General features: G+C 61.0%; 38 protein-coding genes and 1 pseudogene (1 of these 39 only partly in view). 23 read left to right on the forward strand and 16 right to left on the reverse strand.

Translation table 11 applies throughout. The annotated features are described in order from the left end of the window. The 7 genes from IFT47_RS15600 to IFT47_RS15630 all read left to right on the forward strand — a co-directional run. A protein-coding gene (locus IFT47_RS15600; RefSeq protein ID WP_192171088.1) for a hypothetical protein crosses the window boundary here: on the forward strand, nt 1-35 show its 3' end. It extends 862 nt beyond the left edge of the window; only the last 35 of its 897 coding nucleotides appear in the window; its start codon lies beyond the left edge, outside the window; it ends in the stop codon at nt 33-35. Nucleotides 36-54: 19 nt separating this feature from the next. Next, nucleotides 55-501 carry a 50S ribosomal protein L9 gene (gene rplI, locus IFT47_RS15605; RefSeq protein WP_065987794.1) on the forward strand — a complete coding sequence of 149 codons (447 nt, stop codon included), beginning with the start codon at nt 55-57 and terminating at the stop codon, nt 499-501. A 149-nt stretch (nt 502-650) separates the two neighbouring features. Further along, nucleotides 651-2,048, forward strand: a complete 1,398-nt coding sequence (dnaB, locus tag IFT47_RS15610) for a replicative DNA helicase (RefSeq protein WP_065987793.1) — start codon at nt 651-653, stop codon at nt 2,046-2,048. A gap of 127 nt (nt 2,049-2,175) precedes the next feature. Then, nucleotides 2,176-4,476 carry a YgiQ family radical SAM protein gene (locus IFT47_RS15615; RefSeq protein WP_192171087.1) on the forward strand — a complete coding sequence of 767 codons (2,301 nt, stop codon included), beginning with the start codon at nt 2,176-2,178 and terminating at the stop codon, nt 4,474-4,476. Nucleotides 4,477-4,723: 247 nt separating this feature from the next. Continuing rightward, the gene (locus tag IFT47_RS15620) at nt 4,724-8,017 is read left to right on the forward strand and encodes a transglutaminase family protein (RefSeq protein ID WP_192171086.1); all 3,294 of its coding nucleotides are present in this window, start codon (nt 4,724-4,726) and stop codon (nt 8,015-8,017) included. Nucleotides 8,018-8,153: 136 nt separating this feature from the next. After that, on the forward strand, nt 8,154-10,655 hold the full coding sequence (locus IFT47_RS15625) for a circularly permuted type 2 ATP-grasp protein (protein WP_192171085.1): 2,502 nt from the start codon (nt 8,154-8,156) through the stop codon (nt 10,653-10,655). After that, the gene (locus IFT47_RS15630; protein ID WP_192171084.1) at nt 10,655-11,551 is read left to right on the forward strand and encodes a transglutaminase family protein; all 897 of its coding nucleotides are present in this window, start codon (nt 10,655-10,657) and stop codon (nt 11,549-11,551) included. The genes IFT47_RS15625 and IFT47_RS15630 overlap by 1 nt, the downstream gene beginning before the upstream one ends. Before the next feature lie 147 nt (nt 11,552-11,698). Here the strand turns inward: IFT47_RS15630 and IFT47_RS15635 are convergent, their stop codons facing one another. Further along, the gene (locus IFT47_RS15635; RefSeq protein WP_192171083.1) at nt 11,699-11,929 is read right to left on the reverse strand and encodes a hypothetical protein; all 231 of its coding nucleotides are present in this window, start codon (nt 11,927-11,929) and stop codon (nt 11,699-11,701) included. Between the two features lie 425 nt (nt 11,930-12,354). Here IFT47_RS15635 and azu point away from each other — a divergent pair, with 425 nt between their 5' ends. Then, nucleotides 12,355-12,801 carry an azurin gene (gene azu / locus IFT47_RS15640; RefSeq protein WP_192171082.1) on the forward strand — a complete coding sequence of 149 codons (447 nt, stop codon included), beginning with the start codon at nt 12,355-12,357 and terminating at the stop codon, nt 12,799-12,801. Here the strand turns inward: azu and IFT47_RS15645 are convergent, their stop codons facing one another. The 4 genes from IFT47_RS15645 to IFT47_RS15660 all read right to left on the reverse strand — a co-directional run bounded on the left by IFT47_RS15645 (nt 12,802) and on the right by IFT47_RS15660 (nt 17,278). After that, entirely contained in the window at nt 12,802-13,830 is a 1,029-nt protein-coding gene (locus IFT47_RS15645) for a DUF1338 domain-containing protein (protein WP_192171081.1), read from the reverse strand. Between the two features lie 151 nt (nt 13,831-13,981). After that, nucleotides 13,982-14,809 (reverse strand): ammonia-dependent NAD(+) synthetase, encoded by an 828-nt coding sequence (nadE, locus tag IFT47_RS15650; protein WP_192171080.1) that lies wholly within the window; start codon nt 14,807-14,809, stop codon nt 13,982-13,984. Nucleotides 14,810-14,869: 60 nt separating this feature from the next. Further along, entirely contained in the window at nt 14,870-16,069 is a 1,200-nt protein-coding gene (gene pncB, locus IFT47_RS15655) for a nicotinate phosphoribosyltransferase (RefSeq protein WP_192171079.1), read from the reverse strand. 303 nt (nt 16,070-16,372) lie between these two features. Next, a complete protein-coding gene (locus IFT47_RS15660; RefSeq protein ID WP_192171078.1) occupies nt 16,373-17,278 on the reverse strand; it encodes a LysR family transcriptional regulator in 906 nt (301 codons plus the stop codon). A gap of 156 nt (nt 17,279-17,434) precedes the next feature. Between IFT47_RS15660 and amaB the strand changes: the two genes are divergently transcribed. The 8 genes from amaB to IFT47_RS15700 all read left to right on the forward strand — a co-directional run bounded on the left by amaB (nt 17,435) and on the right by IFT47_RS15700 (nt 27,461). Continuing rightward, complete coding sequence (gene amaB, locus IFT47_RS15665) at nt 17,435-18,925, forward strand: L-piperidine-6-carboxylate dehydrogenase (RefSeq protein WP_192171077.1); 1,491 nt, start codon at nt 17,435-17,437, stop codon at nt 18,923-18,925. A 233-nt stretch (nt 18,926-19,158) separates the two neighbouring features. Further along, nucleotides 19,159-20,442 carry an L-pipecolate oxidase gene (gene amaA, locus IFT47_RS15670; protein ID WP_192171076.1) on the forward strand — a complete coding sequence of 428 codons (1,284 nt, stop codon included), beginning with the start codon at nt 19,159-19,161 and terminating at the stop codon, nt 20,440-20,442. Nucleotides 20,443-20,798: 356 nt separating this feature from the next. After that, nucleotides 20,799-21,935, forward strand: a complete 1,137-nt coding sequence (locus IFT47_RS15675; protein WP_192171075.1) for an ABC transporter substrate-binding protein — start codon at nt 20,799-20,801, stop codon at nt 21,933-21,935. 184 nt (nt 21,936-22,119) lie between these two features. Then, nucleotides 22,120-23,034 carry an ABC transporter permease subunit gene (locus tag IFT47_RS15680; RefSeq protein WP_037015668.1) on the forward strand — a complete coding sequence of 305 codons (915 nt, stop codon included), beginning with the start codon at nt 22,120-22,122 and terminating at the stop codon, nt 23,032-23,034. Between the two features lie 2 nt (nt 23,035-23,036). Continuing rightward, on the forward strand, nt 23,037-24,332 hold the full coding sequence (livM, locus tag IFT47_RS15685; protein ID WP_192171074.1) for a high-affinity branched-chain amino acid ABC transporter permease LivM: 1,296 nt from the start codon (nt 23,037-23,039) through the stop codon (nt 24,330-24,332). Continuing rightward, nucleotides 24,332-25,207, forward strand: coding sequence for an ABC transporter ATP-binding protein (locus IFT47_RS15690; RefSeq protein ID WP_192171073.1), 876 nt, complete (start codon nt 24,332-24,334; stop codon nt 25,205-25,207). The genes livM and IFT47_RS15690 overlap by 1 nt, the downstream gene beginning before the upstream one ends. After that, entirely contained in the window at nt 25,204-25,920 is a 717-nt protein-coding gene (locus IFT47_RS15695; RefSeq protein WP_065987777.1) for an ABC transporter ATP-binding protein, read from the forward strand. The genes IFT47_RS15690 and IFT47_RS15695 overlap by 4 nt, the downstream gene beginning before the upstream one ends. A 770-nt stretch (nt 25,921-26,690) precedes the next feature. Beyond that, entirely contained in the window at nt 26,691-27,461 is a 771-nt protein-coding gene (locus tag IFT47_RS15700; protein ID WP_192171072.1) for an SDR family oxidoreductase, read from the forward strand. 200 nt (nt 27,462-27,661) lie between these two features. Here the strand turns inward: IFT47_RS15700 and IFT47_RS15705 are convergent, their stop codons facing one another. From IFT47_RS15705 to IFT47_RS15735, 7 genes are all read right to left on the reverse strand, one after another. After that, nucleotides 27,662-28,798, reverse strand: coding sequence for an AGE family epimerase/isomerase (locus tag IFT47_RS15705; protein WP_192171071.1), 1,137 nt, complete (start codon nt 28,796-28,798; stop codon nt 27,662-27,664). Nucleotides 28,799-29,074: 276 nt separating this feature from the next. Continuing rightward, nucleotides 29,075-29,647, reverse strand: a complete 573-nt coding sequence (locus tag IFT47_RS15710) for a HupE/UreJ family protein (RefSeq protein ID WP_192171070.1) — start codon at nt 29,645-29,647, stop codon at nt 29,075-29,077. Nucleotides 29,648-29,680: 33 nt separating this feature from the next. Further along, nucleotides 29,681-30,295 (reverse strand): urease accessory protein UreG, encoded by a 615-nt coding sequence (gene ureG, locus IFT47_RS15715; RefSeq protein ID WP_037015648.1) that lies wholly within the window; start codon nt 30,293-30,295, stop codon nt 29,681-29,683. 58 nt (nt 30,296-30,353) lie between these two features. After that, nucleotides 30,354-31,028 carry an urease accessory protein UreF gene (locus IFT47_RS15720; protein ID WP_192171069.1) on the reverse strand — a complete coding sequence of 225 codons (675 nt, stop codon included), beginning with the start codon at nt 31,026-31,028 and terminating at the stop codon, nt 30,354-30,356. Then, nucleotides 31,025-31,525: an urease accessory protein UreE gene (gene ureE, locus IFT47_RS15725; protein ID WP_192171068.1), complete on the reverse strand. Its 501-nt coding sequence runs from the start codon at nt 31,523-31,525 to the stop codon at nt 31,025-31,027. Before ureE ends, IFT47_RS15720 begins: the two co-directional genes overlap by 4 nt. Nucleotides 31,526-31,732: 207 nt before the next feature. Beyond that, entirely contained in the window at nt 31,733-32,365 is a 633-nt protein-coding gene (locus tag IFT47_RS15730; RefSeq protein ID WP_192171470.1) for a TetR family transcriptional regulator, read from the reverse strand. Between the two features lie 250 nt (nt 32,366-32,615). Next, a complete protein-coding gene (locus IFT47_RS15735) occupies nt 32,616-32,837 on the reverse strand; it encodes a hypothetical protein (RefSeq protein WP_122533791.1) in 222 nt (73 codons plus the stop codon). Between the two features lie 315 nt (nt 32,838-33,152). On the opposite strand from IFT47_RS15735, the gene IFT47_RS15740 reads away from it, so the two are divergent. Beyond that, a complete protein-coding gene (locus IFT47_RS15740; RefSeq protein WP_192171067.1) occupies nt 33,153-35,222 on the forward strand; it encodes an AsmA family protein in 2,070 nt (689 codons plus the stop codon). A gap of 329 nt (nt 35,223-35,551) precedes the next feature. Here the strand turns inward: IFT47_RS15740 and IFT47_RS15745 are convergent, their stop codons facing one another. Both IFT47_RS15745 and osmE read right to left on the reverse strand, forming a co-directional pair. After that, the gene (locus tag IFT47_RS15745; protein WP_192171066.1) at nt 35,552-36,085 is read right to left on the reverse strand and encodes a ferritin-like domain-containing protein; all 534 of its coding nucleotides are present in this window, start codon (nt 36,083-36,085) and stop codon (nt 35,552-35,554) included. Nucleotides 36,086-36,374: 289 nt separating this feature from the next. Continuing rightward, nucleotides 36,375-36,713: an osmotically-inducible lipoprotein OsmE gene (gene osmE, locus IFT47_RS15750; protein WP_192171065.1), complete on the reverse strand. Its 339-nt coding sequence runs from the start codon at nt 36,711-36,713 to the stop codon at nt 36,375-36,377. A gap of 174 nt (nt 36,714-36,887) precedes the next feature. Here osmE and IFT47_RS27635 point away from each other — a divergent pair. Together IFT47_RS27635 and IFT47_RS15755 are read left to right on the forward strand one after the other, a co-directional pair. Beyond that, nucleotides 36,888-37,087: pseudogene (locus IFT47_RS27635) on the forward strand (triacylglycerol lipase); the annotation flags it as partial. Nucleotides 37,088-37,145: 58 nt separating this feature from the next. Beyond that, complete coding sequence (locus tag IFT47_RS15755; protein ID WP_037015625.1) at nt 37,146-37,382, forward strand: hypothetical protein; 237 nt, start codon at nt 37,146-37,148, stop codon at nt 37,380-37,382. A 26-nt stretch (nt 37,383-37,408) separates the two neighbouring features. Here the strand turns inward: IFT47_RS15755 and IFT47_RS15760 are convergent, their stop codons facing one another. Further along, nucleotides 37,409-38,293: a DMT family transporter gene (locus IFT47_RS15760; RefSeq protein WP_192171064.1), complete on the reverse strand. Its 885-nt coding sequence runs from the start codon at nt 38,291-38,293 to the stop codon at nt 37,409-37,411. A 151-nt stretch (nt 38,294-38,444) separates the two neighbouring features. Between IFT47_RS15760 and IFT47_RS15765 the strand changes: the two genes are divergently transcribed. Both IFT47_RS15765 and IFT47_RS15770 read left to right on the forward strand, forming a co-directional pair. Next, on the forward strand, nt 38,445-38,735 hold the full coding sequence (locus IFT47_RS15765) for a PsiF family protein (RefSeq protein ID WP_192171063.1): 291 nt from the start codon (nt 38,445-38,447) through the stop codon (nt 38,733-38,735). Nucleotides 38,736-38,923: 188 nt separating this feature from the next. After that, nucleotides 38,924-39,934: an AI-2E family transporter gene (locus tag IFT47_RS15770; RefSeq protein WP_133774480.1), complete on the forward strand. Its 1,011-nt coding sequence runs from the start codon at nt 38,924-38,926 to the stop codon at nt 39,932-39,934. 968 nt (nt 39,935-40,902) lie between these two features. On the opposite strand, the gene IFT47_RS15775 is transcribed toward IFT47_RS15770, so the two are convergent. Continuing rightward, nucleotides 40,903-42,168: an Hsp70 family protein gene (locus IFT47_RS15775; RefSeq protein WP_192171062.1), complete on the reverse strand. Its 1,266-nt coding sequence runs from the start codon at nt 42,166-42,168 to the stop codon at nt 40,903-40,905. A 294-nt stretch (nt 42,169-42,462) separates the two neighbouring features. Here IFT47_RS15775 and cbpA point away from each other — a divergent pair, with 294 nt between their 5' ends. Both cbpA and IFT47_RS15785 read left to right on the forward strand, forming a co-directional pair. Further along, the gene (gene cbpA, locus IFT47_RS15780; protein ID WP_192171061.1) at nt 42,463-43,422 is read left to right on the forward strand and encodes a curved DNA-binding protein; all 960 of its coding nucleotides are present in this window, start codon (nt 42,463-42,465) and stop codon (nt 43,420-43,422) included. A 2-nt stretch (nt 43,423-43,424) separates the two neighbouring features. Further along, nucleotides 43,425-43,721, forward strand: coding sequence for a chaperone modulator CbpM (locus tag IFT47_RS15785; RefSeq protein WP_192171060.1), 297 nt, complete (start codon nt 43,425-43,427; stop codon nt 43,719-43,721). Nucleotides 43,722-43,935: the final 214 nt, after the last annotated feature.

Here is a 43,935-nt window from a genome sequence, read left to right on the forward strand (position 1 = left end):
ATGCCGATAACGGTTCTGCGAACGGTGAAGGTTAAAGTTAAGAGGTTTTACCAAATGGAACTCATCCTGCTGGAAAAAGTCGCCAACCTGGGCAACCTGGGCGATAAAGTAAACGTTAAGGCTGGCTACGGTCGTAACTTCCTGCTGCCTTTCGGCAAAGCAACCGCTGCAACCGCTGCCAACGTGGCCGCGTTTGAAGAGCGTCGTGCAGAGCTGGAAAAAGCTGCCGCCGAGAAGAAAGCTTCTGCTGAAACTCGTGCTGCTCAACTGGCTGAGCTGGAAGTGACCATCACTGCCACCGCTGGTGACGAAGGCAAGCTGTTCGGTTCGATCGGTACTCACGACATCGCTGACGCACTGACCGCCTCTGGCGTTGAAGTGGCTAAAGCTGAAGTTCGTCTGCCGAACGGCACCATCCGTAACGTTGGCGAATACGACGTAGCCGTGCACCTGCACAGCGATGTTGAAGCTACCGTTCGCGTTGTTGTTGTAGCTGCTTAAGCAGTATGGTTTCTGCGCTTCGGTGCAGAAGTCTGACCGACTGACGACTCGCTCCTCGGTCGGTTAGCATTGGGCACGTTCCTGTTCGCAGGTCGTGCCCTTTGTCATTTCTGAGTATCCTGATTCAACCCCCTGATTTCCGTGTGGCCATGAACGACATCTCCGCTCCCGAGCAATATGATCTGCAAACCGCTGCCCTGAAGGTGCCGCCGCATTCCATCGAGGCCGAACAGGCCGTGCTCGGTGGTTTGATGCTGGACAACAACGCCTGGGAGCGCGTGCTTGATCAGGTGTCGGATGGCGATTTCTATCGTCATGACCACCGTCTGATATTCCGCGCCATCGCCAAGCTGGCGGATCAGAACCAACCGATCGACGTCGTCACCCTGGCCGAGCAGCTCGACAAGGAAGGCCAGACCTCCCAGGTCGGTGGCCTGGGTTACCTGTCGGAACTGGCGAAGAACATCCCGTCCGTCGCGAACATCAAGGCCTACGCCCAGATCGTTCGTCAGCGCGCGACGCTGCGCCAGTTGATCGGCATCAGCACCGAGATTGCCGACAGTGCGTTCAACCCGGAAGGGCGTACCGCTGAAGAGATTCTCGACGAGGCCGAACGCCAGATCTTTCAGATCGCCGAGGCGCGGCCCAAAACGGGCGGCCCGGTCAGCGTCAACGACCTGCTGACCCGTGCGATTGACCGCATCGATACGCTGTTCAATATCGGCGACGGCATCACTGGCCTTTCCACGGGCTACGCCGACCTGGATGAAAAGACCAGCGGTTTGCAGCAGTCTGACCTGATCATCGTTGCAGGCCGTCCGTCGATGGGTAAGACCACCTTCGCGATGAACCTTGTGGAAAACGCGGTGCTCCGCAGCGACAAGGTGGTTTTGGTCTACTCGCTGGAGATGCCAGGCGAATCGCTGATCATGCGTATGCTTTCGTCGCTCGGTCGTATCGATCAGACCAAGGTCCGTTCCGGTCAGCTCGATGACGATGACTGGCCGCGCCTGACATCGGCGGTCAACCTCCTCAACGATCGCAAGCTGTTCATCGATGACACGGCCGGCATCAGCCCCTCCGAGATGCGAGCGCGCACGCGGCGGCTGGTCCGCGAACATGGCGACATCGGCCTGATCATGATCGACTACCTGCAGCTGATGCAGATCCCTGGCTCGAGCGGGGATAACCGGACGAACGAGATTTCCGAGATCTCCCGTTCCCTCAAAGCGCTCGCCAAGGAATTCAATTGCCCGGTGGTCGCGCTGTCCCAGCTGAACCGCTCCCTCGAGCAACGTCCCAACAAGCGCCCGGTGAACTCCGACTTGCGGGAATCCGGAGCGATCGAGCAGGACGCCGACGTCATCATGTTCGTGTACCGGGATGAGGTGTATCACCCCGAGACCGAACACAAGGGCATCGCTGAAATCATCATCGGCAAGCAGCGGAACGGCCCGATCGGGTTCATTCGGCTTGCGTTCATCGGCAAGTACACCCGCTTCGAAAACCTCGCGCCGGGCAGTTACAACTTTGATGATGATGAGTAGGTAGCCGGTTCAGGGCTAACCACTAATCCGACCTGTGCCGTCGGATTTGATCAAAATTTGTGCTATTCTCCGCGCCCGCGAATTTCCAAGCGAAAATCGCCCCCAGACACGAACACTGGTCATCGATATGCAAGCAGCCAAGCCGTTATTTGACTATCCGAAGTACTGGGCCGAATGTTTCGGACCAGCGCCTTTCCTGCCCATGAGCCGGGAAGAAATGGATCAGCTTGGCTGGGATTCCTGCGACATCATCATTGTCACGGGTGATGCCTACGTCGATCACCCTTCGTTTGGCATGGCAATCATCGGCCGGCTGCTGGAGTCTCAGGGCTTCCGCGTCGGGATCATTGCGCAGCCTGACTGGAAGTCAAAAGACGACTTCATGAAGCTCGGCGAACCGAACCTGTTCTTCGGCGTCGCGGCCGGCAACATGGATTCGATGATCAACCGCTACACCGCCGACAAAAAGATTCGCTCCGACGATGCGTACACGCCGGGCGGTATGGCGGGCAAGCGTCCGGACCGTGCGAGTCTGGTCTACAGCCAGCGTTGCAAGGAAGCCTACAAGAACGTGCCGATCGTTCTGGGTGGCATCGAAGCATCGCTGCGCCGCATCGCTCACTACGACTACTGGCAGGACAAGGTTCGCAACTCGATCCTGATCGACGCCTGCGCCGATATCCTGCTGTACGGCAACGCCGAGCGTGCCATCGTTGAAGTGGCTACTCGCCTGTCCTATGGCGAGACGATCGAAAGCATCACTGACGTGCGCGGCACGGCATTCATTCGTCGTGATACGCCGGAAGGCTGGTACGAAGTCGACTCCACGCGTATCGACCGTCCAGGCAAGATCGACAAGATCATCAACCCGTACGTGAACACTCAAGACACCCAGGCCTGCGCCATCGAGCAGGAAAAGGGTGACGTCGAGGATCCTAATGAAGCGAAGGTCGTGCAGATTCTGGCGAGCCCGCGCATGACCCGCGACAAGACGGTCATCCGGCTGCCGTCGATGGAGAAGGTCCGTAACGACCCGGTTCTGTACGCTCACGCCAACCGCGTATTGCACCTGGAAACCAACCCGGGCAACGCCCGCGCGCTGGTCCAGAAGCACGGCGAAGTCGACGTCTGGTTCAATCCGCCGCCCATTCCGATGACCACCGAAGAAATGGACTACGTGTTCGGCATGCCTTATGCGCGCATCCCGCACCCGGTGTACGGCAAGGAGAAGATCCCGGCCTACGACATGATCCGTTTCTCGGTGAACATCATGCGCGGCTGCTTCGGCGGCTGTACGTTCTGCTCGATCACCGAACACGAAGGCCGGATCATCCAGAACCGTTCCCACGATTCGATCATTCGCGAAATCGAAGAGATCCGTGACAAGGTCCCCGGCTTCACCGGCGTGATTTCCGACCTCGGCGGGCCGACGGCGAACATGTATCGCATCGCTTGCAAGAGCCCGGAGATCGAGTCCGCGTGCCGCAAGCCGTCGTGCGTGTTCCCTGGCATCTGCCCGAACCTGAATACCGATCACTCGGCATTGATTCAGCTGTACCGCAGCGCCCGTGAACTGCCCGGCGTGAAGAAGATTCTGATCGCCTCCGGTCTGCGTTACGACCTGGCTGTCGAATCGCCCGAGTACGTCAAGGAGCTGGTCACCCACCACGTCGGCGGTTACCTGAAGATTGCGCCTGAGCACACCGAAGAAGGTCCGCTCAACCAGATGATGAAGCCGGGCATTGGCAGCTATGACAAGTTCAAGCGCATGTTCGAGAAGTACTCCAAGGAAGCGGGCAAAGAGCAGTACCTGATTCCTTACTTCATCGCGGCCCATCCGGGCACGACTGACGGAGACATGATGAACCTCGCGCTGTGGCTCAAGGGCAATGGTTTCCGTGCGGATCAGGTGCAGGCGTTCTATCCGTCGCCGATGGCCAGTGCGACGGCCATGTACCACTCCGGCAAGAACCCGCTGCGCAAGGTCACGTACAAGAGCGACTCGGTCACCATCGTCAAGAGCGAAGAGCAGCGCCGTCTGCACAAGGCGTTCCTGCGCTACCACGATCCGAAGGGCTGGCCGATGCTGCGTGAAGCGCTGGAGCGAATGGGCCGTGCCGATCTGATCGGGCCGGGCAAGCATCAGCTGATCCCGCTGCACCAGCCGGAAACCGACACCTATCAGAGCGCGCGCCGCAAGAACTCGACGCCGGCCGGTAGCCACAAGGTTGCCAGGACCACCAAGATCCTGACGCAGCACACCGGCTTGCCACAACGCGGCAGCGACGGCAGCAAACCTTGGGACAAGCGCGAAGAGGCCAAGGCCGCGGCGGCTGCTCGTAACAAGCAGGCAGCCAAGGATCGCTCGGATGCGGCCAAACCCGGCAAAGGCAAGAAGCCAACGCGTCAGCCGGTCTTTCCACGCTAACGCCCTCGCGCCAACGCTTCTTCGCTCCACCAAAACGCCAGCTTTCGAGCTGGCGTTTTGCATTCCGGTGCAAATAACCCCACCCGCCTCATTTCCGTGCGACCCTTGCACCATTCGTTGAAGCGGGCGCGATTTTGGTGCTGTGCTTGGCTGAACAAGCTACCTCCACGCCGGAGGCGCCTGATTTGCCGGGGTGGCATAAGTCTTGCGCAGCTCCGTTACCGTCCAGGCTCGCAGGAGGCACGCCGTGTCGATTCACATTGCCTTGCACCATGTCACGCATTACCGCTACGAACGCGCGGTTGAGCTGGGTCCGCAGATTGTCCGCTTGCGCCCGGCGGCCCACAGCCGCACGCGCGTGTTGTCGTATTCGCTGAAAGTCCTTCCTGAAAACCATTTCATCAACTGGCAGCAGGACCCGCAGGGTAATTACCTGGCGCGGTTGGTGTTCCCGGACAAGACTGATGAGTTGCGCATCGAGGTGGACTTGGTCGCCGAAATGGCGGTGTTCAACCCCTTCGATTTCTTCCTTGAGCCCTACGCCGAGAAGATCCCGTTCACTTACGCCCGCGAAGAGCATCATGAGCTGCAGCCCTATCTGGAAAAGCTGCCGCTGACCCCAAGATTCCAGGCGTATCTGGACAGCATCGACCGCACGCCGATTCCGGCGATCGACTTTCTGGTCGGCCTCAACCAGCGTCTGGCCAATGACATCGGTTACCTGATTCGTATGGAGCCGGGCATTCAGACGCCGGAATACACCCTGGAAAACGCTTCCGGTTCCTGCCGTGACTCCGCCTGGTTGCTGGTGCAGTTACTGCGACATCTGGGTTTGGCTGCGCGGTTTGTGTCCGGGTATTTGATTCAGCTTAAAGCCGATGTGAAGGCGTTGGATGGACCCTCCGGCACCGACGTTGATTTCACGGATCTGCACGCCTGGTGCGAGGTGTATCTGCCCGGCGCTGGCTGGGTGGGCCTTGACGCCACGTCCGGCCTGTTTGCCGGTGAGGGTCACATTCCGCTGGCGTGCAGCCCCGAGCCGTCTTCGGCGGCGCCAATCAGTGGCATGGTCGAGCCCTGCAACACCGAGTTCACCCACGAGATGTCGGTGCAGCGTATCTGGGAGGCGCCCCGCGTCACCAAGCCCTACACCGAAGAGCAGTGGCAGGACATTCAGGCGCTGGGCCGGCAGATTGATAACGACCTGATGGCACACGACGTGCGCCTGACCATGGGCGGCGAGCCGACCTTTGTGTCCATCGACGACCGTGACGGGGATGAATGGAACACCGCCGCACTGGGGCCGAAGAAGCGTCTGCTCTCGGCCGAGCTGTACCAGCGCATGCGAGATCATTACGCGCCCCAGGGCATCGTTCATTTTGGTCAGGGCAAGTGGTACCCCGGTGAGCAATTGCCGCGCTGGTCGCTGAACTGTTTCTGGCGCCGGGACGGGCAACCGGTGTGGCGCAACAACGCGCTGGTCGCTGACGAAACCCGTGACTATGGCGCCGACAGCGAGATGGCGGGCAGTTTCCTGCGTAGCGTGGCCGAGCGGCTGAAGCTGCCGGCGCGCTACGTTTTCCCGGCCTACGAAGACCGTTTCTATTACCTGTGGCGTGAGGGCGCGCTGCCCAAAAACGTCAGCGCCGAAGCGTCGCGTCTTGAGGACCCCCTTGAACGCGAGCGCCTGCGCAAAGTGTTTTCCCAAGGGCTGGACACCATCATCGGCCACGTGCTGCCGCTGGCGCGAACCGCCGCCGACGATCATTGGCAGAGCGGTCGCTGGTACCTGCGCGACGAGCATTGCCGTCTGGTGCCGGGGGACTCCGCGCTGGGCTATCGCCTGCCACTGGCTTCCCAGCCTTGGGTCAAGGCTGCCGAGTATCCCTACATCCACCCGACCGACCACAATCAGACATTTGCCGAGTTGCCCGACCGCGACGAAGTTCAGTCGCGACTGGATGGCCTGGCAGAGCAGGGCAACCCGGGCGTCGAGCGCGAACCCGAGATCGACGAGTCCGCCGATTGGCTGACCCGCACCGCCTTGAGTGCCGAGGCGCGGGGCGGGCGGTTGTATCTGTTCATGCCGCCGCTGCAATCCCTTGAGGCCTATCTGGAACTGGTCGCCGCCATCGAAGCGACGGCCGAGGACATGCGCTGCCCGGTGTTGCTGGAGGGGTATGAGCCTCCGAGCGATCCGCGTCTGGCGAACTTCCGCATCACCCCGGATCCGGGCGTGATCGAAGTGAACGTGCAGCCGTCGTCCACCTGGGATGAGCTGGTCGAACGCACCGAGTTTCTCTACGAACAGGCGCGCCTGACCCGGCTGACCACCGAGAAATTCATGATCGACGGGCGCCACACCGGCACCGGCGGCGGCAACCATTTTGTCCTCGGTGGCGCAACGCCGGGCGACTCGCCCTTCCTGCGCCGGCCGGATCTGCTGCGCAGCCTGTTGAGTTACTGGCATAACCACCCGTCGCTGTCCTACTTGTTCTCTGGATTGTTCATCGGCCCGACCTCCCAGGCACCGCGTGTCGACGAAGCACGCAACGACTCGTTATACGAGTTGGAAATCGCCTTCTCGCAAATGCCCGCGCCGGGCGAAGAATGCGCGCCGTGGCTGCTGGACCGGCTGCTGCGCAATCTGCTGATCGACGTGACCGGCAACACCCACCGCGCCGAATTCTGCATCGACAAGTTGTACTCGCCCGACGGTGCGACCGGCCGGTTAGGCTTGCTGGAACTGCGCGCCTTCGAGATGCCGCCCCACGCACGCATGAGTCTGGCGCAGCAGCTGTTGCTGCGGGCACTGGTCGCGCGTTTCTGGCGCGAACCCTATGCACCGGCGAAACTGGCGCGCTGGGGTACCGAGCTGCACGACCGCTTCATGCTGCCGCATTTCATTGAGCAGGATTTCGCCGACGTCATCGCCGAGCTCAACAGCGCCGGTTATCCCGTGCGCGCGGAGTGGTTCGCGGCGCATCTGGAGTTTCGCTTTCCGAAGGTCGGCGATTACACCGTCAGCGGTATCGAGCTGGAGCTGCGCCAGGCCCTGGAGCCTTGGCACGTGCTGGGCGAGGAGGGTGCAGCGGGTGGCGCGGTTCGTTATGTGGACTCATCCCTTGAGCGCTTGCAGCTGAAGGTCACCGGCCTGCCGCCGCAGCGTTACATGCTCACCTGCAACGGTGTGCCGGTGCCGCTGCGACCGACCGGGCGCGTAGGCGAGTTCGTCGCGGGGGTGCGTTATCGCGCCTGGCAGCCGACCAATGCCTTGCAGCCGACGATCCCGGTGCATGCGCCGCTGGTTTTCGACATTCTCGACACCTGGATGCAGCGTTCGCTGGGGGGCTGCGAGTATCATGTCGCTCACCCTGGGGGGCGCAATTACGAAACCCTGCCGGTGAATGCCAATGAGGCGGAAAGCCGACGTCTGGCGCGGTTCTTCCGGGTCGGACACAGTCCCGGCAAACTGGACGTCCCCACGCTAACCCTCAACGATGAACTGCCGATGACCCTGGATTTGCGCCTGCATCGGTAATCGCGCCGGCGGCCTGACGTGGGGTCAGGTCGCCGTGCCGCACGTCTAAACATGGAAAGCGCCCCTGCGTGTCATGTTGTCTGCGCTACTCTGAGCGCAGTTGATTCGAGTCCTTTTGTTGTCTGCCGAGCCTTCCATGCCAGACCTGCTTGACCACTATCCGCTCACCCCGGGTACCTACCACGAGATGCTGGATGCCAGCGGCGCCGTTCGGCCGCATTGGCAGCGGCTGTACGAGCATCTCCAGCGCAGCACACCTGCGCAGCTCATCCAGCGTCAGGCGCTGCTCGCCAGGCAGATTCAGGAAAACGGCGTCACCTATAACGTCTACGCCGACCCCAAGGGCGCCGATCGGCCCTGGGAACTGGACATGCTGCCCCACGTGATTCCACTGGAAGAGTGGCAGCCACTGGCGGCCGGCATCGCCCAGCGCGCGCGTTTGCTCAATGCCGTGCTGGCTGATCTCTACGGCCCGCAGGAACTGATCGCCGAAGGTCTGCTGCCGGCGGAGCTGGTGTTCGGCCACAACAACTTTCTCTGGCCATGCCAAGGCGTAAAGCCGCCTGAAGGCACTTTTCTTCATGTGTACGCGGTTGACCTGGCGCGCACGCCCGACGGTCGCTGGTGGGTCACCGCCGACCGGACTCAGGCGCCGTCGGGTGCCGGTTACGCGCTGGAAAACCGGCTGATCGTGTCGCGGGCGTTTCCCGAGTTGTACCGGGATCTGCAAGTCCAGCACCTCTCGAATTTCTTCCGGTCGCTGCAGGAAACCCTCGCGCGCCAGGCACCCACCAGCCACGAAGCCCCGCTGGTGGTACTGCTAACACCTGGGCGTTTCAACGAAAGCTATTTCGAGCATCTTTATCTGGCCGGTCAGTTGGGTTATCCACTGGTGGAAGGCAGCGACCTGACCGTGCGCGACGCGACGGTGTACCTGAAAACCCTGAGCGGCCTGCGTCGTGTTCACGCGATCATGCGCCGTCTGGACGACGATTTTTGCGATCCACTCGAACTGCGCACGGATTCCGCGCTGGGCGTGCCGGGCCTGCTTCAAGCGGTGCGACAGGGCCGCGTGCTGGTCGCCAATGCCTTGGGCAGCGGCGTGCTGGAATCGCCGGGGCTTTTGGGGTTTCTGCCAAAGATCAATGAACACTTATTTGGTGAAGAGCTGCTGCTGCCGTCGATCGCCACCTGGTGGTGCGGCGAGCCGCCGGTGCTGGCCCAGGCGCTGGAGAAGATGCCGGAGCTGCTTATCAAGCCTGCGTTCCCGTCCCAGAGTTTCGCCCCGGTCTTCGGCCGCGATCTCAGCGACGATGACCGCCAGGCCCTTGCCGCGCGTATGCAAGCCCGGCCTTATGCCTACGTCGCGCAGGAATTGGCGCAGTTGTCCCACGCGCCAGTCTGGCAGGGCGAGGACAGTCAGCTGCAGCCCCGCGCCATCGGCATGCGCGTGTACGCGGTGGCAACGGCCGATGGATATCGCGTCCTGCCGGGCGGCTTGACCCGTGTGGCGGCCGATGCCGACGCTGACGTGGTGTCGATGCAGCGCGGCGGCGCAAGCAAGGACACCTGGATTCTTGGCGAGCGACCCCTGGGTAGTGAACCGTGGAAAAACCGTCACTCGCTGGGCGTGCACGACTTGATCCGCCGCGACCCGTACCTACCGTCGCGTGTGGTGGAAAACCTGTTCTGGTTCGGTCGTTATTGCGAGCGCTGCGACAACAGCGCGCGCCTGCTGCGGATCATGCTGACGCGCTATGTCGACGGCGATGATCCAGTCGCTTTGCAAGCAGCGGTCGAGCTGGCCGAACGGTTGAATCTGCTTCCGCTCCAGGACGAAGATGAGCCGAGCGAGCTGCATGAGCGTTTGCTTGAAGCGCTGTTGGGTGACGACTGGCCGTTCAGCCTGCGTTCCAATTTGCAGCGCCTGCAGTGGGCGGCGTCACAGGTGCGCGGCAAGTTGTCCCGCGAGAACTGGCAGGCGCTGGTGGAATTGCAGCGTGAAGCCCTGAGCCTGGAGACCGAGAGCCCTGATTTCGGTGAGTTGCTGGATTTCCTCAACCGGCTGGTGATGTCGCTGGCGGCGCTGTCCGGTTTTGCCCTGGACGACATGACCCGCGACGAGGGCTGGCGCTTCCTGATGATAGGGCGGCGCATCGAGCGCTTGCAGTTTCTCTGTACGACGCTGGCGGCGTTCCTGCGCAGCGAGGCGGTGTTTCATCAGGACGCCCTGGACGGGCTGCTGGAGCTGGGCAACAGCGGGATCACCTACCGCTCGCGCTATCTGGCCCTGCCGCAGTTGATCCCGGTGCTCGACCTGCTGGTGCTGGACGATCAGAACCCCCACGCGGTGTTGTTTCAGCTCAAGCTGGTGGCGCGCTCGGTGAAGCGCATGAACGAGGATTTCGGTGTGCCTCAAGACAACAGCCTCGCGACACTGATTCAGCGGCTGGCGGTGTTCGATCTGGGTTGCCTGGAAGAAGGGTTGTTCGGTGAGAGCAGCATCAAGGCAGCACTGGATGGGCTGGCGGATCTGCTGCAAACCATCGGCGAGACCAGCGGCCACGTTTCGGACCGGCTCGCGCTGCGTCATTTCGCCCACGTCGATGATGTCAGCCAGCGCACGGTGTCGGTCTGATGAACAGCGCCCAATATCAAGTCCTCCACGACACCCACTACAAATACGACAGCCCGGTTTCCCTGGCCCAGCAGCTCGCCCATCTGTGGCCACGGCGCAGTCCCTGGCAGCGCTGCCTTGAGCAGCATTTGGTCATCAGCCCGACCCCGACCACCCGCCGTGATGAGCTGGACGTGTTCGGCAATCCGCTGACGCGCCTGGCGTTCGAACGTCCCCATGATGAGCTGCAGGTCAACGCGCGCCTGCGCATTGAAGTGCTGGAACGACCGCAGCTGGATTTCAATGGGTCCGCTCCATGGGACGAGGCGCAGCATCGACTGACCTACAGCGCCTCGAGGATGGCGCCGGATATCCTCGACGCCTGCCGCTATCGCTTCGAATCGCCCTACGTGCATCTGAAGCAGACCTTCGTTGAATTCTCCGCCAGCTGCTTTCCCGCCGGACGGCCGATGCTGCTGTGCGCGCAGGCGCTGATGGAGAAGATATTCGAAGAGTTCACGTTCGATGGCGAGGCGACTCAGGTGGCCACGCCGCTGGTGGAAGTGCTGGAAACCCGACGAGGTGTCTGTCAGGACTTCGCTCACTTGATGCTGGCGTGCGTGCGCTCGCGCGGGCTGGCGGCGCGGTATGTCAGCGGCTATCTGCTGACCCAGCCGCCGCCCGGCCAGCCACGGCTGATTGGCGCCGATGCGTCCCATGCGTGGGTGTCGGTATTCTGTCCGGTGTTGGGGTGGGTGGATTTCGATCCGACCAACAACGTTCAGCCTGCGCTTGAGCACATCAGTCTGGCGTGGGGGAGGGATTTTTCTGACGTGTCGCCATTGCGGGGGGTGATTCTGGGAGGCGGGAGCCACGATCCGGAAGTGCGGGTGACGGTGATGCCGATTACGGGTTAGGCGGGCGTTGGTATCGACGGGGCTGTGAGCGCGCTTGCGATATCGGGGTGTCAGCCAATGGATGGATCATGGCGAAAATCCCATCGTGAGCAAGCTCACTCCTACAGGTTTTCGCGTTCATCCATCCCATTGCGCTGAATCAGATGATCACTCAGCAGGCTTTTCTTCGGCGGAGCCTTTTACTTCGGTGGAGCCTTCAGCATCGGTAGAGTGCTCAGCTTCGGTGGCGCCTTCGGCGTTTTCGCCGTCTACGACTGCACCTTCTCCAGCCTCTGCTTCAGCCTTCTCGGCCTGCTTGCGCTGTGCTTTTTCCTCTTTCTTTTGCTCTTTTGCCAGATCACGTTGGCGTTTGGCGAAGGAATAGTTGGGTTTGGCCATGGGCAGTCCTCGAGGCAGACGATAAGTCAGCACATTCTGCCTGAGAATGGTGCAAAACCGGCGGGGTATTTTTCCTCACTCGATCATCAATCACGGTCAGTTGCCCGCCATTACAGGTCTCAGCCGTTGAAAACCGCGCGTTTATAGACGCCGTAATCCTGGCTGGCGCGGTCGTAATTGCCCGATGCGCCGCAGGCGTAAGCGGCGAGCAAGCTACGGAAAATGCTGGAAAGTTGCATGGGATCGTCCTGAAGATGGGTGACAGGGCGATCTTATGCAGCCATCGTAGCGCTGACTGTTTGATTGTCTCGATGGCTCCGATAGAGGCCGCCCAGAGGTTCTCATTAATAGCGGTTGATGCATTGTTCTAATTTAGGGCAGTCTTTGTATACAAAATAAAGGGCTGCCCCACCAGGAGACGCACCATGATTCGCAAGCTTGTCGCTGCATCCGTTCTGACTTTGGCCAGTGGGCACCTGCTGGCGGCCGAATGCTCGGTCGAAGTCGATTCCACCGACCAGATGACGTTCACCACCAAGGCCATTGAAATCGACAAGAGCTGCAAGCAGTTCACCGTCAACCTGAAACATACGGGCAGCCTGCCGAAGGCGGTCATGGGCCACAACCTGGTCATCAGCAAATTCGATGACATGTCGCACATCGCCACTGACGGCATGAGCGTCGGCATCGACAAGGATTATCTGAAGGACGGTGACGCGCGCGTTATTGCCCACACCAAAGTCATCGGCGGAGGCGAGTCGGATGCGGTCACGTTCGACGTATCCAAGCTGCATCCGGCCCAGGCATATGGCTTCTTCTGCTCGTTCCCGGGCCACATCGGCATGATGAAAGGCACTGTCACGCTGAAGTGATTATTGGGCCTGCTTCGAGTCGGTCATCTTGAAGATGCCCTGGGCGTTGCTGCTGTCGAAGTTGAGATCGATCTTGCCGTTGTCAGGGTCGATCTTGCGCTGAATGAACTCCACGAATGAGCCCGGCACCTTGTGCGTCACCACGACGCCCTCGGCGGTCAACAGCCCTCGGGCTACCGTGCACGCCTTGTACGCGGTCTGCATGACCCTTCCCGAACCTGACACCTCGATACTGTCCTTCATTGGCCGCTCGCGCCGATGCTGTTCGGCCACCGTCGCTTCCAGATCCACCACCCGATCGGTCAGGTGATTGAAGCTGTTGCCTTCGGTGGCGATCCACGCCATTTCCGCGCTCTCGCTGAGTAGCTTGCGATAGTCATCTTCCCGAACGACGCCATGCTGGCGGCCAAACGCGCGATACAGCGCCGGTAGCAGCTGAGTGGCTTCCATGAGGCTGCAATGCCGGGTCGTGCGCAGGCGACTCAGAACGCTCAAGTCTTCAGGGCTCAACGGGTCGCGGCTCGAACCGACGACACGGCTGACCGCCTCTTGAAACGGCTGACTGAGTCGGCCGGGGTGCAGTTCGGAGACGAAGAACTGCGCGATGTCTTCGGGCAGGTCCATCTGGCGATAGCCCCAGCCGGTCATGTTCAGTTTGGTCAGCGGATAGGTGCGCACATCGGTGAAACCCAGCGGCTCCAGCAGGCGCGAGAAGGCTTGACGACCGCGCGGCAATTCGCCGTTGTCCGCCCAGTCGACGGTGCGGATCGCGCCGTGGTCAAACACCACCTTGCGGCCGCCCTCGGATTGCTCGTCCACGTAGCGAAGTCCGTCAGGCACGGCCTCCACCAGCTTGTGGAACAGGCACAGGTTCAACGCTTCAGCGAGCCAGACCCGATGGACCGCCTCGTCAGACCATGAAAATCCGCTCAGCGCCTGAGGCACCTCGACGCGGTGTTCGAGCCATGCCGCAGCGGGCTGGCCGACGGTGGACGCAACGAGGGAGAAGAGGCCTTGGAAAGCAGTCATGGATAGCGGCTCTGGGCGGGGAAGTCAGAGCGCTATGTAAGCCGTGATGGCGAGCGCCATCAAGCGAAAAGAAATAACGGGTTCATTCCGTTTTTGAATGCTGCCCGATGGATTTTCATCCAAACCCATCGGGCATCTTCATTACCGAGCCTTATGGCGCGTACGGCAGATCCCGTTTGTGCTGGGTCTTGCGGTAGGTGCTGACAATGATCTCGGCGGTTTCCTGCTTCACCGGCTCACCGTGCAGGAAGGCGTCGATCTCTGCGTAACTGATGCCGTGGGCCGCTTCGTCCGGTTTGCCGGGGACCAGTTCTTCGAGGTCGGCGGTGGGGACTTTCTCGACCAGATTTTGCGGCGCGCCGAAGCTGCGGGCGATCGCGCGGACCTGATTCTTCACCAGACCGCTCAACGGCGCCAGGTCGCAGGCTCCGTCGCCGAACTTGGTGTAGAAGCCCATGACCGCTTCAGCGGCGTGGTCGGTGCCGATGACCAGACCGCCTTTCACGCCGGCAATGGCGTACTGCGCGACCATCCGCGTCCGGGCCTTGATGTTGCCTTTTACGAAATCCACGGCACTGGCGGCCTGGCCTTCGAAGGCTTTGATCTGATCAACCAGCGCTTTCACCGAGGGCGCGATGTCCACCGTGTGGCGCTCGTCCGGGTTGATGAAATCCACCGATGCCGTGGCTTCATGTTCGTCGTGCTGGATGTGGTACGGCAGGCGCACGGCGATGAAGGTGTAGGCATTGTCGCCGGTGCTCTCACGCAGCTCGCGGACGGCGCGTTGGGCCATCAGACCCGCTGTCAGCGAATCCACGCCGCCACTGATGCCGAGCACCAGCACTTTCAGGCGGGCGTTGTTCAGGCAGTCCTTGATGAATTGCACGCGGCGGCTGACTTCCGCCTGCAGCGCTTCGTCATTGGCGAAAGGCGGCTGGACGTTGAGCTGCCGGGCGATCTCGCGCTGTACGTCTTGCATGATTGACTCCTTGAGCAAAAAAGGAATGGCATGGAAAAGTGGCGGCGGTCGGTGCTCGACTCAGGCTGGCACCTTGAATACGTGGCGCAGATAGGACACGAACTCGGGGTCCTTGCACTGGGTTTTGCCGGGCTCGTCGGAAATCTTTGCCACGGGCTGGCCGGCGCAGGCGGTCATTTTCAGCACGATGCTCATCGGCTTGATGCCCGGAATGTCTGCCGTCAGGTTGGTGCCGATCCCGAAGCTGACGTTGATGCGACCCCGCAGCGCGCGGAATATTTCCAGCGCCTTGGGCAGATTCAAGCCGTCGGAGAACACCAGCGTCTTGCTCATCGGCTCGATGCCCAGCTTCTGGTAATGCCGGATGCATTTTTCGGCCCACTGCACAGGATCGCCCGAATCGTGGCGCAGGCCGTCGAAGAGCTTGGCAAAGAACAGGTCGAAATCACCGAGGAAGGCATCGGTGGTGATGCAGTCGGTCAGCGCAATACCCAGCAGACCTCGGTACTCACGCACCCAGCAGTCGAGCGCGGCGATCTGGCTGTCGATCAGCCGCGGGCCAAGTTGCTGATGGGCCATGATCCATTCGTGGGCCATGGTGCCGAGGGGTTTGAGGTCGAATTTGCGCGCCAGGTGCACGTTGCTGGTGCCGACGAACTGGCCGGGGAAATCCTTTTTCAGCACTGAAACCACGTCTTCCTGCACCGCGTAGGAGAAGCGCCGGCGCGTGCCGAAGTCGGCCACTTTCAATTCCGCCAGTTCATCGGCGGTGGCGGTGGCGGTCAGCCAGTCGAACTTGCGGTACAGCTGATCGCGGGCCTGGCTGAGCAAGGTTTCCGGGTTGCGGTGGCGGTTGCGGACCTCGCTGACGATGGCCAGAACGGGCACTTCGAAGAGGATCACGTGCAGCCATGGGCCAGACAGGCGGATGCACAGTTCGTCGTTTTCGATGGTGGTCTGGACGTAGCGCAGGTTGAAGCGGAACAGCCCGAGGAAACGCAGGAAGTCGGGCTTCATGAAGTTGATTCGTTCGAGGAAACCGGTTTCCTCGATGCTCAGCGACAGTTCGCAGAGCTGCTCGATCTGATGGCGGATCTCGGCCAGATACGGCCTGAGGTCTTCACCGTTGCGGCAGCGAAACTCCCACTCGACTTCGACGTTGGGGTAGTTGTGCAGCACGGCCTGCATCATGCTCAGCTTATAGAGGTCGGTATCGAGCAGGTTCTGCACGATGCGGTCCGCGAAAGCGCTCTCACTCATTGTGTCGCTCCAGCCAGCAGCGGGCCGCCAAGGTGCGGCCCGGGATTCAATTGGGTGTCGCATACAACCTTGCGGTAGCGCTGTGGCGGTACGTCCGGTTTGTTATTGACGATGGCCGACATAATGCCAGTCGTCGTGGAAGAGGGGCAGAAATGTTTCAGCGATTGTGGGACCGGCTTTAGCCGGGAAGGCGTCGGTGGTCACGCCGCAGATGTGATCGTATGCAAAAGGGCCTCTTCCCGGCTGAAGCCGGTCCTACGAACACCGCGTGTGTCCAGTGCGACAGGCGGGCCCCCCCTTAACTCACTGCGGCGTTGGCTCGTTGAGCTGTTCGAGCATCCATTCCACAAACACGCGGATCTTCGGCACTTCGGCCGCGTGTTCCGGGTAGGCGAGGTAATAGGCGTCCTGACTCGGCAGAGCATGGGGCCATGGGATGATCAGTTTGCCGTCAGCCAGTTCCTCTTCGACCAGAAACCGGGGCAGCAGCGCGACGCCGCATCCCACTTGCGCCGCGCGAATGCACATGTAGATCGTTTCGAAACGCGGGCCGTGGTAGCTGTGTTCCGTCTGGTAGCCCTGACTCTCGAACCAGTCATGCCAGGCCTGGGGGCGATGCGCGTTTTGCAGCAGGACCAGATCGGTCAACTGCGTAGGATCGGTGAAGGGCTCAATCGGTAAACTGCCGGGGGCGCAGACCGGGATCAGCTCTTCGCTGAACAGCCTCACGCTCTCGGCGCCGGGCCGGGCGCCACCACCGAAATAGAACGACAGGTCGCAGCGGCTCTGGGCGAGGTCATCGCTTTCCTGTTCGTTGACCAGATCCAGATGAATGTGCGGATGACGCATGCCCCAGCCCTTCAGTCGCGGCACCAGCCAGCGGGCACCGAAGGTCGAGGGTGTCGACACCCGCAGGACTTCTGTTTCGCCGCCGTAGGAGCGCAGGAAGTGCGTCGACATTTCCATCTGCGTGAGCACTTTGCGCACTTCGCCCAGGTACAGCGCACCGGCTGGCGTCAATTGCAGGCGCCGACGAACCCTTCGAAACAACAGGTGTTGCACCAATTCTTCCAACTGGGCGACCTGCTTGCTGACCGCGCTCTGGGTGAGGTTCAGCTCCTCGGCCGCGCGGGTAAAACTCAGGTGGCGGGTCACCGCTTCAAAACATTGCAGCGCGGTGACCGACGGGAGATGGCGTTTGCTCAGCATATTCGGCTCGTTAAGCATCAGCATGAAAAAACGGAATGATATCTCGCTTAATCGTCGTTTGTTGCAGTGCCGCCCGCCAGCTATTACTAGAGGCTGACGAAATAACCCATATTTGGCATTCCGCTTTCGCGCTTACGATCAGTTTCAGGAGAAACCATGCTCAACGACCTGCTTACCCGACTCGGTGTCGATGCCGCGCTTTATCAACAGGGCGACAAGCCTGTTCACACGCCGATCGATGGCAGTCAGGTGGCGTCGGTGAACTGGGAAAGCGCCGCCGAAGTCGAGCAGCGCATCACCCGCGCCGACCACGCCTTCGAAGCGTGGCGCAACGTGCCTGCGCCCCGGCGTGGCGAGCTGATCCGCCTGTTTGGCGAAGCGCTGCGCAAGCACAAGGCCGACCTGGGCGAGCTGGTGTCGTGGGAGGCCGGCAAGATCACTCAGGAAGGGCTGGGTGAAGTGCAGGAAATGATCGACATCTGCGACTTTGCCGTCGGCCTGTCGCGTCAGATGTACGGCCTGACCATCGCTTCCGAGCGCCCGGGCCACCACATGCGTGAAACCTGGCACCCGCTGGGCGTCGTCGGCGTCATCAGCGCGTTCAACTTCCCCGTTGCGGTCTGGTCGTGGAACACCGCACTGGCGCTGGTCTGCGGTAACTCGGTGATCTGGAAACCGTCGGAAAAGACCCCGCTGACAGCGCTGGCCTGCCAGGCACTGTTCGATAAAGTCGCCGCTGAGTTCTCGGACGCTCCGCAGTACCTCACCCAATGCATCGTCGGCGGCCGCGAAGCGGGTGAGGCGTTGGTGGATGACGTCCGCGTCGCGCTGATCAGCGCCACCGGCAGCACGCGCATGGGCCGCGAAGTGGCGCCGAAACTCGCCGCACGTTTCGCCCGCAGCATTCTGGAGCTGGGCGGCAACAACGCGATGATTCTGACCCCGAGTGCCGATCTGGACCTGGCCGTGCGTGCCGTGCTGTTCAGCGCTGTCGGCACGGCGGGTCAGCGTTGCACCACCCTGCGTCGTCTGATTGCGCACTCGTCGGTCAAGGCCGAGTTCGTCGAGCGCTTGAAAGCGGCGTACGCCAAAGTGCGTATCGGGCATCCGCTGGAAGGCAATCTGGTCGGTCCGCTGATCGACAAGCAAAGCTATGAAAACATGCAGGAGGCGCTGGAACAGGCCTTAAGCGAAGGCGGCAAGGTGTTTGGCGGCAAGCGCCAGTTGGAAGATAAATTTCCCAACGCTTACTACGTCTCGCCGGCCATCGTCGAAATGCCGGAGCAGAGCGATGTGGTGCGCAGCGAAACCTTCGCGCCGATTCTGTACGTCGTGGGCTACGAAGAATTCAGCGAGGCGGTGCGCCTGAACAACGACGTGCCCCAAGGTCTGTCGTCCTGCATCTTCACCACTGACGTGCGCGAGGCCGAGCAATTCATTTCGGCGCTGGGCAGCGATTGCGGCATTGCCAACGTCAACATTGGCCCGAGTGGTGCAGAGATTGGTGGCGCGTTTGGTGGCGAGAAAGAAACCGGCGGCGGTCGCGAGTCCGGCTCGGATTCGTGGAAGGGCTACATGCGTCGCCAGACCGCCACGGTGAACTACTCCCGCGAACTGCCGCTGGCGCAGGGGATTACGTTTGATTGATTAGCAGTGACGGAGTGTAGTCATCGCACCGCGTTGACTTCATTCGCGAGCAAGGTGGAGCGCCACCCCGGTCGCTCCCACAGATTTAGGTGATCGTACCCACGCGCTCTGCGTGGGCACGCCCTCGATAGGCGCTCTGCGCCTGCTTGTAGTGACGCGGAGCGTCATCGGCTGCATTACCACGCGGAGCGTGGGAACGATCAGGTCTGGCTGTCTCTTTCCGAGGGTTTGCGATGCCGTTACGCGAAGAGTGTCTGTGGGAAACGCTGACGCCGCAAAGGCCGGAAGCGCCCGCGTTGCGCGGGGAAGTGACTGTCGATGTGTGCGTCATCGGCGCAGGCATCACGGGTTTGTCGGCGGCCATTCATCTGCTTGAGCAGGGCAAGACCGTCGCGGTCGTCGAAGCCCATCGCACCGGGCAGGGCGGGTCCGGCCGGAACGTAGGACTGGTCAACGCCGGCCTGTGGATTCCGCCTGACGAGATTGAAGCCGGCTTCGGCGAGAAAGTCGGCAGCCAGCTCAACACCATGCTCGGCAATGCGCCGTCGCTGGTGTTCAGCCTGATCGAAAAGTACGGCATCGAGTGTCAGGCGACGCGCAAAGGCACGCTGCACATGGCCCACAACGCCAAGGGTGAGCTGGACCTGCGCAGCCGTGAGGAACAATGGAAACGTCGCGGCGCGCCTGTGGAATTGCTCACTGGCAAGGCTTGTCAGGAAGCTACCGGCACCACCGAGATCACCTCCGCCTTGCTCGATCACCGCGCCGGCACCATCAACCCGATGGCCTATACCAGCGGGCTGGCGGCGGCCGTCGCGCAATTGGGCGGTCAGCGTTTCGATCACTCGCCGGTCAAACGCCTTGAACGTCAGGGCTCGCGCTGGTGCGTGATCACCCAAAACGGCGCGGTGCTTGCCGAGCAAGTTGTTATCGCGTCCAACGCCTACACCGAGGGCGAGTGGACCGAGCTGCGACGCAACTTTTTCCCTGGCTATTACTATCAAGTGGCCTCGGCGCCACTGACCGAAGACGCTGCCCGGCAGATTTTGCCAGGCGGGCAGGGTTCCTGGGACACGCGGCAGGTGCTCAGCAGCATTCGTCGCGATGCGGATGGTCGGCTGTTGTTGGGCAGTCTGGGCAATGGCAATCAGAAGCCCGGCTGGTTTTTGAAGGCGTGGGCCGATCGCGTACAACAGCATTATTTCCCGTACCTCAAACCGGTGGAGTGGGAATCCACATGGACCGGCTGCATCGCGTTCACGCCCGATCACTTGCTGCGAATGTTCGAGCCTGCACCAGGACTGGTCGCTGTCACCGGTTACAACGGACGCGGCAACACCACAGGGACGGTGGTTGGCAAAGCCTTCGCCGATTATCTGTGCAGCGGCAACGCCAGTGTCTTACCCATCCCCTTTGCGCAGATGCAGCCGCTGGCGGCCGTTGGACTGCGCAGTTCTTTGTACGAGGCTGGCTTTTCGCTATACCATGCGGGCCAGTGCCTCAGAATCGTGATCTGAGAAGAATTTTCTCTTCAAAACAACGATTTCTCCTACATTCACTACCCTCAAATGGTGCGTCCCGTAGCGGATCCGCACCGACGGTGTGCAGTTCGGTGACGCAGGCTGTAACAACAGGGTTGTACAGGTGAAGGCGGCGCGGTTGCGCGCCTGCTTCCCTGCGGTTGCTCTTTTAAAGTCGCAAGGTTGCACCTTGCGCGGTTTAGACGGTTGCACGGCCCGTGAAAAAGGGCAGGAATCAGTCGGATAGCGACAAAACGACGAGTTTCTCAAGAATAAAAAACCGATGGCACGCCACTTGCTCGCAGCAGCTTCGTGGTCGCAGTGCTAATTAAAAAACCCAGGAGCACCAACTCATGTCGCAGACGTTCTACAGAAAAGGCTTTCTTGCACTCGCCGTGGCTACTGCCATGGGTGCGGCTTCATTTGCGCAGGCAGCCGACATCAAGATCGGCGTTGCTGGCCCGATGACTGGCGCCAATGCCTCGTTCGGCGAGCAATACATGAAGGGCGCTCAAGCAGCTGCCGATGCCATCAACGCTGCGGGCGGCGTCAACGGCGATAAAATCGTCCTGACCGCCTACGACGATGCGTGCGAACCGAAACAGGCCGTTGCCGTTGCCAACAAGGCGGCGTCTGACAAAGTTGCCGGCGTTGTCGGTCACTTCTGCTCCTCCTCGACCATTCCGGCGTCGGAAGTCTATGACGAAGCCGGCATCATCGCGATCACCCCAGGTTCCACCAACCCGACCGTGACCGAGCGCGGCCTGAGCGCCATGTTCCGTATGTGCGGCCGTGACGATCAGCAAGGCATCGTGGCCGGCGATTACATCGTCGACGTGCTCAAGGGCAAGAAAGTCGCCGTCATCAACGACAAGGACACCTACGGCAAAGGCCTGGCAGACGCCACCGCCAAGCAGCTGACCGCTCGCGGCGTGAAGCCTGTGCTGGAAGAAGGTCTGACCCGTGGCGAGAAAGACTTCAGCGCCCTGGTCACCAAGATCCGTTCCGTTGGCGCTGACGTGGTTTACTTCGGCGGCCTGCACCCGGAAGCCGGTCCACTGGTTCGCCAGCTGCGTGAACAAGGCCTGAAAGACGTGAAATTCATGTCTGACGACGGCGTCGTGACCGACGAACTGGTGACCACCGCTGGCGGCGCGCAATACGTCGATGGCGTGTACATGACCTTCGGCGCCGACCCGCGCATGCTGCCAGACAGCAAGGCTGTGGTTGAGCAGTTCCGCAAATCCGGCTACGAGCCAGAAGGCTACACCCTATACGCGTACGCTTCGGTTCAGGCCCTGGCCGCTGGCTTCAACGGCGCCAAGTCGAACAAAGGGGAAGACGCTGCCAAGTTCCTCAAGGCTCACCCGGTCAAAACCGTCATGGGCGAGAAAGCCTGGGACACCAAGGGCGACCTGAAAGTCTCTGACTACGTGGTTTACCAGTGGGACAAGGACGGCAAATACCACCAGCTCGAAAAGCAGAAGTGAGTTAAGCGCTTAGTCGGATCGGTTGTGTCCCGGGGGTGAGCCGGGAAACAGTCTGATCCGGTAATCGGCGCTGTCTGACGGCGGCGCCGGATTTCTTCTGTTGCCACTGTGTGCGCCGCTCTATTCCTCACGAGGGAATGGTCGCGCGCGCCAGGTCGGCCTTTCAAGTTCGTGAGCGTGCGTGATGGACGGTATTTTCCTGCAGCAAATGGTCAACGGCCTGACACTGGGCTCGGTCTATGGCCTGATCGCCATCGGTTACACGATGGTCTACGGCATCATCGGCATGATCAACTTCGCCCACGGCGACGTGTACATGATCTCCGCCTACCTCGCAGCCATCGGCCTTGCCGTGCTGTCTTTCTTCGGCGTTGAGTCATTCCCCTTTCTGATTCTTGGCACACTGATCTTCACCATCGTGGTCACCGGTGTGTACGGTTTCGTCATCGAGCGAGTGGCGTACAAACCGCTGCGTAACTCGACCCGTCTGGCGCCACTGATCAGCGCGATCGGTATCTCCCTGATTCTGCAGAACTACGCGCAGATCGCTCAGGGCCCACGCCAGCAAGGCGTTCCGACCCTGCTCGAAGGCGCCATGCGCTTCGATGTCGGCAGCGGTTTCGTACAGATCACCTACACCAAAATCTTCATCCTGATCGCTGCCTTCGTCGGCATGGGCGTACTGACCTACATCATCAAATACACCAAGCTGGGCCGGATGTGCCGCGCCACGCAACAGGATCGCAAGATGGCCTCGATTCTGGGCATCAACACCGACCGGGTGATTTCCTACGTCTTCGTCATTGGTGCGGCCATGGCGGCATTGGCTGGCGTGCTGATCACCATGAACTACGGCACCTTCGACTTCTTCGCCGGCTTCGTCATCGGCATCAAGGCGTTTACCGCAGCGGTACTCGGCGGCATTGGTTCGTTGCCGGGGGCCATGCTTGGCGGCCTGATCCTGGGGGTTGCCGAGTCGCAGTTCTCCGGGCTGATCAACTCCGACTACAAAGATGTGTTCAGTTTCGGCCTGCTGGTAGTGATTCTGATCTTCCGTCCCCAAGGCCTGCTGGGTCGGCCACTTGTGGCGAAGGTATAACCATGTCTGCACCTACTAAACCCATTGATATCAAACAAAGCCTGATCGACGCGGTGATCGCCGGGCTGCTGGCGCTGATCGTGTTCGGCCCGATCGTCGGCATCGTGCTGGACGGCTACGGCTTCAACCTGCAGCCGGGCCGCGTCGCCGTGCTCGTCGGCGTTGTCGTTGTCGGTCGTTTCTTCATGAGCCTGTTCCTGCAGACGCCGAAGGGCGTGGCCATCGCGCAGAGCTTCGAAAGCTCGGGCTCCGGCGTGCACGTGCTGCCGCCGGGTTACAAGACGCGCCTGCGTTTTATCATTCCGCTGATGATTCTCATCGCAGTGATCTTCCCGATCTTCGCTGACAAGTACGTGCTGACCGTGGTGATCCTCGGCCTGATCTACGTGCTGCTGGGCCTGGGCCTTAATATCGTGGTCGGCCTCGCCGGTTTGCTGGATCTGGGTTATGTGGCCTTCTATGCAATTGGCGCGTACGGCCTGGCGCTGGGTTATCAGTATCTGGGCCTGGGGTTCTGGTCGGCGCTGCCGCTGGCGGCGATTGCGGCGGCGCTTGCCGGTTGCATCCTCGGCTTTCCGGTGCTGCGCATGCACGGGGACTACCTGGCGATCGTGACCCTAGGCTTCGGCGAGATCATTCGTCTGGTGCTCAATAACTGGTTGTCGTTCACCGGCGGCCCGAACGGCGTGCCGGTGCCTTCGCCGACCTTCTTCGGCCTGGAATTCGGGCGTCGCGCCAAAGACGGCGGCATCCCGATCCACGAGTACTTCGGCTTCGAATACAACCCCGACCTGAAATTCATCTTCATCTACACCGTGCTGTTTCTGGTGGTGCTGGCGGTGCTGTACGTCAAACACCGCCTGACCCGCATGCCGGTAGGCCGCGCGTGGGAAGCGCTGCGTGAAGACGAGATCGCCTGCCGCTCCATGGGCCTGAATCACGTGCTGGTCAAGCTGTCGGCCTTCACCATCGGCGCGTCGACGGCGGGTCTGGCGGGGGTGTTCTTCGCCAGTTATCAAGGCTTCGTCAACCCGACCTCGTTCACCTTTTTCGAGTCGGCGCTGATCCTCGCTATTGTCGTGCTCGGCGGCATGGGCTCGACCGTCGGCGTGGTCATCGCGGCGTTCGTGCTGACCGTCGCACCGGAACTGCTGCGCAGCTTCGCGGAATACCGCGTCTTGTTGTTCGGCATCCTCATGGTGCTGATGATGATCTGGCGTCCCCGTGGCCTGATTCGCATCAGCCGTACCGGCGTGCAGCCACGCAAAGGCGTGCTGGCCAAAGTGGAGGGCGCGTGATGAGCGACGAAATCGTTCTGTCCGTCGAAAACCTGATGATGCACTTCGGCGGCATCAAGGCCCTCAGCGACGTCAGCCTGCAAGTGCGGCGCAACTCGATTTTCGCCCTGATCGGCCCGAACGGCGCCGGCAAGACCACGGTGTTCAACTGCCTGACCGGCTTTTACAAAGCCACCGGCGGGCGCATTGAGCTCAATGCGCGGGGCAAGAAAACCAACGTCATTCAGTTGCTCGGCGAGCAGTTTCGCGCCGCCGACTTCGCTTCGCCGAAGCGCTTCGGCAGCCGGCTGTACTACAAGATGTTCGGCGGCACACATTTGGTAAACCGTGCGGGGCTTGCGCGAACTTTCCAGAATATTCGCCTGTTCAAGGAAATGTCCGTCGTCGAGAACCTGCTGGTCGCACAGCACATGTGGGTCAATCGCAACATGCTTGCCGGCATTCTCAACACCAAGGCCTATCGCAAGGCCGAAGACGACGCCATGAACACCGCGTTCTACTGGCTCGAAGTGGTGGATCTGGTGGACTGCGCCAACCGTCTGGCTGGCGAGCTTTCCTACGGCCAGCAACGCCGTCTGGAGATCGCGCGGGCGATGTGCACGCGTCCGCAGGTCATCTGCCTGGACGAACCGGCAGCAGGCCTGAACCCTCAGGAAACCGAGGCGTTGAGCGGCATGATTCGCCACTTGCGCGACGATCACGACATGACCATCGTGCTGATCGAGCACGACATGGGCATGGTCATGGGGATTTCCGACGACATCGTCGTGCTCGACCACGGCAACGTGATCGCCAAGGGCAAACCGGAGCAGATCCGCAACGATCCGAAAGTGATCGCGGCGTATCTGGGCGCTGATGAAGAGGAGTTGGTATGAGTAAGCCGATCCTCGAACTGAAAGAGATCGACGTGTATTACGGGCCGATTCAGGCCCTGAAGAAAGTCTCGATGCACATTGATGAGGGCGAGACGGTCAGCCTGATCGGCTCCAACGGCGCGGGCAAATCCACGCTGCTGATGTCGATCTTCGGCCAGCCGCGCGCGGCCAGCGGCCAGATCATCTATCAGGGCACCGACATCACCCACAAGTCGTCCCACTACATCGCGTCCAACGGCATCGCGCAATCGCCGGAAGGCCGCCGCGTGTTCCCGGACATGTCGGTGGAAGAGAACCTGATGATGGGCACCATCCCCATCGGCGACAAACACGCCAGCGAAGACATGCAACGCATGTTCGAGATGTTCCCGCGGCTCAAGGAGCGTCGTAATCAGCGGGCGATGACCATGTCCGGCGGCGAGCAGCAAATGCTCGCCATCGCCCGCGCGCTGATGAGCCGTCCCAAGTTGCTGTTGCTGGACGAACCGAGCCTGGGTCTGGCGCCGATCATCGTTAAGCAGATTTTCGCGACGCTGCGTGAGCTGGCGCAGACTGGCATGACGATCTTCCTGGTCGAGCAGAACGCCAACCATGCGCTGAAGCTGTCGGACCGCGCTTACGTGATGGTTAACGGCGAGATCCGTCTGACCGGCACCGGTAAGGAATTGCTCACCAACGAGGAGGTCAGGAACGCCTATCTCGGCGGTCACTGATTCCTTATCCTGCTGTTAAAACAAGCCCCGGGTGGATAACTCCCGGGGCTTTTTTGTGGGGAAGTGGAATTGTGGAAAACAATTTTGGGCAGTTGCGAAAACGCGACATATAGCCGCTGCAAATCGCTGTTTTGTCACGCTTTTGACTTGTTCAGTTTTACTGTGGAGGTGACTGTGAATAAGTTGTCAGCAGCTGGCTGCAGGCCTTTGTTTACGTGGCTTGCAGCCTTCTGATCAGTTTTTGATCAGCCGTTTCGGCTGGTATTTTGCGGGGGTTTGTCAACGTTGTCCTGGCTGGTTTTTTATACAGTCTTTAGGCAGCGCCGCCCTGTGGATAAGTCTGTGCGCAACCGTTGGAAAGACCGCCGCAGATAGCGCAATCTCTGGCCTCGACGCGTCATTCCTGTCCGCGCACCCAAGTCCAGGGTGAATTGGACGGCAGATGGCCCATGGCCGGTCAAGTAAAAACATCGTTCGAGTTACCCACACTCCCCGTATGCCGGGACTTCCGGCGTTTCGAGTTGCCCCCAGAAAATGGTTGCCTGACTGTGGATAAGGTGGGCAAAAGTGTCTGCAGGCCAGATGACATAAGGCCTTGGAGCCATTGGTTGTTTTTTATACAGCAAAGCAGTTGTATGACGATGTTGCTGATGGTGCTTGATCCCGGCCTGTCTGCGCGGGCATTCTCCAGAACCTTCTTACACGCAACGCAGCTTGCGTGACATTCCCGCTTGGCTTGATAAGCCCGCATCTTTAGTCAGGAGAAAGAAATGACCTCTACCGTATTCATTACCGGGGCCACTTCCGGGTTCGGCGAAGCCTGCGCCCGTCGTTTTGCCGAGGCGGGCTGGTCACTGGTGCTGACCGGTCGCCGTGAAGACCGCTTGCAGGCGCTGAGCGCTGAATTGTCGAAACAGACCAAGGTGCACACGCTGACGCTGGACGTGCGCGATCGCGCAGGCGTGGAGCGCGCTGTGGAAAGCCTGCCGGCTGAATTCGCGAAGATTCGTGGCCTGATCAACAACGCTGGCCTGGCGCTGGGTATCGATCCCGCACCCAAGTGCGATCTGGATGACTGGGACACCATGATCGACACCAACGTCAAAGGGCTGGTTTACACGACGCGCACGCTGCTTTCACGCCTCATCGCTTACGGCCGCGGAGCCAGCATCGTCAATCTTGGTTCGGTGGCGGGGAATTATCCGTACCCGGGCGGTAACGTTTATGGCGGCACGAAAGCATTCGTCGGCCAGTTCTCGCTGAACTTGCGCAATGACCTGGTTGGCACCGGCGTACGCGTGACCAACCTTGAGCCGGGGCTGTGTGAGAGTGAGTTCTCGCTGGTGCGTTTCGGCGGCGATCAGGCCAAGTACGACGCCACCTATGCGGGTGCAGAGCCTATCCAGCCCCAAGACATCGCCGACACTATCTTCTGGATCATGAACACCCCGGCCCACGTCAACGTCAACAGCCTGGAGCTGATGCCTGTGAGCCAGACCTGGGCCGGGTTTGCGATTGATCGCAGTCGTGGGGAGAAGTAAGTAGGGTTTTAGCTGATTAGCGCCGCCCGGCAGGCGGCGCGCTTTAGAAAGCAGCGCCGTCCATGTGGGAGTGAGCTTGCTCACGAAGACGGCATTTCAATCGCTGAATCTTTAGCGGATGTACCTGCCCATTCGCGAGCAAGCTCGCTCCCACAGGGGGCGTCGCCAATCTCTGATGGGATGACCATCAGGGAGTCAGCTCAGCCGCTGAAATACTCGGCCAACCCGATGTAGCAGGTCGCCAGGTGATACGGCGTCGTCGACGGCATGTCGCTGCGGCTGATCTGCCCCTGGCTGTCTAGGCACTCGTTCCAGCCGGTGGGGTGCAGGAACTGCGCTTGCAGCGCGTTCAACTGACGCGCCAGCAGGTGCTCACTATCAGGCCGCAAGGTCAACGCGCGCAGGTATTCAGCCTGGGCCCAGATACGCTGCGTGCCGTCTTTCACGGAGCCGTCCACTTCCAGCATCGCCGCGACCGCGCCCGTCGTTTGATCGACGCCCTGTGCCTCGGCGTGGGCGAACGCGGTCTCCAGCGAGCGATACAGCGGCGTGCCCCGCAGCCGCGAGGAAGACGCCAGCAAGTAGAACCATTCGAACTGGTGACCCGGCTCGGACCAGTTATCCACAGCGTCCAGCGGTTTCTCCAGCATCACTCCGTGCTCGACATCGACAAAGCGTCGTTGCATGGCTTCCACCAGCCCATCCAGCGCCGCCCGCGTGTCAGCGTCATCGCGCACGGCCAGTGCGCCGAGAAAGGCTTCGGCCAGATGCATCAGCGGGTTCTGCAGCGGGCCGGCGTTCAGCGAAGACCAATCCTCGGCCAGCACGGACTCGTACAAACCGTCGCCATCGGCGAAGCGTTCGGCGACCACGTTCAGGGCGGCATTGAGCACCGACTCCACCAGCGGCTCACGGACCTTGCCCCAGTAATGGGCGCAGGCGAAGACGATGAAGGCGTGGGTATAGAGATCCTTGCGGCAATCCAGCGGCGCGCCCTGTGGATCAATGCTGTAGAACCAGCCGCCGTGCTCGGCATCGTGAAAATGCTGCTGCAACGAACGAAACAGCGCGGTTGCGCGGGTAGCGGCGTCGGGCACGTCGGGGTGATCGATCAGGCTTGAAAACAGGAACAGCTGACGCGCACAGGCCATGGCCCGGTAGCGCTGCGGCGGCAGAGGCCGATGCTGAGCGTCGACCGCCTCAAACGGCAGGGCCATCTCGGCATTCCACCCCGGGCCTTGCCACAACGGGACGACCACGCCCATAAAGTGCTGCTGCAGCTCAGTGAACAGGGCGGACAGTTCAGACTTGGCGGTGGGGAGGGAAGCGTCAGGCATTGGATGGCGTCACGGCAGTGGCAAATTGCGCGACATGGTAGCAGGAGGGGAGGCGAGCGGGGCAGCGGGGATCAATTGATCCCCGCCAAGCCGTATCGGAAATGCCTGCCGTTCAACGCAAAACGCGATCCCTGTAGGAGTGAGCCTGCTCGCGAAGACGGTATTTCAACCGCTGAAGATTGAGCGGATGTTCGGACCTCTTCGCGAGCAAGCTCGCTCCCACAATTGACCTGTCGGTAGACATATATCTGCGGTCTGGTTTTATCGCAGCGTCATTCAGCCCGCGAACAACCAGACGCCGGTCGCCGCCGACAAGGCGCCTGCGATCCGCACGACCGGGGCCGCCGCCGTTGGCAGGAAGCGCACCACGGCGTAACCCGCCGCGTGCAGCGCAGCGGTCGCGCCGACGAAACCGAGGGCGTAACCCCAAGGGCTCGACATCTCCGGCAGCTCCAGACCATGGGCCACGCCGTGGAACAGCGCAAACAGCGCCGTCGCCGCCACGGCCACGAACAGCGGCGGACGCACCGCCAGCGCCACCGCCAGGCCCAGAGCAAACACCGAGGCCGCAATACCGCTTTCCAGTGCAGGCAGCGCCAGCCCTTCAAACCCGAGCGAGCCGCCGAGCAGCATGGTGCCGACAAACGTGCACGGCAGCGCCCAGCGCGCGGCGCCTTTTTGCTGTGCAGCCCACAGCCCGACAGCAATCATCGCCAGCAGGTGATCGATGCCGCCCAATGGATGGCTGATGCCTGCCACAAGACCGCTTTCGTCATGGCCGGGGTGGGCGAAGGCCAGCGCCGGGACGAGGAGCAGCGCCAACGCGCCGAATACTTTTTTGCCGTTCATGGATGAATTCCTTGAGTCCTTAAGATGTACGAATCAGGCCGCAGTCAGCAGGCCCTGGCGCTCGATGAACGCGACGATCTGCTCCAGCCCGTGACCGGTTTTCTGGTTGCTGAACACGAACGGCTTGTCGCCGCGCATCTTCTTCGTGTCGCGGTCCATCATCTCCAGCGAGGCACCGACCAGTGGCGCGAGGTCGATCTTGTTGATCACCAGCAGATCGGATTTGCAGATGCCGGGGCCACCCTTGCGCGGCAGCTTGTCACCCGCCGACACGTCGATCACATAAATGGTGAGGTCCGACAGCTCCGGGCTGAACGTCGCGGACAGGTTGTCGCCACCGGATTCGACGATGATCAGGTCCAGACCCTCGAAGCGCCGATTGAGCTGGTCGACGGCTTCCAGATTGATCGACGCGTCTTCGCGGATCGCCGTGTGCGGGCAGCCGCCGGTTTCCACGCCGATGATGCGCTCAGGCGCGAGTGCTTCGTTGCGCACCAGAAAATCAGCGTCTTCACGGGTGTAGATGTCGTTGGTGACCACCGCCAGGTTGTAGCGATCTCGCAGGGCCAGGCACAGCGCGAGGGTCAGGGCAGTCTTGCCGGAACCGACCGGACCGCCGATGCCGACGCGCAAAGGTTGGCTGTTCATTCGTTCTCTCCGTTAAGCAGGTTGTGCGGTTCGAGGCGCTGCGCCGATGGCGGCCACCTCATGATCGGAACAGGCGGCTGTACTGCCGCTCATGGTTCATGCTCGCCAGCGCCAGACCAAATGGCGCGCTGCCGATGTGTTCAGGATTCAGCGCGGTCGCGTGTTGCTGGGCGTTCTGCAGCAGCGGCAGCAACTCGCTGGTCAGGCGTTGGGCGGCTTGCTGCCCCAGTGGCAAGGTTTTCATCAGCACCGCCAGCTGGTTTTCCAGCCAGCTCCAGAGCCAGGCGGCGAGCGCGTCCTGAGGACTGATCTTCCAGGCGCGCGCAGCCAGTGCCCAGCCCAGCGCCAGATGCGGCTCGCCCATGCGCTGCAGAAAATCCCGTGCGGGCTGATCCATTTCCGGCAGGCCGTTGAGCAATTGCTGCAGCGAGTAACCCATCTGCCGACTTTCCAGATGCAGCTCGCGGGTTTCGCGGCTGGCGCGGTGTCCTTCGCTCAATTGCAGCAACGTCGCCCAGTCGTCTTCGGCAGCCGCCGTGCAGTGCGCCAGTAAAAGCGGCGCTTCGAATCGCGCAAGGTTGAGCAGCAATTGGTCGCCAATCCAGCGGGCGGCGCTGGCCGAGTCGTGAACGGTGGATTGCTCGACCGCCATTTCCAGTCCCTGGGAATAGCTGTAACCGCCGATCGGCAGTTGCGGGCTCGCCAGACGCAGCAGCGCCCAGGCAGCGTTCACGTGCGCACGCCGAATTGATGAATGCGCGGTGCGTAATTGAAGTCTTCTTCACCGGCGCGGGAGTGGTGATGGCCGCCACCGTAGGCGCCGTGCTCGGGCTGGAAGGGCGCTTCGATGGATTCGGTGGTGGCGCCCAGTTGATCGAGCATGGCCTTGAGCACGTAGTCGTCGAGCAGACGCAGCCAGCCGTCTCCCACTTGCAGCGCCACATGGCGGTTGCCCAAGTGATACGCCGCGCGCGTTAGTTCGAACGCGTTGCTGCACGTCACGTGCATCAGCTGTTCAGGGCGCGCGCAGACGCGCACGATCCGGCCGTCTTCAGCCTTGAGGAAATCTCCGTCACGCAACGGCGGCTGACCCCGTTCAAGGAAAAGCCCGACGTCTTCACCTTCGGCACTGAAACAGCGCAGCCGGCTTTTGCTCCGGGCCTCGAAAATCAAATGCAGCTCTGCGGCCCATTCAGCCTGAGGTTCGGTTCTTTGATGAATGACGAGCATCAGAAAGCTTCCAGCAATGTGCGATGCAAGGGCTAGAGCAAGTGCCTTGCCAACAGGCGTGCAGCGCAGAAATTGCCTGAATACGGTGCAGCGATGAATGGGCAGAGCTATCGGATGCGCCTTATCGGTGCATCAGTCGCAGCAACGCACTTCGGTGGTGCGGGGTGAAGGGTTTGGGCGTAATGCAGAGCCGTGAAGCGTCGCGGGTCACTCGGTGCTGCCCAGTCCCTGCCAGCGCTTGGCGCCGATAAAGATGAAGCGCAGTTGCTGGGTGATTTTCGCGCGCGGGGTCAGGTGTGCGGCCAACGCCGGGGGCGGCGGGTCGATCAGCTCGGGGAGCATGGCGAACACGCTCTTGACCACAAGGTCGGCCATGACCGAGAGGTCGTCGGTGTTCAGGTGCTGGAATTTGGGCATCGACGCCAGGTCGGTCGCAAGGTCGGCGATGATGCCTTCGCGCAGTGCACCAAGCGCCTGACGCACTTTCAACGAGCCGCCGTATTGCTCGCGCGCCAGAAACAGAAACTGCGAGCGGTTGGCGGCCACGACATCCAGAAAGATGCGGATAGAGGCGTCGATGATGCCGCTGTCGATGTTGTGGTTGTGGCGCACGCGGCGGATGGTTTCACGGAAGGTCTGGCCGACTTCGCTGACCAGCGCCAGGCCCAGGTGGTCCATGTCATCGAAATGCCGGTAGAAACCGGTGGGCACGATGCCGGCGGTTTTCGCCACTTCGCGCAGGCTCAGGCTGCCAAAACCACGTCCGCTCTCCATCAGGCCCCGGGCTGCATCGAGCAGGGCATGGCGGGTCTGCTGTTTCTGTTCGGCGCGGGGCAGCATGGGGCGTGTATCTGATGAAGGCATGGGCCGCAACTCTAGCAAATGCGTTTGCGTGGCGTCGAACCCGGTTTCACGTCGGGCAATAAAAAGCCCGGCGATCAAGGCCGGGCGGTTCTCGCGCTTATGCTGGCGGATTGAGGGTGCTCAAACCGGCCTCTTCCCGGCTAAAGCCGGTCCCACTAATCCAGCGCCGCGTTGTTTCTGTAGGACCGGCTTTAGCGGGGAAGCTTTTCGATGCAACGGGTAAGAATCAGGAAACGCGCTGGTACTGCTGAATCAGGCGATCAGGGCCGTTGTCGGCAACGCGCTGGTATTGATTGATCAATCGATCCGGGCCGTCCTGCGCAACGGTCGGCAAACCGGAATGCTGCGTCGCCTTCGCTTCGCCAAGGATCGCTTGTTCGCTGGCAGGCATCGCAAACGCGCTCGAGGCAAGTAGGGAAAGGGTCAGGGCAATCAATTGGCGTTTCATGGAAGGATGCTCGGGTGTAAAGGGTTGTGTGAACGTGCTGGCGATTTTACCGCTGACCTGTGGATAAAGAAGTTCAGCGGGCTGATGGTGACCATCGACAGAAATGATGCGGCTGCGGACCCCTTGCCGGGCGGGCTTCTCAGCGCGTTTCGGATCAACAGTGGCGATCGTCTGGACGTACGGTATGGGCGGGGGGCGGAACTTTTCTGACCCTGAATACAGATTTCATCAAACCCACGCGGCTTTTCTCAGTCGAACCGTTACGACGTACGAGACGCGCCCTGGACGGCGCGTCGGTTTTGGGGAGATGACGCAATGACGCGAGGCCGTAAAATTTTCGCCTGGACAGCCGCAATCCTGCTGCTGTTGCTGGTGATTCTGATCATTGTGATCGCCACGTTCGACTGGAACCGGCTCAAGCCGACCATCAATGAAAAGGTGTCTGCAGAACTGCATCGCCCCTTCGCCATCAACGGCAATCTGGCCGTGAGCTGGCACCGTGAGCCCGACGAAGGCGGCTGGCGCGCCTGGGTGCCGTGGCCGCATATGTCGGCGGAAGACATCGCATTCGGCAACCCGGAATGGTCGAAGACGCCGCAGATGGTCACGCTCAAGCGCGTCGATCTGCGCTTGTCTCCCTTGCCGCTGCTGGCCCAGCGCGTGGTCATTCCACGTATCAACCTGACCGAGCCCAATGCGAAAATTGAGCGTCTGGCCGATGGCCGCGCCAACTGGGTGTTCGATCTGCCCAAGAGCGACCCGAACGCCAAACCCTCGAGCTGGGTGGTGGACATCGGCTCGATCGGCTTCGACAAAGGCTTCGTGAGCTACAACGACCAGAAGATCAACACGGCGGTCGACGTGGTCATCGACCCGCTGGGCAAGCCGATTCCCTACAGCGACATCGTCGGCAGCAGCGAGGCGAAGAAGGTCCAGGACAAGGGCGCTTCGGCTCAGGACTACGCTTTCGGCTTTAGCGCCAAAGGCCAGTACCACGGCCAGAAACTCAACGGCAGCGGCAAAGTGGGTGGGCTGTTGGCGCTGAAAGACGCCGCGCTGCCGTTCCCGGTACAGGCCGACGTCAGTGCGGGCGCCTTGCGTGTCGCCGTCGCGGGCACCGTGACCGATCCGCAGAACCTCGGTGAACTGGACCTGCGCCTGAAACTGTCCGGCGACAGCCTCAGCAACCTGTATCCGCTGACCGGCGTGACCCTGCCGGATTCCCCACCGTACGCCACCGATGGCCGCCTCGTCGCCAAACTGCATGACCCGGCCGGTGCGTCGTTTCAGTACAAGGGTTTCAACGGCAAGATCGGTGACAGCGATATCCACGGCGATCTCGGCTTCGTGGCGAGCGAACCGCGTCCCAAGCTGACCGGCGCGCTGGTGTCCAATCAGTTGCTGATGACTGACCTCAAGCCGCTGATCGGCGCCGATTCCAACGCCGAGCAGAAGACCCGCGGCGGCGAGAGCAAACAGCCGACAGGCAAAGTGCTGCCGGTCGAGGAGTTCAAGACCGACCGCTGGGCTGCCATGGACGCCGACGTTGAATTCACCGGCAAGCGCATCGTGCAGAGCGCCGACCTGCCGTTCACTGATCTCTACACCCATGTAGTGCTCAACGATGGCGTACTGAGCCTGCAGCCGCTGCGCTTCGGTGTCGCCGGCGGCAAGCTCGACGCCGATATCAAACTGAACGGCCATACCCAGCCGCTGGAAGGCCGCGCCAAGTTGTCGGCTCGCGGCTTCAAGCTCAAGCAGCTGTTCCCGACCTTCGAACCGATGAAAACCAGCTTTGGTGAGCTCAACGGTGATGCCGATCTCAGTGGCCGCGGCAACTCGGTCGCTGCCTTGCTGGGCACCTCCAACGGCGAGCTGAAAATGCTGGTGAACGACGGCGCTGTCAGCCGTGGCCTGATGGAGATTGCCGGGCTGAACGTGGGTAACTACGTGGTCGGCAAGCTGTTTGGCGACAAGGACGTGAAGATCAACTGCGCGGCCACTGATGTGGGCTTCAAGGACGGCCTGGCGAGCACCAAGGTGTTCGTGTTCGATACCGAGAACGCGATCATTTACGTCGACGGCACGGCGAACCTGAAGACCGAGCAACTGGACATGAAGATCACGCCTGAATCGAAAGGCTTCCGGGTCTTCTCCCTGCGTTCGCCGCTGTACGTGCGCGGGCCGTTCAGCAAGCCCAATGCGGGTGTGGAGTCGGGTCCGCTGTTGCTGCGTGGCGCGGGAATGGTGCTGCTGGGCGCGGCAGTGGGGCCGGCGGCGGGATTGCTGGCACTCGTAGCGCCGAGCAGCGGGGACGCGCCTAACCAGTGCACCGCGTTGCTGGAGCAGATGCGCTCGGGCAAGGCGCCGAAAACGGTGAAGTGAGTTCGGCACAGGATTCTGTGCCTTCTTCTCTTCCACAATATGCCCGGCTTCGGCGCGGGCTTGCGTTGTACCCGGTCCTGTCGGAGTGAGCTTGCTTGCGAAGGCGGCATCACGGCCGCCTGAAATGGGTCGGATGTGCGGGCCTCTTCGCGAGCAAGCTCGCTCCCACATAACCGGGTTCGGCGCCTGATTCAGCGTCTGGTTGATCTGGCCCTTGTGGGAGCGAGCTTGCTCGCGAATAGCTCGGTATACCCTAAACATCCCGCCTGAAAGTTATCCACAAAAAAGCCAGGGCATGTGCCCTGGCTTTTTGCATTGCGTGTTGCGTATCAGAGGCCGTCGAGCAGGTCGGCCATGTCGTCGGCGTGCTCCTCTTCCTGCGCCAGGATCTCTTCAAAGATGCGGCGGGTGGTTGGATCTTGGTCGCCGATGTACTGAATGATTTCGCGATAGCTGTCGATCGCGATGCGCTCGGCCACCAGGTCTTCAGTGATCATCTCTTTCAGCGTGTTGCCGGCCACATATTGCGCGTGGGAATTCTTGCTCAGCATGTCCGGATTGAATTCCGGCTCGCCGCCCAGCTGCACGATGCGCTCGGCCAGCTTGTCAGCGTGTTCGAGTTCTTGATTGGCATGTTCCAGAAACTCGTCAGCCGCGGCGTGAGACTTGATGCCCTTGGCCATGAAGTAGTGGCGTTTGTAACGCAGGGTGCAGACCAGTTCGGTGGCCAGCGACGAGTTCAGCAAACGCAGGACTTCATCACGATCACCGTTGTAGCCTTCAGTGACGGCGCCGTCTTCGACGTTTTTGCGCGCGCGCTCTCGCAGGGTGGCGACATCGGTCATTGGGTGCAGATTGATCATCAGATTTCTCCAGGGCTGTTCCGGTTTTTTTCCGTCGCGCTCTGTTGCGCCATGCCTGAAGCAGGCGCCCGGCAGGATCGGGGTCTTAAGGTGTGAGTGGTGGGCACTGGCAAAAGTTTGATTTTTGTTGAGGGACTTTTTGACGCGGGGGTTTTTCAGCGTGGGGCAAAGCGGGGCGAGCGTGCTTCAGGACGAATCCCCCGCGATCACGGTAGTGCCGGGCATCCTTGCGATGCACCGGCGTCAGTGACTACGAGCGGACTCATCCATTCAAACCAATCGCGTCAGATCACATGGCGCGTTCGTTGGCGTCACGCTGTTCGCACGTCATGAAGCCCTTGCTGTTGACGCGGCCATTGTTGTCGAAGGTGACGTAGTAAGCCTGCTGATGGCCTTCGCGATTCAGCACGTAGTTGTTGCAAGTGCCGGGGTGGGCGCGACGCTGAACAATTGTCGATGGCGTGCCGCCGATGGTCAGGACTTGTTCCTTGGTCATGCCTTCTTCGACTTGCTTGACCAGCGGCTCATTGCGATAGGTCGCGTAATCAACCGGGTTGGGCAGGGTGGTCGATGCGCAACCAGCCAATGCGGCCATGGAAATCACTACTGCCAGGGATTGCTTGAACATTCGAATCGCTCCGCGAAAAAGGCCATTGTTGGCCCGTTGCTCTTAGGAGCATTGGAGAGGCAAAAGAGTTCGATCAAATTGATGGCGATGGGGCATTACCCGCACCTGTCGCGCTTAGGGGCAATTCCGGGCCATCCTGGGCTGATTGTCGTCAAATCTCACCTGCTGAAAATTGCTCGCACGTTCGCGAAACAGCGAGGTCAATCTGATGGCATGGTCGGGAGATGCAGTTCTCACCTGGTTTAAATCAGCGATGACTACCCGCTCGACCATTTCGACATCGTCAACCAGCACTTCGGTCTGGTGGGCAAGGGAGCCAATCCCTTGGGTGGTTCCTGAAACACGCCGCGCGTCTCAAAGCCGCCGGTCTTTGACTTATTTGGCCGTAGTTCGTGATCAGTCGACCCGTGAGGTCGCGTAGGAAGAGATGCGATGAGCGATAAAGAGCTTTATGAAATCGAGTACACGCTGGCCGGTGAGCACCATGTGGATCTGATTGAAAACCTCGACGTGCCGATCATCGAGGTTGTGCACGAGCTGGCGCTCAAGCACAACGTGGCCGTTGAAGATGACCCCTTCGATACCGGTGAAGACACCATCGGTCTGCCCCATGTGCTGGGCATTACCGATGTGTCGATCCACGCTGCGGAGGATCACGACAAAGCCTGACTGCCGGGTTCATCCGACAGACAGGTTTAATCGATCGCGGCCTTGCGCAGCGGTGTGGTCCAGCGTTCTGCCAGGATCACCCCGCCCAGCGTCAGGGCACCGCCGATAAAGTGATACGACGCCAGCTGCTCGCCCAGCGCGAGCGCGGCAACCAGCGCCGTCAGGATCGGCACCAGGTTGAAAAACAACGTGGTACGGCTGGGTCCGAGGATGGAAATCGCTTTCATCCACAGCAGCGGCGCGAGCATCGAGGTCGGGATGCACGCATAGAGCACCAGCGGAATGTTGCTCGCGTTCAAGCCAGTCTTCGGTGAAATCACGAACAGTGGAAACAGCGCAATGATCGCCACCAGAATCTGCAGGTAGAGCAGCTGCAATGGCGGCATGCGCAACTGCCATTTCTTCAGCAGCGTGCTGTAGGTCGCGTAGGCCAGCGTTGCGACAAGCATCATCACATCGCCGACGTTGATGCCATGGGCAACCAGCAAGCTCCAACTCCCCTGTGACACCACCCATAAGACGCCGGCAAACGACACAATTGCACCGACCAGTGCGCCTGCAGTCAGCCGCGTGCCGAGGCTGGCGATCGACATGCCCAGCGTCATCACCGGCACCAGCGACAGAATGATGCCCATGTTGGTGGCCGTCGTGATATTCGCCGCGTAGTACGCCAGGCTCTGATAAATCGCCATGCCCAGGACGCCCAGCACCACCACTTTGCCAATGATGGGTTTGATCTGCACCCGGTTGCGCAGCACGGGGCCGAGCAGAAACGGCGTGAACAACACCCCCGCCAGCAACCACCGATAGAAGCCGATTTCAGCCGGGAAAATACGCCCTGCGGCGGCCTTGGTGATGACGTTGTTGCCCGCCCAGATCATGACGGTCAGCAGTGGATAAAGGTATTGCATGAGCGAACCGGCTGTTGAATGAGGCGCCATTATCGGCCTGTCAGTCCGCACGTCCAGCGCACGCTGTGCATTTGCAGAAATATGCAGCAACATTCTTTGACTACACTGCTTTGAAAGCCATGCAGGTGCCTGGCGCTTCCGGAGAAAACCGATGACGATGCTGCGTATTCCTCTGCTGGTGTTGGGCCTGCTGCTGAGCGCCCAGGGTTTTGCCGCCACCGCGCAACAAAACAAGATGACCACCTGCAACGCCGATGCCTCGGCCAAATCCCTGAAGGGCGACGAGCGCAAGGCGTTCATGAGCACCTGCCTGAAGGCCACGCCTGCGCCTGCCGCCACTCAGCAGGAGAAGATGAAAACCTGCAACGCCACGGCCAGTACCCAGGCGCTCAAGGGCGATGCGCGCAAGGCATTCATGAGCGATTGTCTTAAAAAGAAATAATTTTCCGAGCCGATTCCAGGCGCTGAAAAGCGGCGCCAGCCCCTGTACTTTCTGCGATTGCGGCCGATGATCTGGCCTGCAATCGCAGCCTCCTTGCGCTTGAGCCCTCAAGGGCTTTCGCGTCGCTGGTTCTCCACTCAGAACGCTGGCAGACTGCCCATCCTTCACGCCGCTCGTTTTGAGGCTGTATGCCAACGTTTACGCCCCGTCAAGTCTATCTGGCCAGTTGCATTCTCGTGTTCGGCGGGTTGCTGCTGGTCCTGCCGCTCAACCTTCTGCCCAGTCTGCTGGCGGGTTTGCTGGTGTATGAGCTGGTCGACATGCTCACGCCGCAGCTGCAACGGCTGATTGCCGGCGAGCGCGCGCGGTGGCTGGCGGTGGCGTTGCTGGGCACTCTGGTGGTGACCGTACTGGCGTTGCTGTTTGCCGGCGCGATCAGCTTTTTGCTGCACGAAGCGGAAAACCCCGGCGCGTCGCTGGATAAATTCATGATTCTAGTGGACCGCGCCCGCGGTCAGCTGCCGCCCTTCATCGACAACTACCTGCCGGCCAGCGCCACCGAGTTTCAGGTGTCGCTCAGCGCCTGGCTGACCAAGCACCTCGGCGAGCTGCAACTGCTCGGCAAGGGCGCGGCGCACATGTTCGTGACGCTGCTGATCGGCATGGTGCTGGGCGCGATCATTGCCTTGCAGCGCATTCCCGATGTCACCAAGCGCAAGCCATTGGCGGCGGCGCTGTTCGAGCGTCTGCACCTGCTGACCCAAGCCTTCCGCAATATCGTCTTCGCGCAAATCAAGATCTCGCTGCTGAACACGGCGTTCACCTCGATCTTCCTGGCGGTGATCCTGCCACTGTGTGGCGTGCACCTGCCGCTGACCAAAACCCTGATTGTGCTGACCTTTCTGCTGGGCCTGCTTCCGGTGGTGGGCAACCTGATGTCCAACACGCTGATCTTTATCGTCGGCATGTCGTTGTCGATCTGGGTGGCGATGGCGGCGTTGGGGTACCTGATCGTGATCCACAAGGTCGAGTATTTCCTCAACGCACGGATCGTCGGCGGGCAGATCAGCGCCAAGTCGTGGGAATTGCTGCTGGCGATGCTGATCTTCGAAGCCGCCTTCGGCCTGCCGGGCGTGGTCGCAGGGCCGATTTATTACGCGTACCTGAAAAGCGAACTGCGCCGGGCGGAGTTGGTATAGCGACTGGTGCTCAACAGATGTGCCCCCTTTTCACCGCTGCACGCGGTCAGTGGGACCGGCTTCAGCCGGGAAGGGGCCGGTTTGTGCACCATAAGATTCGCGGTGTGACACCCGGCGTCTTCCCGGCTAAAGCCAGTCCTACATGTGCACGCGGTGTCTTAGTAGGACCGGCTTCAGCCGGGAAGGGGCCAGTGGGTGAGCCATAAGATTTGCGGCGTGACACCCGGCGTCTTCCCGGCTAAAGCCAGTCCTACAAGTGCATGCGGTCAGTAGGACCGGCTTCAGCCGGGAAGGGGCCGGCTTGTGCACCATAAGATTTGCGGCGTGACACCCGACGCCTTCCCGGCTAAAGCCAGTCCTACATGTGCACGCGGTCAGTGGGACCGGCTTCAGCCGGGAAGGGGCCAGTGGGTGCGCCATAAGATTTGCGGCGTGACGCTTGACGCCTTCCCGGCTAAAGCCAGTCCTACATGTGCACGCGGTCAGTAGGACCGGCTTCAGCCGGGAAGAGGCCAATGGGTGCGCCATAAGATTCGCGGCGTGACGCCCGACGCCTTCCCGGCTAAAGCCAGTCCTACATGTGCACGCGGTCAGTGGGACCGGCTTTAGCCGGGAAGGGGCCGGTTAGTGCACCATAAGATTCGCGGTGTGACACCCGGCGTCTTCCCGGCTAAAGCCAGTCCTACATTTGCACGCGGTGTCTTAGTAGGACCGGCTTCAGCCGGGAAGGGGCCGGTTTGTGCACCATAAGATTTGCGGCGTGACACCCGACGCCTTCCCGGCTAAAGCCAGTCCTACATTTGCATGCGGTGTCTTAGTGGGACCGGCTTCAGCCGGGAAGAGGCCAATGGGTGCGCCATAAGATTCGCGGCGTGACGCCCGGCGTCTTCCCGGCTAAAGCCAGTCCTACAAGTGCATGCGGTCCCACTAAGAGCATGCGGTCCCACTGAGGGCAAGACAGCTGCGAATCAGCCGTAGCGCTTTTTCGCCTCGATCGCCAAACCGCTGCCGATGCTGCCGAAGATGTTGCCTTCGACATGCCGGGCCTTTGGCAGCATGGCGGCGACGCTGTTGCGCAGGGCCGGGATGCCGCTGGAGCCGCCGGTGAAGAACACGGTGTCGACATCGGTCACGCCCACGCCTGCCTGATTCAACAGGTTCGTCACGCTACCGCGCACGCGTTCGAGCAGCGCATCGATGGACGATTCGAACAGCTGCCGCGTCAGGTCGACACTCAAGCCGGGTTCGACGCGGTCCATCGGCACCAGACGGCTGTCCGCTTCGGTCAGCTGGATCTTGGTCTCTTCCACTTCCATCGCCAACCAGTGACCGGCGCGTTGCTCGATCAGCTTGAACAGCCGGTCGATGCCCTGGGTGTCTTCGATGTCATAGCGCATGCTGCCCAGCGCCAGTTGCGACTTTTGCGAATACACCGAGTTGATCGTGTGCCAGGTCGCCAGGTTCATGTGCGTGCTGGTCGGCATGTAGGCGCCGCTTTTCATGCGGCTGCCATAACCAAACAACGGCATCACGCCCTGCAGGCTCAGCTGCTTGTCGAAGTCGGTACCGCCGATGTGCACGCCGCCGGTGGCGAGGATGTCGCTGTGGCGGTCATCGATCAACCGACGCTCCGGGGAAAGACGCACCAGCGAGAAGTCCGACGTACCACCGCCGATGTCGACGATCAGCACCAGCTCTTCACGGTCCAGGGTCGACTCGTAGTCGAACGCCGCCGCAATCGGCTCGAACTGAAAGGAAACGTCCTTGAAGCCGATCTTGCGCGCCACGTCGGCCAAGGTGTCTTCGGCCTCTTGATCGGCGGCAGCGTCGTCATCGACGAAATGCACCGGCCGGCCCAGCACCACTTGCTCGAAGGAATGACCGGCCGAGGCTTCGGCGCGTCTCTTGAGTTCGCCGATGAATAGCCCGAGCAGGTCCTTGAACGGCATCGCCGTACCGAGCACGCTGGTGTCGTGCTTGATCAGCTTGGAACCCAGCAGGCTCTTGAGCGAGCGCATCAGGCGGCCTTCGTAGCCCTCGAGGTATTCGTGAAGGGCGAGGCGACCGTAGACCGGGCGGCGCTCTTCGATATTGAAAAACACCACCGAAGGCAGCGTGATCTTGCCGTCCTCCAGCGCGATGAGCGTTTCCGCTCCGGGACGCAGCCAGCCGACCGTGGAGTTGGACGTGCCGAAATCGATGCCAAGGGCACGGGCCGGGGATGGAGTGCTCATCTGCTTTGCATACCAGTCAAAAAACGGCCGCGCAGTGTATGCGAGTGCGCGCCGGATGCGTAGCGCGAAACGTCGGTTTATCAGCCGCTGGGCATCTATTTCGCGCGCGTGTCTTGAACTGCGGCCCCGAGCCCCAATCTAGCAGGCAACTCTTAATGCTTTTGGCCGGTCTGGACAGCGTTTCATTTCGCGCGACTGCGTGCCGATAACCTTGCAACGTTCAACGCTGCCAGCGTTCACATGTGAAACGCGGTGCGGACTGGGCTGGATATTCCAGAATTGGGTGACCGTCAGATGGACTTCAAAGACTATTACAAGATCCTTGGCGTAGAGCCGACGGCGGACGAGAAGACAATCAAGACCGCCTATCGCAAGCTCGCGCGCAAGTATCATCCCGACGTCAGCAAAGAGCCTGGCGCGGAAGACAAATTCAAAGAGGCTTCCGAGGCGTATGAAGCGCTGAGCGATCCGGAAAAGCGCGCCGAATACGACGAGATCCGCAAATACGGCAGTCAGGGCCGGTTCCAGCCGCCGCCTGGCTGGCAGGGCCGTGGCGGCGCGGGCGCAGGGCCGGGTTTTGGCGGCGGCGGCTTCGAGGACGGAGATTTTTCCGACTTCTTCAGCTCTATCTTCGGCAATCGTGGTGGTCAGCAAGGCGGTCGGGCGCAGAGTCCGGGGCGTCGAGGGCAGGATGTGGAGATGGAACTGGCGGTGTTTCTGGAGGAGACGCTCTCCACCGAGTCCAAGCAGATCAGCTTCAAGGTGCCGCAGCACAGCGCCAACGGCCAACGCATGGCGGACATCACCAAGACGCTGAACGTGAAGATCCCGGCGGGCGTCACCGATGGCGAGCGCATCCGCTTGAAAGGGCAGGGTGCTCCCGGCGTGGCCGGTGGCGAGAAGGGCGATCTCTATCTGATCATCCGTCTGGCGCCGCACCCGATGTTCGACGTCGAGGGCCACGACTTGATCATCACGGTGCCGATCGCGCCTTGGGAAGCGGCGCTGGGCACCAAGGTCGCCGTTCCGACACTGACCGGCAAGATCAATCTGACCATCCGCCCGGACAGTCAGAACGGCCAGCGGCTACGGGTCAAAGGCAATGGTCTGTTGAACAAGCAAGGCCAGCGCGGCGATCTGTACGCACAACTGAAAATCGTCATGCCCAAATCCACCGATGAGGCTACCAAAGCGCTGTGGGAGAAGCTGGCCGAGCAGGCCGCGTTCAATCCGAGGGCTCAATGGAGTAACTGATCATGAGCAACACCCTGGTCATCGACATGCAGGAGTTCTGTCAGGTGGTCGACCTGCCGGCCGCCTTCGTCATCGAGATTGTCGAACATGGCATTCTCGAACCCCAGGGAAGGCAGCCGGACGAATGGCTGTTCGACAGCGCGGCGCTGTCGATTGCCAAACGCGCGGTCAAATTGCATTACGAATTGCAGCTGGAATGGGACGGCGTCGCCCTGGCGCTGAACCTGCTCGACGAGCTTGAACACGTGAGGGCCGAAAACCGCATGCTCAGGCAGCGGTTGGGGCGGTTTTTCGACTGACAGGCTGGCCTGAAAGGCGGTGTGGGAGCGAGCTTGCTCGCGAAGAGGCCTTCTCATTCGTTACATCTTCGGCGGCAGGAATGCCGCCTTCGTGAGCAAGCTCACTCCCACAAGTGCTGCGTTTCTGCCAGATTGAAGTGGTCAACTTTTTCCGGACACCTCAATCGGTGATTGTCAGACCGCTTGCCGCTCGTACTGATTGGGCGTCATGTTG

This window comes from Pseudomonas sp. CFBP 13711 (genome assembly GCF_014842265.1).
Classification (GTDB): Bacteria; Pseudomonadota; Gammaproteobacteria; order Pseudomonadales; family Pseudomonadaceae; genus Aquipseudomonas.

Coding starts and splice junctions, on each gene's coding strand:
- rplI (WP_065987794.1), top strand. CDS start 55: ATGGAACTCATCCTGCTGGAAAAAGTCGCCAACCTGGGCAACCTGGGC.
- dnaB (WP_065987793.1), top strand. CDS start 651: ATGAACGACATCTCCGCTCCCGAGCAATATGATCTGCAAACCGCTGCC.
- IFT47_RS15615 (WP_192171087.1), top strand. CDS start 2,176: ATGCAAGCAGCCAAGCCGTTATTTGACTATCCGAAGTACTGGGCCGAA.
- IFT47_RS15625 (WP_192171085.1), top strand. CDS start 8,154: ATGCCAGACCTGCTTGACCACTATCCGCTCACCCCGGGTACCTACCAC.
- IFT47_RS15630 (WP_192171084.1), top strand. CDS start 10,655: ATGAACAGCGCCCAATATCAAGTCCTCCACGACACCCACTACAAATAC.
- IFT47_RS15635 (WP_192171083.1), bottom strand. CDS start 11,929: ATGGCCAAACCCAACTATTCCTTCGCCAAACGCCAACGTGATCTGGCA.
- azu (WP_192171082.1), top strand. CDS start 12,355: ATGATTCGCAAGCTTGTCGCTGCATCCGTTCTGACTTTGGCCAGTGGG.
- IFT47_RS15645 (WP_192171081.1), bottom strand. CDS start 13,830: ATGACTGCTTTCCAAGGCCTCTTCTCCCTCGTTGCGTCCACCGTCGGC.
- nadE (WP_192171080.1), bottom strand. CDS start 14,809: ATGCAAGACGTACAGCGCGAGATCGCCCGGCAGCTCAACGTCCAGCCG.
- pncB (WP_192171079.1), bottom strand. CDS start 16,069: ATGAGTGAGAGCGCTTTCGCGGACCGCATCGTGCAGAACCTGCTCGAT.
- IFT47_RS15660 (WP_192171078.1), bottom strand. CDS start 17,278: ATGCTGAGCAAACGCCATCTCCCGTCGGTCACCGCGCTGCAATGTTTT.
- amaB (WP_192171077.1), top strand. CDS start 17,435: ATGCTCAACGACCTGCTTACCCGACTCGGTGTCGATGCCGCGCTTTAT.
- amaA (WP_192171076.1), top strand. CDS start 19,159: ATGCCGTTACGCGAAGAGTGTCTGTGGGAAACGCTGACGCCGCAAAGG.
- IFT47_RS15675 (WP_192171075.1), top strand. CDS start 20,799: ATGTCGCAGACGTTCTACAGAAAAGGCTTTCTTGCACTCGCCGTGGCT.
- IFT47_RS15680 (WP_037015668.1), top strand. CDS start 22,120: ATGGACGGTATTTTCCTGCAGCAAATGGTCAACGGCCTGACACTGGGC.
- livM (WP_192171074.1), top strand. CDS start 23,037: ATGTCTGCACCTACTAAACCCATTGATATCAAACAAAGCCTGATCGAC.
- IFT47_RS15690 (WP_192171073.1), top strand. CDS start 24,332: ATGAGCGACGAAATCGTTCTGTCCGTCGAAAACCTGATGATGCACTTC.
- IFT47_RS15695 (WP_065987777.1), top strand. CDS start 25,204: ATGAGTAAGCCGATCCTCGAACTGAAAGAGATCGACGTGTATTACGGG.
- IFT47_RS15700 (WP_192171072.1), top strand. CDS start 26,691: ATGACCTCTACCGTATTCATTACCGGGGCCACTTCCGGGTTCGGCGAA.
- IFT47_RS15705 (WP_192171071.1), bottom strand. CDS start 28,798: ATGCCTGACGCTTCCCTCCCCACCGCCAAGTCTGAACTGTCCGCCCTG.
- IFT47_RS15710 (WP_192171070.1), bottom strand. CDS start 29,647: ATGAACGGCAAAAAAGTATTCGGCGCGTTGGCGCTGCTCCTCGTCCCG.
- ureG (WP_037015648.1), bottom strand. CDS start 30,295: ATGAACAGCCAACCTTTGCGCGTCGGCATCGGCGGTCCGGTCGGTTCC.
- ureE (WP_192171068.1), bottom strand. CDS start 31,525: ATGCTCGTCATTCATCAAAGAACCGAACCTCAGGCTGAATGGGCCGCA.
- IFT47_RS15730 (WP_192171470.1), bottom strand. CDS start 32,365: ATGCTGCCCCGCGCCGAACAGAAACAGCAGACCCGCCATGCCCTGCTC.
- IFT47_RS15735 (WP_122533791.1), bottom strand. CDS start 32,837: ATGAAACGCCAATTGATTGCCCTGACCCTTTCCCTACTTGCCTCGAGC.
- IFT47_RS15740 (WP_192171067.1), top strand. CDS start 33,153: ATGACGCGAGGCCGTAAAATTTTCGCCTGGACAGCCGCAATCCTGCTG.
- IFT47_RS15745 (WP_192171066.1), bottom strand. CDS start 36,085: ATGATCAATCTGCACCCAATGACCGATGTCGCCACCCTGCGAGAGCGC.
- osmE (WP_192171065.1), bottom strand. CDS start 36,713: ATGTTCAAGCAATCCCTGGCAGTAGTGATTTCCATGGCCGCATTGGCT.
- IFT47_RS15755 (WP_037015625.1), top strand. CDS start 37,146: ATGAGCGATAAAGAGCTTTATGAAATCGAGTACACGCTGGCCGGTGAG.
- IFT47_RS15760 (WP_192171064.1), bottom strand. CDS start 38,293: ATGCAATACCTTTATCCACTGCTGACCGTCATGATCTGGGCGGGCAAC.
- IFT47_RS15765 (WP_192171063.1), top strand. CDS start 38,445: ATGACGATGCTGCGTATTCCTCTGCTGGTGTTGGGCCTGCTGCTGAGC.
- IFT47_RS15770 (WP_133774480.1), top strand. CDS start 38,924: ATGCCAACGTTTACGCCCCGTCAAGTCTATCTGGCCAGTTGCATTCTC.
- IFT47_RS15775 (WP_192171062.1), bottom strand. CDS start 42,168: ATGAGCACTCCATCCCCGGCCCGTGCCCTTGGCATCGATTTCGGCACG.
- cbpA (WP_192171061.1), top strand. CDS start 42,463: ATGGACTTCAAAGACTATTACAAGATCCTTGGCGTAGAGCCGACGGCG.
- IFT47_RS15785 (WP_192171060.1), top strand. CDS start 43,425: ATGAGCAACACCCTGGTCATCGACATGCAGGAGTTCTGTCAGGTGGTC.